The sequence below is a fragment of the Fulverythrobacter ferritrahens genome (assembly GCF_020539485.1).
GTDB lineage: Bacteria > Pseudomonadota > Alphaproteobacteria > Sphingomonadales > Sphingomonadaceae > Andeanibacterium > Andeanibacterium ferritrahens.
In genome coordinates, this window is record NZ_JACDXU010000001.1 from 57,672 (window position 1) to 114,077 (window position 56,406).

60 protein-coding genes (2 of these 60 running past the window's edge) are annotated in these 56,406 nt (G+C 61.9%); 40 read left to right on the top strand and 20 right to left on the bottom strand.

The annotated features are described in order from the left end of the window. Positions 1-2,343 carry the 3' portion of a TonB-dependent receptor gene (locus H0274_RS00235; protein WP_226791952.1) on the top strand. 117 nt of this gene lie to the left of the window's left edge, so the window shows 2,343 of its 2,460 coding nt (coding positions 118-2,460); the start codon falls outside the window, past its left edge; it ends in the stop codon at positions 2,341-2,343. A 155-nt stretch (positions 2,344-2,498) separates the two neighbouring features. Here H0274_RS00235 and pal read toward each other — a convergent pair whose 3' ends face one another. The 13 genes from pal to H0274_RS00300 form a co-directional block, all read right to left on the bottom strand. Then, entirely contained in the window at positions 2,499-3,017 is a 519-nt protein-coding gene (gene pal, locus H0274_RS00240; RefSeq protein ID WP_226791955.1) for a peptidoglycan-associated lipoprotein Pal, read from the bottom strand. 158 nt (positions 3,018-3,175) lie between these two features. Next, complete coding sequence (locus H0274_RS00245) at positions 3,176-3,868, bottom strand: response regulator transcription factor (RefSeq protein WP_226791958.1); 693 nt, start codon at positions 3,866-3,868, stop codon at positions 3,176-3,178. After that, a complete protein-coding gene (locus tag H0274_RS00250; protein WP_226791960.1) occupies positions 3,859-5,364 on the bottom strand; it encodes an ATP-binding protein in 1,506 nt (501 codons plus the stop codon). The genes H0274_RS00245 and H0274_RS00250 overlap by 10 nt, the downstream gene beginning before the upstream one ends. Before the next feature lie 475 nt (positions 5,365-5,839). Then, the gene (locus H0274_RS00255) at positions 5,840-6,451 is read right to left on the bottom strand and encodes a DUF305 domain-containing protein (RefSeq protein WP_226791963.1); all 612 of its coding nucleotides are present in this window, start codon (positions 6,449-6,451) and stop codon (positions 5,840-5,842) included. A 3-nt stretch (positions 6,452-6,454) separates the two neighbouring features. Further along, positions 6,455-6,805, bottom strand: coding sequence for a potassium channel family protein (locus H0274_RS00260; RefSeq protein ID WP_226791965.1), 351 nt, complete (start codon positions 6,803-6,805; stop codon positions 6,455-6,457). Between the two features lie 222 nt (positions 6,806-7,027). Beyond that, positions 7,028-7,648, bottom strand: coding sequence for a class I SAM-dependent methyltransferase (locus tag H0274_RS00265; RefSeq protein ID WP_226791969.1), 621 nt, complete (start codon positions 7,646-7,648; stop codon positions 7,028-7,030). Between the two features lie 18 nt (positions 7,649-7,666). Beyond that, positions 7,667-8,128, bottom strand: coding sequence for a hypothetical protein (locus H0274_RS00270; RefSeq protein WP_226791971.1), 462 nt, complete (start codon positions 8,126-8,128; stop codon positions 7,667-7,669). A gap of 18 nt (positions 8,129-8,146) precedes the next feature. Further along, positions 8,147-9,406, bottom strand: a complete 1,260-nt coding sequence (locus tag H0274_RS00275) for an APC family permease (protein WP_226794410.1) — start codon at positions 9,404-9,406, stop codon at positions 8,147-8,149. Between the two features lie 89 nt (positions 9,407-9,495). Beyond that, the gene (locus tag H0274_RS00280) at positions 9,496-11,715 is read right to left on the bottom strand and encodes a copper-transporting P-type ATPase (protein WP_226791973.1); all 2,220 of its coding nucleotides are present in this window, start codon (positions 11,713-11,715) and stop codon (positions 9,496-9,498) included. A gap of 29 nt (positions 11,716-11,744) precedes the next feature. Next, entirely contained in the window at positions 11,745-12,017 is a 273-nt protein-coding gene (locus tag H0274_RS00285; protein ID WP_226791976.1) for a DUF5676 family membrane protein, read from the bottom strand. Positions 12,018-12,141: 124 nt separating this feature from the next. Beyond that, a complete protein-coding gene (locus tag H0274_RS00290; RefSeq protein ID WP_226791979.1) occupies positions 12,142-12,495 on the bottom strand; it encodes a hypothetical protein in 354 nt (117 codons plus the stop codon). Positions 12,496-12,513: 18 nt separating this feature from the next. After that, the gene (locus H0274_RS00295) at positions 12,514-12,981 is read right to left on the bottom strand and encodes a DUF411 domain-containing protein (RefSeq protein ID WP_226791982.1); all 468 of its coding nucleotides are present in this window, start codon (positions 12,979-12,981) and stop codon (positions 12,514-12,516) included. Between the two features lie 377 nt (positions 12,982-13,358). Beyond that, positions 13,359-14,069: a DUF2231 domain-containing protein gene (locus H0274_RS00300; RefSeq protein WP_226791986.1), complete on the bottom strand. Its 711-nt coding sequence runs from the start codon at positions 14,067-14,069 to the stop codon at positions 13,359-13,361. A 125-nt stretch (positions 14,070-14,194) separates the two neighbouring features. On the opposite strand from H0274_RS00300, the gene H0274_RS00305 reads away from it, so the two are divergent. Genes H0274_RS00305 through H0274_RS00325 form a run of 5 tightly spaced genes read left to right on the top strand, consistent with a single transcriptional unit; the run spans position 14,195 to position 18,304 of the window. Next, positions 14,195-14,479 carry a hypothetical protein gene (locus H0274_RS00305; protein ID WP_226791990.1) on the top strand — a complete coding sequence of 95 codons (285 nt, stop codon included), beginning with the start codon at positions 14,195-14,197 and terminating at the stop codon, positions 14,477-14,479. Next, on the top strand, positions 14,476-14,916 hold the full coding sequence (locus H0274_RS00310) for a periplasmic heavy metal sensor (RefSeq protein ID WP_226791992.1): 441 nt from the start codon (positions 14,476-14,478) through the stop codon (positions 14,914-14,916). Before H0274_RS00305 ends, H0274_RS00310 begins: the two co-directional genes overlap by 4 nt. Positions 14,917-14,922: 6 nt before the next feature. After that, positions 14,923-15,483 carry an RNA polymerase sigma factor gene (locus H0274_RS00315; RefSeq protein WP_226791994.1) on the top strand — a complete coding sequence of 187 codons (561 nt, stop codon included), beginning with the start codon at positions 14,923-14,925 and terminating at the stop codon, positions 15,481-15,483. 32 nt (positions 15,484-15,515) lie between these two features. After that, complete coding sequence (locus tag H0274_RS00320; RefSeq protein WP_226791996.1) at positions 15,516-17,276, top strand: copper resistance system multicopper oxidase; 1,761 nt, start codon at positions 15,516-15,518, stop codon at positions 17,274-17,276. After that, complete coding sequence (locus H0274_RS00325; protein WP_226791999.1) at positions 17,276-18,304, top strand: copper resistance protein B; 1,029 nt, start codon at positions 17,276-17,278, stop codon at positions 18,302-18,304. Before H0274_RS00320 ends, H0274_RS00325 begins: the two co-directional genes overlap by 1 nt. A 374-nt stretch (positions 18,305-18,678) precedes the next feature. Here the strand turns inward: H0274_RS00325 and H0274_RS00330 are convergent. Together H0274_RS00330 and H0274_RS00335 are read right to left on the bottom strand one after the other, a co-directional pair. Then, positions 18,679-19,847 (bottom strand): IS3 family transposase gene (locus H0274_RS00330; RefSeq protein WP_226792002.1). Its coding sequence is split into 2 segments (ribosomal slippage): positions 18,679-19,586 and positions 19,586-19,847, totalling 1,170 coding nucleotides; the frame shifts between segments, so codons are not numbered across the junction. A gap of 84 nt (positions 19,848-19,931) precedes the next feature. Further along, positions 19,932-20,345 carry a MerR family transcriptional regulator gene (locus H0274_RS00335; RefSeq protein WP_226792005.1) on the bottom strand — a complete coding sequence of 138 codons (414 nt, stop codon included), beginning with the start codon at positions 20,343-20,345 and terminating at the stop codon, positions 19,932-19,934. Between the two features lie 67 nt (positions 20,346-20,412). Between H0274_RS00335 and H0274_RS00340 the strand changes: the two genes are divergently transcribed. From H0274_RS00340 to H0274_RS00375, 8 genes are all read left to right on the top strand, one after another. Next, positions 20,413-21,045: a cation transporter gene (locus tag H0274_RS00340; protein WP_160773465.1), complete on the top strand. Its 633-nt coding sequence runs from the start codon at positions 20,413-20,415 to the stop codon at positions 21,043-21,045. A 13-nt stretch (positions 21,046-21,058) separates the two neighbouring features. Continuing rightward, positions 21,059-21,433, top strand: coding sequence for a DUF3703 domain-containing protein (locus H0274_RS00345; RefSeq protein WP_160773466.1), 375 nt, complete (start codon positions 21,059-21,061; stop codon positions 21,431-21,433). Positions 21,434-21,593: 160 nt separating this feature from the next. Then, positions 21,594-21,905 (top strand): hypothetical protein, encoded by a 312-nt coding sequence (locus H0274_RS00350; protein ID WP_226792008.1) that lies wholly within the window; start codon positions 21,594-21,596, stop codon positions 21,903-21,905. 66 nt (positions 21,906-21,971) lie between these two features. Continuing rightward, positions 21,972-23,225, top strand: a complete 1,254-nt coding sequence (locus H0274_RS00355; RefSeq protein ID WP_160773468.1) for a TolC family protein — start codon at positions 21,972-21,974, stop codon at positions 23,223-23,225. A gap of 11 nt (positions 23,226-23,236) precedes the next feature. Beyond that, positions 23,237-24,415: an efflux RND transporter periplasmic adaptor subunit gene (locus H0274_RS00360; RefSeq protein WP_160773473.1), complete on the top strand. Its 1,179-nt coding sequence runs from the start codon at positions 23,237-23,239 to the stop codon at positions 24,413-24,415. A gap of 61 nt (positions 24,416-24,476) precedes the next feature. Continuing rightward, positions 24,477-27,740 carry an efflux RND transporter permease subunit gene (locus H0274_RS00365; protein WP_160773474.1) on the top strand — a complete coding sequence of 1,088 codons (3,264 nt, stop codon included), beginning with the start codon at positions 24,477-24,479 and terminating at the stop codon, positions 27,738-27,740. 102 nt (positions 27,741-27,842) lie between these two features. Continuing rightward, entirely contained in the window at positions 27,843-28,481 is a 639-nt protein-coding gene (locus H0274_RS00370; protein ID WP_160773469.1) for a cation diffusion facilitator family transporter, read from the top strand. Then, positions 28,478-29,470 (top strand): cation diffusion facilitator family transporter, encoded by a 993-nt coding sequence (locus H0274_RS00375; protein ID WP_160773470.1) that lies wholly within the window; start codon positions 28,478-28,480, stop codon positions 29,468-29,470. The genes H0274_RS00370 and H0274_RS00375 overlap by 4 nt, the downstream gene beginning before the upstream one ends. A gap of 14 nt (positions 29,471-29,484) precedes the next feature. On the opposite strand, the gene H0274_RS00380 is transcribed toward H0274_RS00375, so the two are convergent. From H0274_RS00380 to H0274_RS00390, 3 genes are all read right to left on the bottom strand, one after another. Then, the gene (locus tag H0274_RS00380) at positions 29,485-29,808 is read right to left on the bottom strand and encodes a YnfA family protein (protein WP_160773471.1); all 324 of its coding nucleotides are present in this window, start codon (positions 29,806-29,808) and stop codon (positions 29,485-29,487) included. Between the two features lie 143 nt (positions 29,809-29,951). Continuing rightward, positions 29,952-30,167 (bottom strand): helix-turn-helix transcriptional regulator, encoded by a 216-nt coding sequence (locus H0274_RS00385; RefSeq protein WP_160773472.1) that lies wholly within the window; start codon positions 30,165-30,167, stop codon positions 29,952-29,954. Beyond that, positions 30,160-30,651 (bottom strand): hypothetical protein, encoded by a 492-nt coding sequence (locus H0274_RS00390; protein ID WP_226792012.1) that lies wholly within the window; start codon positions 30,649-30,651, stop codon positions 30,160-30,162. The genes H0274_RS00385 and H0274_RS00390 overlap by 8 nt, the downstream gene beginning before the upstream one ends. A gap of 368 nt (positions 30,652-31,019) precedes the next feature. On the opposite strand from H0274_RS00390, the gene H0274_RS00395 reads away from it, so the two are divergent. Genes H0274_RS00395 through H0274_RS00480 form a run of 18 tightly spaced genes read left to right on the top strand, consistent with a single transcriptional unit; the run spans position 31,020 to position 48,722 of the window. Then, positions 31,020-31,352, top strand: a complete 333-nt coding sequence (locus tag H0274_RS00395) for a TrbC/VirB2 family protein (protein WP_226792015.1) — start codon at positions 31,020-31,022, stop codon at positions 31,350-31,352. A gap of 34 nt (positions 31,353-31,386) precedes the next feature. Further along, positions 31,387-31,674: a type IV conjugative transfer system protein TraL gene (gene traL, locus H0274_RS00400; protein ID WP_226792019.1), complete on the top strand. Its 288-nt coding sequence runs from the start codon at positions 31,387-31,389 to the stop codon at positions 31,672-31,674. A 12-nt stretch (positions 31,675-31,686) separates the two neighbouring features. Next, positions 31,687-32,256: a type IV conjugative transfer system protein TraE gene (locus H0274_RS00405; RefSeq protein ID WP_226792022.1), complete on the top strand. Its 570-nt coding sequence runs from the start codon at positions 31,687-31,689 to the stop codon at positions 32,254-32,256. Then, positions 32,253-33,068: a type-F conjugative transfer system secretin TraK gene (locus H0274_RS00410; RefSeq protein ID WP_226792024.1), complete on the top strand. Its 816-nt coding sequence runs from the start codon at positions 32,253-32,255 to the stop codon at positions 33,066-33,068. The genes H0274_RS00405 and H0274_RS00410 overlap by 4 nt, the downstream gene beginning before the upstream one ends. Continuing rightward, entirely contained in the window at positions 33,068-34,384 is a 1,317-nt protein-coding gene (locus H0274_RS00415; RefSeq protein WP_226792027.1) for a TraB/VirB10 family protein, read from the top strand. The genes H0274_RS00410 and H0274_RS00415 overlap by 1 nt, the downstream gene beginning before the upstream one ends. Further along, positions 34,381-35,253 carry a DsbC family protein gene (locus H0274_RS00420; RefSeq protein WP_226792029.1) on the top strand — a complete coding sequence of 291 codons (873 nt, stop codon included), beginning with the start codon at positions 34,381-34,383 and terminating at the stop codon, positions 35,251-35,253. The genes H0274_RS00415 and H0274_RS00420 overlap by 4 nt, the downstream gene beginning before the upstream one ends. Then, the gene (locus H0274_RS00425) at positions 35,250-35,822 is read left to right on the top strand and encodes a hypothetical protein (RefSeq protein ID WP_226792032.1); all 573 of its coding nucleotides are present in this window, start codon (positions 35,250-35,252) and stop codon (positions 35,820-35,822) included. Before H0274_RS00420 ends, H0274_RS00425 begins: the two co-directional genes overlap by 4 nt. After that, complete coding sequence (gene traC / locus H0274_RS00430) at positions 35,819-38,362, top strand: type IV secretion system protein TraC (protein WP_226792035.1); 2,544 nt, start codon at positions 35,819-35,821, stop codon at positions 38,360-38,362. The genes H0274_RS00425 and traC overlap by 4 nt, the downstream gene beginning before the upstream one ends. Continuing rightward, the gene (locus H0274_RS00435) at positions 38,359-38,739 is read left to right on the top strand and encodes a hypothetical protein (protein ID WP_226792038.1); all 381 of its coding nucleotides are present in this window, start codon (positions 38,359-38,361) and stop codon (positions 38,737-38,739) included. Before traC ends, H0274_RS00435 begins: the two co-directional genes overlap by 4 nt. Before the next feature lie 34 nt (positions 38,740-38,773). After that, positions 38,774-39,118 (top strand): TrbI F-type domain-containing protein, encoded by a 345-nt coding sequence (locus tag H0274_RS00440; RefSeq protein WP_226792041.1) that lies wholly within the window; start codon positions 38,774-38,776, stop codon positions 39,116-39,118. Further along, positions 39,115-39,636, top strand: a complete 522-nt coding sequence (locus H0274_RS00445; RefSeq protein WP_226792045.1) for a S26 family signal peptidase — start codon at positions 39,115-39,117, stop codon at positions 39,634-39,636. The genes H0274_RS00440 and H0274_RS00445 overlap by 4 nt, the downstream gene beginning before the upstream one ends. Continuing rightward, positions 39,633-40,271: a type-F conjugative transfer system protein TraW gene (traW, locus tag H0274_RS00450; RefSeq protein ID WP_226792048.1), complete on the top strand. Its 639-nt coding sequence runs from the start codon at positions 39,633-39,635 to the stop codon at positions 40,269-40,271. The genes H0274_RS00445 and traW overlap by 4 nt, the downstream gene beginning before the upstream one ends. Beyond that, positions 40,268-41,281 carry a conjugal transfer pilus assembly protein TraU gene (gene traU / locus H0274_RS00455; protein ID WP_226792051.1) on the top strand — a complete coding sequence of 338 codons (1,014 nt, stop codon included), beginning with the start codon at positions 40,268-40,270 and terminating at the stop codon, positions 41,279-41,281. The genes traW and traU overlap by 4 nt, the downstream gene beginning before the upstream one ends. Continuing rightward, positions 41,278-42,030 (top strand): type-F conjugative transfer system pilin assembly protein TrbC, encoded by a 753-nt coding sequence (gene trbC, locus H0274_RS00460; RefSeq protein WP_226792054.1) that lies wholly within the window; start codon positions 41,278-41,280, stop codon positions 42,028-42,030. Before traU ends, trbC begins: the two co-directional genes overlap by 4 nt. Continuing rightward, the gene (locus H0274_RS00465) at positions 42,027-43,760 is read left to right on the top strand and encodes a conjugal transfer protein TraN (protein WP_226792057.1); all 1,734 of its coding nucleotides are present in this window, start codon (positions 42,027-42,029) and stop codon (positions 43,758-43,760) included. Before trbC ends, H0274_RS00465 begins: the two co-directional genes overlap by 4 nt. Beyond that, positions 43,757-44,572 carry a conjugal transfer protein TraF gene (locus tag H0274_RS00470; protein WP_226792061.1) on the top strand — a complete coding sequence of 272 codons (816 nt, stop codon included), beginning with the start codon at positions 43,757-43,759 and terminating at the stop codon, positions 44,570-44,572. Before H0274_RS00465 ends, H0274_RS00470 begins: the two co-directional genes overlap by 4 nt. Then, positions 44,562-45,998: a conjugal transfer protein TraH gene (locus H0274_RS00475; protein ID WP_226792064.1), complete on the top strand. Its 1,437-nt coding sequence runs from the start codon at positions 44,562-44,564 to the stop codon at positions 45,996-45,998. The genes H0274_RS00470 and H0274_RS00475 overlap by 11 nt, the downstream gene beginning before the upstream one ends. 12 nt (positions 45,999-46,010) lie before the next feature. Then, on the top strand, positions 46,011-48,722 hold the full coding sequence (locus H0274_RS00480; protein ID WP_226792066.1) for a conjugal transfer protein TraG N-terminal domain-containing protein: 2,712 nt from the start codon (positions 46,011-46,013) through the stop codon (positions 48,720-48,722). On the opposite strand, the gene H0274_RS00485 is transcribed toward H0274_RS00480, so the two are convergent. Both H0274_RS00485 and H0274_RS00490 read right to left on the bottom strand, forming a co-directional pair. Beyond that, the gene (locus tag H0274_RS00485) at positions 48,723-48,926 is read right to left on the bottom strand and encodes a hypothetical protein (protein WP_226792069.1); all 204 of its coding nucleotides are present in this window, start codon (positions 48,924-48,926) and stop codon (positions 48,723-48,725) included. 88 nt (positions 48,927-49,014) lie between these two features. Continuing rightward, on the bottom strand, positions 49,015-49,584 hold the full coding sequence (locus tag H0274_RS00490; protein ID WP_226792072.1) for a hypothetical protein: 570 nt from the start codon (positions 49,582-49,584) through the stop codon (positions 49,015-49,017). 100 nt (positions 49,585-49,684) lie between these two features. Between H0274_RS00490 and H0274_RS00495 the strand changes: the two genes are divergently transcribed. The 8 genes in view from H0274_RS00495 to H0274_RS00530 are tightly spaced (at most 4 nt apart) and all read left to right on the top strand, a layout consistent with a single transcriptional unit that may run on beyond the window. Further along, entirely contained in the window at positions 49,685-50,638 is a 954-nt protein-coding gene (locus H0274_RS00495) for a hypothetical protein (RefSeq protein WP_226792075.1), read from the top strand. Further along, positions 50,631-51,749, top strand: a complete 1,119-nt coding sequence (gene dbpB, locus H0274_RS00500; protein ID WP_226792078.1) for a DGQHR domain-containing protein DpdB — start codon at positions 50,631-50,633, stop codon at positions 51,747-51,749. The genes H0274_RS00495 and dbpB (H0274_RS00500) overlap by 8 nt, the downstream gene beginning before the upstream one ends. Further along, positions 51,746-53,035, top strand: a complete 1,290-nt coding sequence (gene dpdA, locus H0274_RS00505; protein ID WP_226792081.1) for a tRNA-guanine transglycosylase DpdA — start codon at positions 51,746-51,748, stop codon at positions 53,033-53,035. The genes dbpB (H0274_RS00500) and dpdA overlap by 4 nt, the downstream gene beginning before the upstream one ends. 4 nt (positions 53,036-53,039) lie before the next feature. After that, positions 53,040-54,122 carry a DGQHR domain-containing protein DpdB gene (gene dbpB / locus H0274_RS00510; RefSeq protein WP_226792084.1) on the top strand — a complete coding sequence of 361 codons (1,083 nt, stop codon included), beginning with the start codon at positions 53,040-53,042 and terminating at the stop codon, positions 54,120-54,122. 2 nt (positions 54,123-54,124) lie between these two features. Then, positions 54,125-54,757, top strand: coding sequence for a 7-carboxy-7-deazaguanine synthase (queE, locus tag H0274_RS00515; RefSeq protein WP_226792087.1), 633 nt, complete (start codon positions 54,125-54,127; stop codon positions 54,755-54,757). Beyond that, complete coding sequence (locus H0274_RS00520; RefSeq protein ID WP_224812447.1) at positions 54,757-55,131, top strand: 6-carboxytetrahydropterin synthase; 375 nt, start codon at positions 54,757-54,759, stop codon at positions 55,129-55,131. The genes queE and H0274_RS00520 overlap by 1 nt, the downstream gene beginning before the upstream one ends. Further along, entirely contained in the window at positions 55,128-55,838 is a 711-nt protein-coding gene (queC, locus tag H0274_RS00525) for a 7-cyano-7-deazaguanine synthase QueC (RefSeq protein WP_226792090.1), read from the top strand. The genes H0274_RS00520 and queC overlap by 4 nt, the downstream gene beginning before the upstream one ends. After that, positions 55,835-56,406, top strand: partial view of a hypothetical protein gene (locus H0274_RS00530; protein WP_226792094.1) — the 5' portion only. It continues 457 nt past the right edge of the window; the window shows 572 of its 1,029 coding nt (coding positions 1-572); it begins with the start codon at positions 55,835-55,837; its stop codon lies beyond the right edge, outside the window. Before queC ends, H0274_RS00530 begins: the two co-directional genes overlap by 4 nt.

The window sequence follows — 56,406 nt, forward strand, 5'->3', positions numbered from 1 at the left end:
CTGGCGATCACGGCGGTCAATTCCGCAATGCTGGAGGCACGCAGCCAGACCGACATCACCCAGGTGGCCAGTCAGGCCCCGTCGGTCACGCTGAAGCCCCAGGGCGCGGCATTTGGCCCTTCCATTGCGGCCAATATTCGCGGCGTCGGCCAATATGACTTCAACCCCGCGCTGGAACCGGGCGTCGGCCTTTATGTGGACGATGTCTATTACGCCACGCTCACCGGTTCTATGTTCGATCTGCTCGATCTCGACCGGGTGGAAATCCTGCGCGGGCCGCAAGGCACACTGGCAGGCCGCAATTCTATCGGCGGCGCGGTGAAGCTCTATTCCAAGCGTCCCGAAGGCAGCAATACCGGTTCGATCCAGGCGAGCTATGGCATTCGCAACCGTATCGATCTGCGCGCCAGTGCCGATTTCAACCTTGCCGAAGGGCTTGATGCCCGTCTCGCCGGCGTGGCCAAGAAGCAGGACGGATACGTCAAGCGGCTGGATTTCGGTTGCGTCTATCCGATGGGTGGCGGGGATCGCCTGCCTTCGGACGCACCGCTGAATCCCGGTGCGGAGATCAATCCGGCCGTGGGGGGCATTCCCGCCACAATGCCCGCAGGCAGCGATTGCGTCGTGGCAGATGAAGGCAATGTCAATCTGTTCGGCCTGCGCGGCCAGCTGCGCTGGCGCCCGTCCGACACGATCGATATCAATATCATCGGCGATTATACGGTAGATGACCGCTGGCAGGTCGGTTCGGTACTGCTGGAAACCTATTATCCCAATGACGTGCTTTCGAGCCCTCATTACCCGCTGCCCGCAAACCCGCCTTACAACAACGCCTCCCCTCCGGGCCGGGACATCAATCCCTATGGGCCGGGCATTGCCTATGACACACGTTTCGTCTGTGGGCCCTATTGCAACTTCGCGAGCTACACGAACGAGGCGGACACGACCTGGCCCATCCGCGATCAGACCGACGGCCGCATCAAGTTCGAAGGCTGGGGTCTTTCGGGCCAGCTCGACTGGGATCTGGCTGACCGGTTGAAGCTCGTTTCGATCACTGCCTATCGTGAATATGTCTCCAATTTCCAGAATGACAACGACACCTCACCCATGGCGCATAGCCTTGGCTATGGGCCGCTGACGTTCCATTCTTTCAGCCAGGAACTTCGCCTCAACGGCGCGTTCGGGGATGAAGACGAGGTCGAATATACGATCGGCGGTTATTATGGCGATCAGAAGTCGGTTTATACCTCGTTCCAGGGCCTGCGCAGTTCCAACCTGCGTTTTGAACAGAGCGATCCGGTCACTCTGACCAGCAAGGCCGTGTTCGCCAATGTGACCTGGAATGTCACCGATGCCCTCAGCATCAATGGCGGCATCCGCTACACGGATGAGAAGAAGACCTACAAATATGTCCGTCGCAGCCCCGAGGGCGGGCCGCCCCCGGCTGCGCTTGCCTCGCTGGACGGGCAGGTAGGTGTGTCTGCGGGCGACAAGGTCGATTACCGTATCGCCCTGCAATATCGCTGGAACGATCAGGTGATGACCTATGCCCAGTTCGCCACGGGCTATAAGGGCGGCGGCGTCAATCCGCGCCCCTTCTATGCCCAGCAGGTCCTGCCCTTCGGGCCGGAAACGCTGCAATCCTGGGAAGCGGGCATCAAGAGCGACCTGTTCGACCGCCGTCTGCGGCTGAACCTGGCTGGCTTCTTCAGCAAATATGACGACATCCAGCTGACGCTCACCAACTGCACCGTGCAGGCCGGCAGTGGGTTCGGCGCGCCGTGTGCTCTGCCGGTGAATGCCGGCAAGGCCGAGATGAAGGGCATCGAACTCGAAACCACGATCGAGCCGGTCGATGGCTTCCTGATCGATGGTGCGCTGGCTTATCTGGATTTCGACTACAAATCTTTCGCCAGCTTCGCGACGCCGGGTGGCGGCACGGTTTCCGTGGGCGGCCCGACCAATATCAACGCCCCGCAATTCGGCGATTATCCGGCCTTCACCCCGGCATGGAAATGGAGCCTGGGTGCGCAATACCAGATCGATCTGGGCGGCAATGCGGGTTCGATCACTCCGCGTATCGATGCGGCCTATCAGGGCAAGCTCTATGCCAACGCGACCAATCGCGAGAGCAACCTGATCCCCGGCTATACCATCGCCAATGCCCGCCTGACCTGGCGTAACGAGGATGGTGACCTGAGCATCGCGGCCGAGGTGACCAACCTGTTCGACAAATATTATTATTTGAGCATCAATGACCAGTCCACGGGCGGGCAGGGTTACACCAACGCCCAGCCGGGCCGTCCGCGCGAATGGGCAGTGACGGTGAAGAAGCAGTTCTAACCCGGGGGGGAAGGGTCGCGATTACGCCTGAAATGGCGGGGTCGCGGCCCTTTTTTATGCTCTGATGTTTCAGATACTGTTGTTCGCAAAGCAAAAGAAGGGCCGGTGGCATTACGCCCCCGGCCCTTCTTCCTTCATGCACAAGGTGATCGGCGTCAGTCGATAGTAATCGTAGCCGCGCGGCGGTTCTGTGCCCATGCGGCCTCGTTGGAGCCAAGCGCCACGGGGCGTTCCTTGCCATAGCTGACCGTGTTGATGCGGCTGGCATCCACACCCAGGCTGACGAGATAGTTCTTCGCCGCATTGGCGCGGCGTTCACCCAGGGCGATGTTGTATTCGCGGGTGCCGCGTTCGTCGGCGTGACCTTCGATGGTGGCGCGCTTGGCCGGATACCGCTGCAGCCACTGGGCCTGCGCGCGCAGGGCGGCCTGATCGTCGGCATCGATATCGAACTTGTCCGTATCGAAGAAGATCACGCTGCGGCCCTGCATCTGCGCCATGAAATCGGCATTGCTGCCAGGAATCGGACCGGTGGGTGTGGGGGTGGGACGCGGAGCTGCCGTTTCGACAGTGGCAGGCGGCGGGGGCAATTCCTCCGGCCCGGACTTCTTGGAACAGGCCGCCAGCCCGGTTGAAGCGGCGACGAAAATCATAACCCGAAAGGCGCTCTTCATGTTCTTTCTCCTTCGCCAACGGATCCTGCGAGCATGGCTTTGTATGGACAGGCCAGGCGTCAGGGGCGGTTACAACGGAGATTAGGGCGCTGTGCGACGGGGCGTTAGCATGGCTTTTTTACACGGCCCGCCGCTGCCCGCCGCCTTCCTCACCGGGATTACTCCGCGCGCGGGCTTGCCTCCAGGCGATAGCCCACCCCGGGCTCCGTCAGGATTAGTCTCGGTTCGGAGGCGTCATACTCCAGTTTCTGCCGCAGCAGCGCCACATAGCTGCGCAGATACTGGCTGTCGGCATGGGGATCGTTCCACCCCGCAATCAGCAGCTTGCGATGGGTCACCACCTGTCCGGCATGGCGGCAAAGCGTTTCCAGCAGAGCAAATTCCTTGGGTGAAAGGCGGATTTCCTCGCCCAGCAACCGTACGTCGCGCGTGGCGAAATCCACCTGCAATTCTTCCGAGACGAAGCGCGTGGAGCCGCCTGGAGCGGCCATGCCCGAACGGCGTCCGGCCGCGCGGATGCGAGCCAGCAATTCCTCGATCCCGAAAGGCTTGTTTACGTAATCGTCCGCGCCCTCGTCCAGGGCGCGGACCTTCTCCGCCTCCTGATGCCGGGCGGACAGGATGATCACCGCGCGGCATAGTTCCTTCAGCTTGCCGATGATTTCGACCCCGTCCGCATCGGGCAGGCCCAGATCGAGCAGGGCGAGGTCGAACTGTTCCAACTCGGCGGCCTTCAGCGCGGCAGAGGCGGATTCGGCAGCGGTAATGCGATAGCCCTGCGATTGCAGCACGGGGCTGAGCGCCGTGACGATGGCCGGCTCGTCATCCACCAGCAGGATGTTCATCCCCATGAGCCCACCTGATGCACCGAGACATCGGTCAGCGGCAGTTCCACGGCGATCTTGGTGCCGCGCCCTTCGAAATGGGGGCTGACGATGCGGATCGTACCGCCAAATGCCTCGGTGAAGCCATTGGCGATATGCAGGCCCAGTCCATTGCCTTCCCGGTAGGTGGCAGAGCGGGAGCGATAGAACTTGTTGAACACCAGTGGCTGCTCGTCGGCCGTTATTCCCGGCCCGAAATCCAGCACTTCCAGCACACATCTCCCCGCTGCCTGAGTGACTACCACATGCACGGCCTGCTCGCTGTTGCCGTGGAGAATGGCGTTTTCGATCAGGTTGAAGATCACCTGTTCCAGCATGGCCGGGTTGGCACGCACCACTGCCAGGTCAGACTGGATGTGCTTTTCGATCTCCTGGCCGGGATAGGCTTCGCGGATCGCCGCCAGTACCACGCCCAATATCTCGATCACGTCCACTTCGATGAACAATATGTCGGGAATGCCAGCCTGAATGCGGCCCATGTCCAGCAGATTAGCTGTATAGCGGTTCAGTTTGCGGCATTGCTGGCTGATCGTTTCGAGCATCCGCGCTCGGTCGCGCGGAGTGAGGCTTTGGTCGAAGGATTGCAGACTGGTGGCGGCCGCCTCGATCGCGGTCAGCGGCGTGCGCAGATCATGCGAGACAGAAGAGAGGATCGCGCTCTTCAGCTCCTCCGATTTTTGCATTGCTGCGTTTTCCGAGAGGCGTTCCAGCAACTGGCACCGGTCGATCGCCAGCCCAAGTATGATGGCGATGCCCTGCAGGTCGGGCATGTCGTAATAGGGATCAGGCCCGCGCTCCAGCGCAAAGCGCACAAGGCCGATTTCCCCTTCCGCGCCATAGAGGAACAGGATGCGCTGGCCGATGGGCTGCTGCGCGGCATCGTCCCGCTCGGGCAGGAGGTCGGCCGTCTCCAGCAGCGAGCCTCCCTCTGCGGGCAGAAAGCCGCCATTGCGCGCCAGGAATATTTCCAGCCCCCGCAATCGCCCGAAAGGCACGCCGCGCCGGGCGATACGGGCGACATCCTCCACCCTGATGGCGCGCTGTAATTCGTCGCTCAACCGCAGGAGATGCGCGTTCTTCTCCTGTGCCGTGCGGGCCAGCCGCACGCTGTCTTTCAGCCGCCCGGCGAGCGCGCCCGATACGATAGCGCTGGCATTGAAGGCGATCAGCGGAATCCATTCATCGGCCGATGGCGTGCTGAAGCGAAACACCGGCTCGCTGATGAAGAAATTATATACCAGCGAGGCGGAGAGTGCTGCGACCAGCCCCCAGGCCAGGCCTGAACGCGCGCCGATGGCTGTCACCCCCACCAGATAGATCAGCACCGCACTGATTGGCCTGTCCCACGATTGCGCGAGGTAAGTGCCGCACGTGGCCAGGGTAAAGATCAGTGCATCGCCTGCCACCGCATTGGCATCGCGAAACAGGCTGGCAAGCCGCTGGCGGGGTGTAGGACCGGGCATGGGCACAAACCTAGCACGGGATAATCGCGAAGGGGCCTACGAGATTTTTATGCGGGAGCGGGAAAGAATGAAGAGGGGCAGCGCGGTAGAACGGTCGCACTCCGTCAGCCCCCAGCATTCGCTGGCAACAGGCCGCGCTGACCAGACCTAGCAAACGTCAAATTGTCAGAAAACCCGCCACGCGGGGTAAATGGTGCCAGAAGAGGCATCACATTCGAGCTAATTTTCTATTTCTTATCTGATAGTTACGAATTTGGTGTGTGGCAAAAAGCCCTCAAAAGGCCCGCAAAAACCGCCTAATGCATTGGTTCGATGCCTTTTTCAGGACTCGGCACCAACACTTTTCCCGTCTTGGCATCGCCAACACAAGTCCGCAAAAGCAGTCAGCGAACCAACTCCGCACAGCCATCCCATCGGGTTTTTAACCCGCAAATTCGCGTTTTCGCGAATTGCGGGATAAATCTGCGTGGAGCCTTTATTCGCCCACCGTGACCTCGTCGCGCACCGCCGGACTGATACGACGTTCGACCGCCTTTTCGGCTTCCTGCAATAGCTCCGGTGTGAGATCAGTCGTCCGCGCGGGGAGTGGCGTGCCATCGCCCATTTCGCCATTGGTCTCAATGTCTTCGATCAGCATCTTCATCTCGGCGATTTCCTTGACCTGCGCTTCGATGATGGAGTCTGCAAGTTTGCGAACACGCGGGTCGGTGATCTCAGCCCGCGCGCTCGTCATGATTGCGATCGAGTGATGCGGGATCATCGCTGACATGTATTCTTCATCGTTTACAGTCGCCTGACTGCGGACCAGCCATAGCGCCACCGCAAAAGTCAGGGCACCGGCGCCCAGGATGATGAAGTTCTTGGTCTTGTCCTTGTACATGCCCCACATGAAAAGCAGCATTACGATCATCATCATGCCGCCCATGACGAACGTCATCCAGAAGCGCGTTTCGCTCCAGAACACGTGACCGAGCTCGTAGGTATTCAAGTACATCAGGCCGAACATGATCGCGGTAGAGGTCGCTACCATCGCCATGAAGCGCCAGTAATTCCCCTCACCGCCGTGCTGCTGCTTATGCTCAGGCATCGATCATTTCTCCTGTTTCGACATGGTCTGGAAAACGAACTGCGCCGTGCAGCTGATAAGAAGGAAGCCGGTGAGGGACTCGATCCCGGCAAGCGCGCGCAGGTGCCCGGTCGGATAGATGTCTCCGAGCCCGAGCGTAGTGATGTTGATGAGCGAGAAGTAGTATAGGTCCATGGCGCTCATGGCGGGCTCCTTCTCGAAGCCGCCGAGCCCGAGACCGGCTGCACCGGCCAAACCAACCGCAAAAAGCCCCGTGACAACCAAATGACTGGCAAGAACGATGAGATACGCAAGGCTCAAGTTGAAAGTGCCGGGCGCTCTTGCCTCAACTCTGCGCTTCGCCAAGCGGATCATTCCGATGTGCAACCACAGAGCCGTGATGAACAGTCCGGCGCCGATGATTAGCGCAACCGATATGGCTCAATCTCCTATTCGCTTTCCTTGCTCCCAACTCTTCTTCATCTTGGCTTGTTCCCTGCCAATGGGTTTACCTGCCGGAGATCAGGACAAATACATTCTCAAGATTTGTTGGATTGTCCGACCGATGGCCTCGAATCCGTGTGTGCCGGCAATGCCTCAGCTTTTCCGGAATACGCACCAGTTGAAGGCTTGATTGCTTCCCCAAGGTGTGACGTGTTGCTCTCTCCAGTTTGCGACGGGCTTCAACTCAGAGCCGAGCTCCTTGGCAAGCGTCCCGGCATCGTATCTTTGAACCGGCAGGCCGCTGCATTGCTCTGGTCCCTCAGGGGCAAAGGTCGCCATTATCACCAAGCCGTGTTCCGCGAGCCCGGCTAGAAGCGCCATTCTATAGGCTTTCCGCTGCCTGGCTTCTGTCAAGAAATGAAAGACGGCGCGGTCATGCCAAACATCGAATGTTCGCGTCGGTCGCCACTTGGTGATGTCAGCTACCTCCCATTGCACAAGGTCGGATAATGGCCCCAGACGTGACTTGGCAGCGTCGAGCGCGGAAGCAGCAATGTCGAGCACGGTAAGGTCGCGCCAACCGCGCTCAAGCAAGGCATCGACGAGCGTGGATGCACCACCCCCGATGTCGATCAGTGCTGATCGTTTGTCTGCTCCAAATCGGTCCAGCGCATTCAAAGTGGGCACTGGGGTCTCTTGAAACCAACTCACGGCATCGGGGGATTTCTCGCGGTATACCGCCTCCCAGTGCTTATCCCTCTCCGAATGCGACATCTGGGTCTCCATAAGTAATCAAGTCATCTTTCTCGCCAAGCCAAGTGACACAAGCGGCACGACCACCCACATAGCGAGAGGCACGACGCCGATGCCGAATATGATTGGCATCGTCTGGGCATAGCTCCAGCCCCATTCGCTCCGCAGTGCCAGCCATTCAATTGCAGCCGTCACCGCCAATCCAATGCCCAGGAAAATCGCTGCAGGCAGCGAGCTCAAACGCTCATGCCAGAGACCGCCGCCGGTTAGGCGATCAGCGATCCATGCCGCACCAACCATGATGCCCGCATCGCCAAGAGACGCGAGCGCACAGCTCTTCGTTACTGCCCTGGCTGTCATGCCATCCATCACGTAGAACGGCATCTGGAGCATTTCCCAGAGGAAGGCGACGAGGAAGCCCTGAACGGCCAGCCACACTTCGGGATGGCTTTCGGCCTGCTCGCCATTTTCTCCAGAACCCGAAATGACCTTTACCTCCATGACCCGAAGATGGCGCCGCTAGGCGAGCTCGTCTTCGTTCGCTTCTTTGCGGCGCAGGAACAGATGCTCTCCAAAGAAGACAATTGCGATCCCCAAGGCGGCATAGAGGACGATCATCGCGTCGCTCTGCAACTTGGTCCAGGTGAAGGCTCCAAGGACGACCAGGTCAGCTGCCAGTGCTGCCAGCAGGATCTCGGCCCGCGCACCGATTTCCTTGCGAAGGTTCCGCAGGACGCCCCAGTGCACGAGCATGTCCATCACCAGGTAGAAGAACACACCAAGGGCAGCAATGCGGGAAAGGTCGAACAGGACCGCAAGGACCCCGGCGACCACCACTGTGTAGACCAGCAGGTGGCTACGCAGGCTGCCCTTCATCCCGAAATGGCTGTGCGGTATCATCTTCATCTGGGTCAGCATCGTCAGCATGCGGGATACGGCGAACACGCTCGCCACGACGCCGGAAGCGGTGGCGGTAACGGCGATCACTATCGTGAACCAGAACCCGACGCGGCCAAGCGCGGGTTCGGCCGCTGCCGCCAGCGAGTAATCGCGCGCCGCCACGATTTCGTCGATCCCAAGGCTCGCACCCACCGCAGCTGCAACGAGGAGGTAAGTCACCACGCAAATGCCGATGGCGATCATGATCGTTCGCCCGACATTGCGGTGTGGGTCAACAATCTCTCCGCCGCTGTTCGTGATCGTCGTGAAGCCTTTGAAGGCAAGAATCGAGAAGGCGACGGAGGCAACCATGCCTTCCCATCCGAAGCCAGTTGTGGGCTCTACAAAGGCTCCAGCCGAAAGCCCGCTCACCCAGAGCGCGGCGACGGCGAAGATCGCGATACCGCCAATCTTGATCGCGGACATGACAATCGAGACCATGCTCACCGAGCGATTGCCAGAAGCATTCACGAGATAGGCGAACACGATCAGAGCCAGGGCGAGTGCCGACAGCAGCAGGCCATTATCCTGCATCTTGAAGGGACGAAGCGCGTAGGAGGCAAATGTGCGCGCGACGAGGCTCTCGTTGATCACCATCGAAAGCGCCATGAGAAGCGAAGCCGCAGCGGCGACGGTGCCGGGGCCGTATGCCTTTTGCAGGATCATCGCGATGCCGCCTGAAGATGGCCAGGCGTTGGACATCTTGATGTAGCTGTATGCCGCCAAGGCAGTGACGATGGCACCGGCAATGAATGACAGCGGGAACAATGGGCCTGCGAGTTCGGCGATTTGTCCGGTGAGTGCGAAGATACCCGCGCCGATCATCACGCCGGTGCCCATCGCGACAGCGCCGCCGAGCGTGATGCTTTCCTTCGCTTCCGATCCGCCGTGTGAATTCTGACTCTCGGTGTGGTTTTGGTGCCCTTCCGTCACAGCCTTGCCGTCCGCAACCGCAGGGAGTTGAGGACCACCGAGATCGAGGATGCACTCATCGCAAACGCGGCGAACATCGGACTGATGAGCATTCCCATGACCGGATAGAGCACCCCTGCTGCAACGGGCACGCCGGCAGCATTGTAGATCAGAGCAAAGAACAGGTTTTGCCGGATGTTGCCCATGGTCGCCTGGGCAAGTCGGCGAGCGCGGACGATCCCGTCGAGATTGCCCTTCACCAGAGTGATGCCTGCGCTTTCGATCGCGACATCCGCGCCAGTGCCCATGGCGATGCCGACATCGGCCTGTGCCAGTGCGGGGGCATCGTTCACCCCGTCGCCTGCCATCGCCACCCTGGCCCCGCCATCCTGCAATTCACGAATGATGCGAGCCTTGTCTTCGGGCAGGACGTCGGCACGAATCTCGTCGATGCCGAGCCGCGCAGCAACAGCCTTGGCCGTGCGTTCGTTGTCGCCCGTCACCATGATGATGCGCAGGCCAAGCGCGTTAAGTGCCTTGAGCGCATCCGGCGTCGTTTCCTTGACCGGGTCAGCCACGCTGACGAGTCCGGCAATCGCTCCATCGATCGCGACGAACATCACAGTTTCGCCTTCGTCCCGGCGCTGGTTTGCCTTTTCGACCAGATCACCGGCGGCCAGCCCAAGGTCTTCGATCATCGCCTTGTTACCGAGCGCGACCGCGTGTCCATCGACCTCGCCCTTCACGCCCTTGCCGGTGACGGCCTCGAACTCCTGTGCCTCGACCAGGGAGATGCCGCGCTCCTCGGCACCGTTCACGATCGCTTCTGCCAAGGGATGTTCGGAGCCTCGCTCGAGCGAGGCAGCCGCTCGCAATACTTCTTCTTCATCCTTTCCAGGCTGGGGCAGGACAGCGACAAGCTTTGGCTTGCCCTCGGTCAGCGTGCCGGTCTTGTCCACGATCAGCGTGTCGATCTTCTCGAACCGTTCGAGCGCTTCGGCATTCTTGATCAGAACGCCAGCCTGCGCGCCGCGTCCCGTGGCAGTCATGATCGACATGGGAGTGGCCAAGCCAAGCGCACAGGGACAAGCGATGATCAGCACGGCAACCGCGGCGACCAGGGCATAGGCCAGGGTGGGTTCTGGTCCCCAGATGGCCCAGGCGATGAACGCGAGCACGGCCACCCCGATCACCGCCGGGACGAACCACCCAGCGACCTTGTCCGCATATTTCTGGATAGGGGCGCGCGAACGCTGCGCGGCTGCCACCATCTCGACGATCTGCGACAGCATGGTGTCCGAGCCGACCCGCTGGGCTTCGATCACGAGGCTTCCAGTGCCGTTGATCGTGGCTCCGGTGACGGAATCGCCGGCAACCTTCTCGACTGGAACAGGTTCGCCCGTAATCATGCTTTCATCGACGGAGGACCTGCCATCGACGACTTCACCATCGACCGGCACTTTCTCGCCGGGTCGCACACGGAGGCGGTCGCCGACATGGACGTGTTCGAGCGGGATCTCCTCCTCGCTGCCATCAGCACGGATGACCCGCGCGGTCTTCGCCGCAAGGTCGAGCAGCGCGCGGATTGCCTTGCCTGTCCCTTCACGGGCGCGCAGTTCCATGACCTGCCCCAACAGGACCAGCGTCACGATAACCGCTGCTGCTTCGAAATAGACCCCGACATGGCCTTCCGCATCGCGGAAGCCGTCAGGGAAAATATTGGGAGCGATTACCGCCACCACGCTGAACGCATAGGCCGCGATCACGCCCATGCCGATCAATGAAAACATGTTGAGATTGCGCGTGCGGAACGAGTTCCAGCCTCGGACCAGGAAGGGCCATCCGCACCACAGCACCACCGGCGTGCCAAGGACGAGTTCGATCCATAAGGTGATGCGTTCCCCGAAGATGTCCCGAATACCGGAGAGGCCGACCAGCGGCCCCATGGTCAGGACCAGCAAGGGGACCGTCAAAATTGCGCCAAGCCAGAAGCGGTGCGTGAAATCAACGAGTTCGGGATTGGGACCTTCCTCGACCATTGTGGCCGACTCAAGTTCCAGCCCCATGCCGCATATCGGGCAGGAACCCTGGTGCGTCTGCCGGACCTGCGGATGCATCGGGCAGGTGTATACCGTTCCCTGGAATCCTTCGGGGACGGTGTCGTAACGCCCGTCGTTTGGAGCGTCTTTGTCAGCGTGATGACTGCAATGCCCGGCGTGTTCGTGATCGTGAGCCATATCGGGGAGCTCCTCGACTCCGCGCGGTCTCAACCGGCGCGGCGACTGAAATGGTTATACAACGGCACCAGCAGGATCGCAGCATACCAGCCATAGAGGAAACTTCCCACGGCTCCGGCGATGAAGCCGGAAAGGGTCAACCACTCGAATCCCGGCAAGAGTGGCGCCCAGGCTCGGTGCATGTGCATCTGTTCAGGCGCAACCAGGCCGAAGGCGATGCAGGCCAAGTAGGTGATCAGGAGGAACAGGCTGAGCGTCCAGCCCCAGGTCCTGATGCTTTGGCCAACTGCGGACTTCGCCATTGTTCTTCTCCCCCTTGATCTGCTTTGGCGGCGTGAGGGACTTGCCCGAACAACCGCTCTTCGGAGAGAGCGAGCACCTTGATCTCATTTTCAGGCGCTCGCCCCATGTCCGTCCCCTGACGACTTAGCCGGGGGTGTGACCTTCGTGGGCCGAATGATCCTGCGGGGCGGGATCGCTCTGGGGAGCATCGGTCTGACCTTCGGTCGCGCTGGGTTGGGCGGTCTGTCCGTGGCCCATGTGACCATGGTCCATTTGTCCATGACCCATCGAGCCATGCTCCATTTGTCCGTGGTCCATCATCTTGCACGTCATCGTGCCATCTTCGCCGCGCATCATCATGCCCTGCATCCGCTCGCCGTTGTGCATCATTTCGCACATCTGCGGCTGTTCGGCTTCGGCAGGTTTTTCCTGTTCTTGCGCGGCAAGCGGTCCAGCAAACATGCTTCCTGCAGCCAGTGCCATAATCAATCGCTTCATTGTCATTCTCCTCTGGTTCTATTCGTAACTGGCAAACACGCTGCGACCGGCGCTGCCGAAAGCGATGACCTGGTAGGGTTGCGTCCGGTCGTCCATTTCCATTCCTGGCGAGCCGATTGGCATGCCAGCGACGGCCAGCCCCTCGACGCCATCCGGTCGCTCGCGCAGCAGGCGGGCAATATCCGCGGCAGGAACGTGGCCTTCGATCACATATCCATCGACCACCATCGTGTGGCAGGATCGCAATTCGACCGGAACACCTTCACGATCCTTGATCGCAGTCATGTCGGCGCTGTTCTCGACCGTGATCTCGGCCTGCATACCGGTGCGGATATGTTCGGCCCACTCTTCGCAGCACCCGCAATTGGGGTCACGGAACATGGTGTAGCTCGCTGCCTGCGCCGCATTGGAGCACGCTGCCAACAACATGAGAAGCGCCGCCGCCAGCGGGCGACGCAAGTTCGAGGGCGATTGCGGGTTGGTCATTGGGAATGCATCCCTTCCATGTCGTGGTTGGTCATGTCGTGACCTGCGTGGGGATCGGGTGTTGCTGCAGCCGGTTCGGGCGCTGCGCTGTCGATTGCGGCAGGCCGCGCGGGAACAGCGACAGCGGGAGGACGCTCTGACTGCCGGCTTGCCGCTGCCTGATCCGCGGCTGGCGCGTCGTCGGTTGCAACCACTGGCTGTGCTGTTGCCTCTTCGGCTGGCGCAGGGGCGCTCGGCGAAGGCGCCATAGGCTCCACTTCTGCCGACGAAGCCTCCTCCTGCTCAGGCGTCTCACTGCAACCGGCCACGCCAAGCAAAGCAAGCGGAATGACCAGATGGGAGAGCGCACTCGCTCGCAGATTAAAGTTCATTGTCATTTACCTGATTCCAAGATGGTTGGGGCCGAACACCATTTCTCCGCCGAGGTAACCCTGGGCGACGATAGCGACCGCAAGAACGAGCAGGACCACCCGAAGCGCGGTTCTGCGTTCGCTTCGAAACGCGAGCCATGTGGCGAGTATCGCCAGTGCGGCGATCGCAGTCCCGTTCCAGCGGTGGAGGCCAAGCGTTTCTGATCGGTCGGAAAGTCGCCAGCCTCCCGCAGTCCATCCCAAGAGCGCAGCGACTACGGCACCAGCCGCGCCACCGGCAACGAGGAAGCGTGAGGTCACCTCCAGGCCAGTGGAGGGGCGCGCCAGCAACATGAGTTCGGCGATTGCTGCGGCCAGCAACAATGCGATTGGGAAATGCGCAGCGACCGGGTGCAGCCGCCCAAGCACATCGATAACAGATGTGGCGCGGTTCTCTGCAACTGCCGCTGCCATCGCCTGCTCGGGCGTCAGACTCGCTTCGGCTGGCGCAACTGCGGGAGCGACTTCGCCATCGTGATGGTCAAGCATGCCGGTATCGTGGTGATCGTCTCCGGCATGGTGTTCGGCGTCAGCGTCGTGCCCCATCTCCACCTGCACCATTTCGGCATCAGTCATGTCCTGCTGGTGTTCTTCGTGGGCAGTGATAGGAGGTGCCAAGGCAATCGAGAGGCCAATTGCCAATACAGGCAGGACCAGTCGTCGAAATCTTGCAATCATGTTTGCCATCCCTTGGTCAGGCGAGATAACCAGTCCTACGAATGACGAGCCGCCAGCCCTCAAGAAAAATTGAGGGGCGCTGCGCCAGCATGCGTATGTCAGGGCAAGAACGGGAAGAATTGCATATGCACCATGACGATCATCTGGACAGGGCGCTCAAGTCCCTCGGCAATGTCGCGGCGCCCTCAATGTCTGGCGACTTCATGGATGGCGTGTGGCTGCGAGCCGGGCAGATGGAGCAAGCTGCGGGCCAGCGCCGCCGCCTGGCCTTGATGGCTGGCATGGCATTTATCGGGCTTGGAACGGGAATTGGCGTGGTCCAGGCTCCCGCCTCGGCTGAGCCTGCCCAGTATCAATTGATTGGCGGGGCCGACCTCTCCCCCTCTGCACTTCTTCACGTCGAACCATGAAGTTTGGCATTCTCCAGATCATTGCCGGTGTTCTGCTGGCTATAGCTGCCGGTTGCATCGGCGCGTTCGTAGCGGGTGAATGGCGTGACGGCGAACAAGGCGAGGGGTTACATGCCTTTGTCCACGACGAGCTTGTTCTTGATGCGGAACAGTCTGCGGCGCTGGAGCTTCTGGAAGCCAACTTCGCCATCGAACGCCGACAGCTGGAGCTTTCCCTGCGAGCGGCGAATGCGGAGCTCGCGGCGGCGATGGAAGAGGAGCACGAATATGGCCCGAAAGTTTCCGTGGCGATCGACAACGTCCACGCCGCAATGGGCGACTTGCAGAAGGCGACCGTGCGCCATGTCTTTGCCATGCGCGACTTGCTGACTGAAGAACAGCGGGCTCAATTCGACAGGCAGGTTTCGGCGTCCCTCACCGGCGAAACCGGCGAATGAACGGCGGTGGTAAGAGACACGCAGCCCGTTGAACGCGATCTGGTAAAGCAGGTCCAAACCGGCAGCCGATCGGCTTTTGATCGGCTGGTCACGCCGCTCGTCCCGCAATTGTTCACGCTTGCGCGCCGCATGCTGGGATCGGCGAGCGAAGCCGAAGATGCGGTGCAGTCCGCCTTGGCATCTGTTTGGGTGGCACGCACGAAACTCGATCCTGAACGTCCCCCGGCAGCCTTCCTGACCACGGTAACTCTGAACAAATGTCGCGATGTCCTGCGGCGGCGAAAGGCGGCGCGCTTTTTCGGGTTCGCTGGCAATGATTTCGATCTCGACCTTGCCGCCGATGAGCCCGATGCCGAAGAGGTCGCAGCAGATCGCCAGGCTTTGGAAACGGTTCAGCAAGCGATGGAACGCCTCCCAGTCAGGTTGCGCGAAGCATTGGTCCTGGTGAGCATGGAGGGCATGTCCCAGCGCGAAGCGGCGGAGGTCCTTGGCGTTACAGAAAAGGCCGTCGAGACCCGCGTCTACCGGGCGCGAGCGCGCTTGCGGGAGAATTTCGACGGATTTTGAGGGGTGTGTGCAAAGGCTGCGTAACAGTTGGCATGAGCACGAACCCGATAAGCATCGATCGCCGCAAGTTCCTCTCTGCCAGTGCAGGTGCAGCAAGCCTGATTGGTCTTGGCCATTCAATACCGGCCTGGGCGACTGGCAGTCACGAAGGGGCGCTGGCTCGCAAAGGCAGCGATGTGCTGTCCGGCGAACACCTGACCATGACCGTTGCCGATGCCCGGTTCGCAACCGGCAACCGCCACGGTCCTGCGGTGACCGTCAACGGCTCGGTGCCGGGTCCGCTGGTGCGATTGCGCGAGGGACAGAACCTCGTGGTCGATCTTCTCAATGAAAGCTCGATGGGCACATCTATCCATTGGCATGGTTTACTCGTCCCATTCCTGATGGACGGAGTGCCGGGTGTAACCATGGCGGCAGTCGAACCGGGCGAGCGCTTCCGCTACGAATTTCCCATCCGACAGGCAGGCACCTACTGGTGGCATGCCCACACCTTGCAGGAACCGATGGGGCACTACGGCCCGATAATCATCGATCCGGCGGGTGGCGATCCGCACCAGGTGGACCGTGACTACGTTGTCATGCTGTCGGACTGGTCGCCGATTGACCCGCACGAAGTCATGCGGAAGCTCAAGGTCGGCGAAGCGCCGTTCAATTATCAGAAGACGACCGCGACCGACGACTACCCGCTTTCGGGGGCGGAGCGGCGCATGTGGGCGCGCATGCGGATGATGCCGACGGACATCGCGGATGTCTCCGCGCCGCTCTACACCTACCTCATCAATGGCCATGGTCCCGAAGACGGGCTCGAATTCGCATTCCAGCCTGGCGAGCGTGTTCGCCTGCGCTTCATCAACGGATCGGCCATGACCTTCTTCAATGTCCGCATTCCCGGTCTGCCGATGACGGTGATCTCTGCCGACGGCCAGGATGTGCGACCAGTCGAAGTCGATGAGTTCCAGATCGGCAACGCCGAAACCTACGATGTGATCGTGGAGCCTACCGGCGATGCCGCTTTCGCCATCGTTGCCGAGGCAATGGATCGGTCCGGCATGGGCATTGCCATGCTGGCGAGCCAGCCCGGCGCGCAGGCAGGGGTGCCGCCGCTGCGCGACCCGCCGCTGCTGACCATGGCCGACATGGGCATGAGCCACGGGTCTTCCGGCGCAGCCATGGACCATGGCGCGATGGATCATGGTGATACGTCCGGGGGCGAAGCGATGGGTGCCATGAACATGCGCCATACCTCGCTGCTGCCTCCCAGCGTCGTGGTGGGACCTGGCGTGGACATGGTTTCCATGAACCCGGTGGATCGGATGGGTGACCCCGGCATCGGCCTCGACAATGTCGGCCACCGCGTCCTCAACTATCGCCAGTTGGTGGCAGCCAACATGAACCGCGACATGCGGCAGCCGACCCGCCTCAAGGAAATCCACCTCACCGGCAACATGGAGCGTTACATGTGGTCGTTCGACGGCCAGAAATTCTCTGCCGTCGCCGATGATCCGATCCGTTTCGCCTTCAACGAGCGGGTGCGCGTGAAGCTCGTGAACGACACGATGATGGCGCACCCGATCCATCTGCACGGTCACTTCTTCGAGCTGGTGAACGATGCCCCGCACGGTCACCAGCCGCTGAAGCATACCTTGGTCGTCCAGCCGGGTGGAAGCGCCCAGTTCGACCTGACAGCGAACGAGCCGGGCGACTGGGCGTTCCATTGCCACCTGATCTACCACATGCACAACGGCATGTTTCAGGTGGTCACCGTCCGACCTCTGCCAGGGGGAGAAGGCTAATGTGCAAGACCATGCTGTTGTCCCTGCCGCTTATTGTCCTGCCGCAGGTGGCCGTGGCGCAGGACCACGACCATTCCAGTCCCAATCCCGCCGAGGTAACCGCCCCAGTAGAGGAGGAGAGCGCCGACGATCCGCACGCAGGGCATCAGGCGATGGACCATTCAGGCCATCAGGTCATGTCGCCAGACGCCACTGCGGCGAGTTCGAGCGGGCAGACGATGGGTCACGCCGCAATGGGTCACGGCTCGATGGATCACGGTGCAGCGGGGGACAGCACAGATATACCGCAAGGTCTGCCGCCACCCGAAGCCTTTTCGGGACCGCTCTATGCTGCGGACGCCTTTGTCGGCGAAGAGGAAATGGCCGCTTCACGCGCGGCGGTTGCGCGTGAGGTCAGTGGCCTGCCGGTGTTCTGGTTCCAGGCCGATCGGGCCGAATACAGGGCGCGGGGCGGTCAGGATGGCTACTTGTGGGATGTGCAAGGCTATTACGGCGGCGACCTCGACAAGTTCTGGTTCAAGAGTGAAGGTGAGGGCAATTTCGGCGGCGAACTTGAGAGCGCGGAGCTGCAAGGGCTTTGGAGCCATGCGATCGGTCCATGGTGGGATTTGCAGGCGGGCGTGCGTCAGGACCTTACCGGACCGGAGCGCACCCATGCCGTGATCGGCGTCCAGGGACTGGCACCCTACCTGTTCGAGGTCGATGCCGCCGGATTCCTCTCGACTAGAGGCGACGTCACGGCACGTATCGAAGCCGAGCTGGACCAGCGCATTACCCAACGTCTCATCCTTCAACCGCGCGCCGAGGTAAACCTATCAGCCCAGGACATTCCCGAATTGGGCATCGGAGCCGGTCTCGACACGGTCGAGCTGGGTGTCCGGCTGCGCTACGAATTTGCCCGTGAATTCGCTCCCTATGTCGGCGTTGAACAGGAATGGAAGGTGGGCCAAAGCGCCGACTATGCCCGCCTTGCGGGCGAAGATCCGAGCGTGACCAACTATGTGGTCGGCCTGCGGTTCTGGTTTTGAACACCGCCTTTTGGTGTGGGCGCAATAGCGGGCCTTCATTTTCGATGTCTTTAATTTAGGATCGCTAATGAACATCCTATTTGGATGATCACGTAGCTTTTTTGGGACTCGAAACTTGATTTGCGTCTCCGTCAGGGAGTGAATGTACCGGCAGGTTCGGCGTAGCTCTTGATGCTCCTTTCGGGACGTTCATGCCAGCCGATATTGAATGCCCAATAGGTCGGAAAGAAATAGAGCGTCGAGTAAGGCAGATGCTCATGGATCCACCGAGCGAGGATCCGCCAATCGCCTTGCTCTTGGTGCGCGGCCCAGAAACTGGGAACGACCACACAAGCCATCGTGATCGGCCCCCACCGAGTGGTCCGTGTTGATTGTTAGTGCAAGATTGCCTCCGCCGCCATGGCTGGCCGCAGGTGGAGCGAAGCGGAACCGGAGGGCAGCCATGGCGGAGTCGCCGTTTCCGGGGCTGGCGGTCGGTAGCCCAGCGAGCTGTGTGGCCTGACGGTGTTGTAATGCCGTCGCCAGGCTTCGATCAGGATCTGGGCCTCGGCCAGGGTGTAGAAGATCTCCCCATTCAAGAGTTCGTCACGCATCGAGCCGTTAAAGCTCTCGCAGTAGCCATTCTCCCATGGGCTGCCGGGTGTAATGTAGAGTGTCTTCACACCGATCTGCGACAGCCATTGCTGCACGGCATTGGCGATAAATTCGGGACCGTTATCTGACCGTATGTGCGCCGGTGGCCCGCGGGTGACGAACAACTCTGCCAGCACCGCCAGCACATCTTCGCTGCGAAGCCGCCGCGCCACCGGCAAGGCCAGGCACTCCCTGCTAGCCTCGTCAATGATCGACAGGATGCGGAACTTGCGACCATCGTGCGTGCGGCCCTCGACGAAGTCGTAGGACCACACGTGCCCCGGATATTCTGGGCGCAGTCGGATACATGAGCCGTCGTTGAGCCAGAGCCTGCCACGCTTCGGCTGCTTTTGTGGCACCTTGAGCACCTCGCGTTGCCAGATGCGTTCCACCCGCTTGCGGTTCACATGCCAGCCCGCTTCGCGCAGCAAGGCCGTCACACGGCGATAACCATAACGACCATACTGCCGAGCAAGCGCGATGATGTCCTCGGTAAGCGCGGCTTCGTCATCCGCCCCGCGCGGCACCTTGCGCTGTGTCGATCGATGTTGCCCGAGCACGCGGCACACCCGCCGCTCGGATACCGGCATCATGGTCCTGATATGATCGATACAGCGCCGTCGGCGCGCGGGGCTCAGAAGTTTCCCCTGGCAGCTTCCTGCAGGATCAGCTTGTCGAGCGTCAGGTCCGATACCGCCCTGCGCAACCGGGCGTTCTCCTTCTCCAGCTCTTTCATACGCCGAGCCTGGTCCATCTTCAGGCCGCCATATTCCTTGCGCCAACGATAGTAGCTCTGCTCGGTGACGCCGATCCGACGACACGCATCCGCCACCGTGCCGCCCTGCGCCAACACGATCTCGGCTTCACGCAGCTTGCCGATAATCTCCTCCGGCTTGTGTTTCCTCGCCATTCCATTCCTCCTGACTGGCCAATTCTAAAATAGAAATTGGGCCACTCAGAAGGGGGCAGATCATACTATCGATGTGGAACCGATCTATTCGTGTTTGGCGGTGCAATGTCCATGATCGGCCAGCGTCTCGATCACCTGACAATCAGATGAAAGGCCCCCGCGGCACCGCCCGGAAACCCTGACCAACTCATCCCGCAACCGGGTCAAGTGGGAAATCTTGGCTTCGACCTGGCGCAAATGCCGCGTGGTGATGTTGTCCGCTTCAGCGCAATCACGCTCCGGGTGATCGGCGAGATCGAGCAGCGAACGGATATCGTCAATCGTGAAGCCAAGCTGGCGGGAGTGGCGAATGAAGCTCAGCCGGGACCGGTGTGAGGGATCATAAATCCGATAATTTGCCGCCGACCTGCCCGGCGCGCTTAAAAGACCAATCCGTTCGTAGTACCGGATCGTCTCGACCTGCGTGTCGGTGGCTTTTGCAAGTTCGCCAATTTTCATCGCTTGACCCTGTAGCAGCTACAGGGTGCATATAGAGGGCCGACTCGCAAATTCCAAAGAGTAGGTCATGGCTGATAATTGCTGCGCTGCCGCTTGCGGGAGCACCGAAAATCTGAACCGGCCGGAATGGCGGCGGGCCTTGTGGATTGCGCTGTTTGCCAACGGCACAATGTTCCTTGTCGAGATGGTGGCAGGTGTGGTGGCGGGCTCGCGATCCTTGCAGGCTGACGCGCTCGATTTCTTCGGCGATGCAGCCAACTATGCCGTTAGCCTTGGCGTGGCAGGCATGGCGATTGGCTGGCGTGCAAGGACCGCCTTGATCAAAGGCATGACCATTTTCGGCTTTGCGCTCGGTGTGCTTGGCTGGGCAATCTGGGGCCTCATCGCAGGTTCCGATCCGGAACCGATAGCCATGAGCGCGGTCGGTGCTCTTGCATTGCTGGTCAATCTGTCGGTCGCCGTGATGCTGTTCCGGTTCCGCAGTGGCGACGCGAATATGCAGTCTGTCTGGGTTTGTTCGCGAAACGACGCGATCAATAACGTTGTAGTTATCGGGGCCGGGGTCGCCGTCATGTTTACTGGCAGCGGCTTACCTGATCTGCTCGCCGCATTCATCATGGCTGCCATTGGACTTCACGGAGGCTGGCAGATTATCTCTCAGGCGCGCCGTGAGCTCGGTGCAACGCGAGCGTCTGCATAGTGAGTGCTATGGCATGAGCGCTGACGAGAAATCCGCACGGCTCAGCTTTTTGGCGACCGAGTATGCGCTATACACTGCGGCCCGCAGCCGGTGCGACAATGAAGCCGCCTGGGGCCATCTCGAGCGCGCGCATATCGTTGCGCAGGTTCTGTTCTGGGCGCACATCGGATCTCATTGGGAAATGCTGCAATTCGCCTGGCACGTGCGCGATTGGCGCGAGGTCGCGGGGCAGATTGCGCGACTCATGCTCGCGCCTGTCGGCAACGGTCTTGGACGCCTTCCTATTGGCAATAGCGGAAGGGCGCGTATCAGTGCTTTTTCTCCGATGCCAATTCCCGATGATCTCCGGTCTGAGATCGCCCGGTTTTCAGAAGCAGGCAGGTCATGACATGTCATGCTCGCCTCCAACGTAACATTATAACCTCATATATTGCAGATTTATTCGCAACTTGCCCGACTTCTTTGCCAATGTTAGACGCGGCGCCGATACAGTGACATTCACTCTCCGCCCTGTTGCCCTGCGCCCTCTGGCCATACTTTTGGCGCTGGTGATGCTTGTCTTTGCAACGGTGGCAGACGCCGCAACCTGCGGGACCGAACCCGCGTTTTCCAGCGACGCGGAAATCATGACCTTTGTCCATCAGGCGGAAGCACAAGGCGGCGATGATCCGGGCAATACTGACGCTCCTGTCGAGCAGCATGGCGTGTGCGCGCACGGGCATTGTCACCATGGGTCCAACGTGGAAAACGTGGTCGCTGATGTTGAGAGCCCCAGGCCTCTGACCGTCCACCTGGCGGCGCGCTTTGCCCGTCTGCCTTCGGTTGAACGCGAGATACTGAGCCCTCCTCCTCGAGCCTGACGTTCCGCGCGCACCGGGGATGCTTCCGGTGCCGTCTTCGAACGTCAGCAGAGGAAGTAATCCAAAATGTCAGCCATGTTCTGGCGGGGCGCCCTGATTGCAGGGCTGGCCTTCGCCACTTTGATGGAACCTGCCGCTGCGCAGGAGCCACCGGTCGTGTCGCTTGATGAAGCGCTCGATCTTAGCGGGGTCGCAGAAGGTTCTGAGTCATCCGACAGCAACCCGCGTCTTATCGGACCACGTGCGGAAAGCGCGGCGGCAGAGGCGTTGATCGGCCAGGCTCGCTTGCGCCCCAACCCGGACGTGTCGTTCGAGGCCGAGAACTTTGCCGGTAGCGGCATGTTTTCCGGTCTGCGCGCGACCGAATATACCCTTTCGGTCGGTCAGCGGCTCGAACTCGGTGGAAAGCGCGGCGCCCGGATCGAAGCGGCCGAGGCACAGGCCGATCTGGCGAACCTGAGAGCCAGTCTTTCACAGGCCGAGCTCGGCTATCTGGTGCGCGAGCGGTATATCACCGCCGTTGCAGCGGCATCGCGTGTCGATCTGGCCCGCGATATCGTCGCGCGCAACGAGGAGCTGGCCCGCATCGCGAACCTGCTGGTGGAGGTGGGCCGCGAGCCGCCGCTTCGGGCCTTGCGGGCGCAAGCCGCGCTCGCCGAAGCGCAGGCAGAGCTGGAGGCTGCACAAGCAGCCAGTCTGGCAGCCCGGACCGGCCTTGCCGCCTTGTGGAGTGAACAGTCAGCACCGCCCCTGGTGCCGAGCGAGTTTCCCGCAATTGTACCGCCAGGCGATGTATTGGCGGGGAGTTCACCGCTGCAGTTAGAGGTTGCGCGGGCCACCACATCTGCCGCTGCCGCCGAAATCGCGCGGGAGCGGAGCTTGCGCGTTCCCGATCCGACCATCTCGGCTGGTGTCCGGCGCTTTGAAGAAAGCAACGCGAATGCCTTCATCGTTGGCGTTTCGATCCCGCTCCCGTTCAGCAATCGGAATCAGGGCAATATCGCCGCTGCCGAGGCCAATCTGCGCGCAGCAACAGCTCGTGAAGCGGTGGCACTGGCCGATTACGAACAGGCAGTGATGCGCGCACGCTCGTCCTATCTTGCCGCTGAGGCGCGCGTTGAAACCCTTTCCACCACGTCCCTGCCCCAGGCAGAGGAAGCGCTGCGACTGGTGCAGATCGGTTACAGCAACGGTCGCTTTCCCCTGATCGAGGTGCTGAGCGCCGCTGAGGCGCGCGACGCGATCCGCCAGGCACTGATCGCCGCGCAGCAAGACCGGGGGCAGGCCGCCGCCGAACTTATCAGGCTGGCCGCACAATGAGGAATCTTTCCATGAACCGCAGAACACTGGCGATTATCGCCGGGATCGTGCTTGTCGTCGCAGCCTTGCTGTATTTTCTCTGGCCTTCAAGTGGAGAGGAACCCCACGCAGACGGTGACACTCATGCCGAAGGCGAAGCCCATACCGAAGGCGCCGAGGGTGAAGCGGTCGAAGGCCTGGTATCGCTCGACGGCGCGCAAATCGAAGCTGCGAAGATCGCAGTCGTTACGGTCCAGGCGGGCGCCGGCATGGAACTGGTTTTCCCGGCCACCGTCGCAGCAAGCCCCACCGCAAGTGCGCGCATTGATGCCCGCGCGACGGGTGTTGTCCGCAGCATTGGCAAGACGTTGGGCGATTACGTCCGTCAGGGCGAAACGGTCGCCCGGATCGAAAGCGCCGATGCCGCTGCGCTGGCATCGCAATTGAGTGCCGCACGTGCGCGCGTAACCGAGTTGTCCTCGGCTTACGATCGTGAACGGCGCTTGTTTGAAGCCAATGTCACCGCCCGGCAGGACCTTGAAGCCGCTCGTGCCAATCTCGATGTCGCCCGCTCCGAACTGTCCCGCGCGCAGGCAGCTGTCGCAGCGGCCGGGGTCAGCGGCGATGGGCGATCGCTTGCGGTAACCAGCCCGCTTTCGGGTCGCATAACCGCTGCTCCGATCGTGCTCGGCTCCTTTGTGGATGCCGGTGAAGAACTCTTCCAGGTGGTCAATCCGGAGGGATTGCAGATCGAAGTGGCCCTGCCATCACCCGACGCCGCCCGCATCGGGCCCGGAGATGAAGCGACACTGGAAGTAGGGGATGGCCGTGAAATCGGTGCGCGGGTGCGCTCGGTGACGCCTTCGCTCGACCCCGAGAGCCGCAGTGCTACCGCCATTCTTAACTTGCCCGGCAGTGCCTCCGGTCTTCAACCCGGCTCCTTCCTGCAGGCACGCATCCGGCCCTCCGGCGAGGTGGATCAGACCAGCATCGCAGTCCCCGAAGATGCCGTACAGGTGCTTGACGGCCGCGATGTCGTGTTCGTTCGCACCCAGGGCGGATTCCAGGCGCGGACGGTGCAGACGGGCAGCCGCTCGGGCGGAATGGTGACTATCCTGTCCGGTATCGAAGTCGGCCAGACCATCGCGGCGACCAATGCCTTCCTGTTGAAAGCTGAACTCGAAAAGGAGGAAGCCGAACATGGACATTGATCAGACCACGGCTCCCTCGCAGGAGGCTGCCCCCACTCACGGCAACGATGGCGGTCACGGCCTGATCGGGTTCGTTCTCGATATCGCCGTGCGGTTTCGCTGGGCGATCATCGTTCTGACCGTGCTTGCGGCGATCTATGGCGCGTTCAATCTGGTGCGCCTGCCGATCGATGCGGTTCCCGACATCACCAATACGCAGGTCCAGATCAACACCAGCGCGCCCGCGCTGTCGCCTTCGCAGGTAGAAACGCAGGTGACGTTCCCCATCGAGACCGGCCTTGCCGGAATCGAGGGGCTGGAAATGACCCGCTCGATCTCGCGCAATGGCTTCAGCCAGGTCACCGCGATCTTCGAGGAAGGCACCGACATCTACTTCGCCCGCAGCCAGGTGAACGAGCGACTTGCGCCGATCGGTGCATCGCTGCCCGAAGGAGCGGAACCCACCATGGGGCCGATCTCCACCGGTCTTGGCGAAGTGCTGATGTACACGATCGAGTATGAGCATCCGGGCGGCGAAGGAGCGACAACGGGTGGCCGGACGGGCTGGCAGTCCGACGGCAGCTTCATCACCGAACGCGGAGATAGGCTCGACAGCGAAGTGGCCAAGGCGGCCTACCTTCGTACCGTGCAGGACTGGGTCGTGGCACCGCTGATGCGGTCTATTGACGGTGTTGCCGGGGTCGATTCCATCGGCGGCTTTGAAAAGCAGTATCTGGTGCAGCCCGATCCCGCGCGGCTTACCGGCTACGGCCTTTCCTTCGACTCGCTGATTGAAGCTCTGGAGGCCGCCAACCTGGCCGCCGGGGCCAATTTCGTCGACCGCGCGGGCGAGGCATTGCTGGTGAGAGTGGACGCCCGGCTTGACGGAATCGATGCCATCAAGGAAGCCGTGGTGGCAACACGGGAGGGCGTTCCGATCCGCATCGGCGATGTGGCCGATGTCGCCATCGGCGGCGATCTGCGCACCGGGGCGGCATCGCTCAATGGCGATGAGGCCGTGGTCGGTACGGTTCTGATGCGCGCAGGCGAGAACAGCCGGACCGTGGCCGCGAACGCCGCTGCACGGCTTGAGGAGGTGCGCGCATCGCTACCCGAAGGTGTGGTGGCCGAGATCGTCTACAACCGCTCGTCACTGGTCGATGCCACCATTGCGACCGTCGAGAAGAACCTGCTCGAAGGGGCCTTGCTGGTTATCGCCGTGCTGTTTCTGCTCCTTGGCAACATCCGGGCGGCGATTATCACGGCGCTGGTCATCCCGTTCTCGATGCTGCTCGCAGCGGTGGGGATGAACCGGCTAGGTGTGTCCGGCAATCTGATGAGCCTTGGCGCATTGGACTTCGGGTTGATCGTCGATGGTGCGGTCATCATCGTCGAGAACAGCGTCGCACGCCTGGCTGCACGGCAGCATCATGAAGGGCGCTTGCTCACCCTTGGGGAACGCCTGACCGAAACCCGCCTCGCGGCACAGGAAATGATCAAACCGACCGTTTACGGCCAGGCGATTATCTTCCTTGTTTTTGCCCCGCTGCTCACCTTCACCGGGGTCGAGGGCAAGACGTTCTCGCCGATGGCGATCACGATGATGCTGGCGCTGGCTTCGGCCTTCGTGCTGTCGCTGACCTTTGTGCCGGCGATGATTGCGGTGCTGCTCAACAAGAAGCTGACCGAGAAGGAAGTGAAGCCCATTGTTTGGGCGAAGGAGCGGTATGGTCCGGCCTTGCACAAAGCGATTGCCCGGCCCTGGCCGGTAATCGGAGCCGGTGCCGGAGCCTTTGCGCTTGCGGCTGTGGTGTTCACCTTCCTCGGCAGCGAGTTCACCCCGCAGCTCGACGAGCGCGATCTGGCGGTGCAATCCCTGCGCATTCCCTCCACCTCGCTCGAACGCTCGCTCGCCATGCAGCGACAGGTCGAGGACCGCATTGAAGAGTTTCCGCAGGTCGAGCTGGTGTTCTCAAGAACAGGCACGGCTGAGGTTGCCAGCGATCCAATGCCGCCCAACATCTCGGATTCCTATGTTATCCTCAAGCCGCGAGAGGAATGGCCCGACCCCAGCTTGTCCAAGGACGCCTTGATCGCGGAAATGGAGGAGGCTCTCGGGGGTCTTGTCGGTAACCTCTACGAGTTCAGCCAGCCGATCGAACTGCGGTTCAACGAACTGATCGCGGGCGTCCGTGGTGATGTGGCGGTCAAGCTTTACGGCGACGACCTCACCGCGCTCACCGAAGCGGCAGGCGAAGTCGCCGGTGTCCTGCGCGAAGTGGAAGGCGCCGCAGACGTGAAGGTGCAGCAGGTCACGGGCTTCCCGACGCTCGACATCGCTTTCGATCGGCCCACCATCGCCCGCTACGGGCTGACCGTAGAGGATGTGGCCCAGTCGGTGGCCATCGCTTTGGGCGGACGGCCCGCGGGGATGGTGTTCGAAGGTGACCGACGGTTCGATGTCGTCGTGCGCCTCGATGCTGCCACCCGGGACGACTTCGACCAGCTTGGTGCTCTCCCGATTGTTCTTGAAAACGGCGTAACCGTCCCGCTGCGGACGCTCGCCGATTTCCGGGTGGTCGATGGCCTGGCCGAAGTGCGCCGTGAACAAGGGCGGCGACTGGTAATCGTATCGGCTAATGTCCGCGAACGCGATCTGGGCTCCTTCGTCGAAGAAGCGCAGGAGGGTGTTGCGGCGCAGGTCGAGATGCCCGCTGCCTCCTTCATCGAATGGGGCGGCCAATACCAGAACTTGCAAGCGGCGCAGGCGCGGCTCGCTATCGTCGTGCCGGTCTGCTTCGCTCTTGTGCTGTTATTGCTGTTCATGGCGCTGGGCGGATGGGTTCCCGCTCTGGCTGTGTTCAGCGCCATCCCCATGGCTCTGGCTGGCGGTGTCTTTGCTCTTGCCTTGCGAGGATTGCCTTTCTCGGTCTCGGCGGCGGTGGGCTTCATTGCGCTTTCCGGCGTGGCGGTGCTCAACGGGCTGGTGATGATGACGGCCATCCGCCAGCGTCTCGACAAGGGCATGGCGCTGGAAGAAGCCATCGTGGACGGTGCGCTGGCGCGCATCCGTCCGGTGCTGATGACTGCGCTGGTGGCATCGCTCGGCTTCGTGCCGATGGCGATCGCGACCGGGACCGGGGCCGAAGTGCAACGGCCGCTGGCGACCGTGGTGATCGGCGGGCTCATCACCGCGACCATCCTGACCCTGTTCGTCCTTCCGGCAATTGCGAAGCTTGTGCTGGTCGATCGCAACGACACACGCAGTTGGCGTCAGCAGTGGCGCGACCGTTTGCGCCGCAACGCCACGCAAGAGGAACAGGGGGAACTTGGCGAGGTTACCTAAACCTGCCCGATGCCAGCGCGATGTAGCGTGCTTGCATCGCGCTGGCGGCTACCCCCGCCCGGTCCGATCAGGAAATGGAGCGAGCAAAGGAGTGAATGAAAAATGAGCGGCGAAGGTGATCTGGAGCTCGATACAGAAGAGAAGCGGCGCACCTTGTGGATCGTGCTGTGGCTCAACGTCGCTATCGCAATCGGTTTCTTCATTACCGGGGTGATCGGCGATTCCAACGCGTTGCTTGCCAACGGGCTCGACAACTCATCAGACGCAGTAGTCTATGCGCTGAGCCTGCTGGCATTGTCCCGTTCGCGGACCTGGAAGCGCGGCGCGGCACGCTTTTCCGGTATTATGCTGCTCATTTTCGCAGGCGGCGTCATCGCCGATGCCATCCGGCGCTTTGTCGAAGGGTCCGAGCCTGGCGGCATCATGATGATGGCAATGGCAGCGGTGGCCGCAATCGTGAACCTCATCTGCTTGCGGCTGCTCAATAAAATGAGCGAGAAGGACGTCAATCTTCGCGCGGCGACGACCTTCAGCTTCAATGATTTTATCTCCAACGGCGGCATCATCATAGCCGCCATCATCGTGATGGTGACAGGCGCAAACTGGCCCGATCTTGTGGTCGGTATCGCTGTCGCCGGAATAGCGCTTTATGGCGGGATCGATATCCTGCGGGACGCCCACATGGACATCCACGATGAGGATGACACCGAGCATGAGAAGGGGGATCAGTTCAAGCTGTGACCGATGATCACGAACATCCCGGCTCGGAACACGAAAGCCACAGGCATGCGGGGCATCAGCACGGCGGCCATCACGGCCACAGCCATGGTGAGGAGAATCTGAGTGACCGTCAGCTGGTGGTCGCAGTGGCGATCAACGTCTTGCTTACTCTGGCGCAAATCATCGGCGGGATTGCCTCTGGCTCGCTAGCACTCATTGCCGACGCTCTGCATAATTTCAGCGATGCCGCTTCTCTTTTTCTGGCCTGGTTCGCGCGGAGGATCGGGAGACGGCCCGCCGATAAATTGATGACCTTTGGTTATGCTCAGGGCGAGGTTGTCGCAGCAGTGATCAACCTCACAACTTTACTCATCATCGGGTTCTACCTGATCGTGGAGGCCATCAACCGCTTCGCCGACCCTCAGCCTGTGGAAGGCTGGACGGTCATTGCCGTCGCCGGCATCGCCCTGGTGATCGATTTGATAACGGCGCTGATTGTCTATCGCGGTGCACGTGACAGCATCAATATGAAGGCCGCATTCCTGCACAATGTGTCCGATGCGCTCGCATCGGTCGGGGTGATCGTGGCCGGGGTCCTGATCATCCTTTACGACCTTTATGTCGCGGATCTGATCATCACGTTGATCATCGCGGCGTATGTCATATGGCAGGGCGTCACGCTGCTTCCGCGAACGGTGCGCCTGCTGATGGGCGCGGTGCCCGACGAGGTGGAGTTCGATGAGATCGTTGAGGCGCTGCGGTCACACGAGGGCATCGAGGGCCTGCATCATCTTCATATCTGGAATATCGGCGAGCATCGCCGCGCGCTTGAGGCGCATGTCGTCCCTGGCGATGCCTCACTGCACAGTTTCGAACAGGTCAAACGAACCGCCCGCACGATGCTGGCGAGCCGGTTTCAGATCGAACATGCGACGTTCGAAGCGTGCCTTGGCGGTGATTGTGAGGACCATCTCGTTCCTCACCATCCCGGGACCGGCGCGCAGGAATAGACACCACGCGCCCTTCATGCCGGACGAGGCCCCCACAAAATGATCGATGCACCGATCAGACAAATCGCCACCCCTGTAATATCCCATCGATCGGGCCTCACGCCTTCGGCCCACCAAAGCCACGCGAGTGCCGAAAGGATATAAATCCCGCCATACGCCGCATAGGTGCGGCCCGCATGTTCAGCCTCGACGAGGGTAAGCAGATAGGCGAACAGGCATAGCGAAAGGACGCCAGGGATGAGCCATAAGGGAGAACGATCCAGGCGCAGCCAGATCCAGAACGCATAGCAACCCGCGATTTCGGCCAGAGCCGCACCTATGTAGATCAGATAAACCATCCGACACTGCGCTTCTCATAGCGAAGCGTCTTTGACAATCTTGGCCAATGTGCAGCGTCAAAGATAAATGACCCCGTAACCGGAGACGGAAGCACTGATGATTGAGTTCTCAGGAGCATGGCCGCAATGGAGCTGATGGACTGTCATTGCAACCTGTCCGAAATCCAGGTTTCGATTTCTTCTTCGGCCCAGGCAACCGCATAGCCACCGAGCTGCACCGGCTTCGGAAACCTGCCCTCGGCCATCCAGCGATAAATCGTCGAACGGCCAAGCCCTACGCGGTGCTGGACTTCGGGCAGGCGAATGAGCCGGGTGACCCTGCGGGGCTCTGTCGCTCCTTTGTCGATCTCTTCACCCACGGTGGCCTCCCTCGGCACCGGCAAAGACGTCGCCGAGCAGCGCATCTTTGCGCTCGAGCTCATCGATATGGTCGGAGAGCAGGCGGGCGACGCGGTGCGCGGTGCCCTTGGCCCAACGCGGCTTCACGTCGTGAACCTGGTTGCCCAGGACACGCTCGAGCGCTGAAGGCAGCTCGCCGGAAAAGTCCTCGAAGAACTGCGCGAGGTCTGACTGCAACCACGCAATTGCGTGATCGCCGCTGCTGACGAGGAACAGGAGCAGGTGCGCATGCGGCGCGACGCCGCTTGCGGCAAGAATGCGCAAGGCTTCACCGAGGCTGGCTGAGCGTTCGCCGGCAAGGACGCGGCGCAGGGCATCTTTATGGATCTGCGCGTCGCGCGCGATTTCGCAGCGGGCACGGCCGCTGGCTTCGACGGCGGCCAAAAGCAGCCGGGCGAGGTCGGCGCGAACCTGTTGTTCGGCAAAGAGCGCCATGTTGGTCATCGACGAATCCTTATCTCTAGAAGTGATCGACTCACCGGCTAGCCGCGAAGGAAGCCTGTAGGAAAACAAAAAGAACAATTAGAGAACATATAGGAAGGAGCGAATCAGCTTCCTTCGACGATTCGAGCGAATCTCGGTCGCGTCCGCGCGTATTGCGGCACTCTTCGCGCTATAGTCGGCACAGTCAGCGCTGCTGCGCGATCAGCCAGCGCGAATCCCGGCCAGCGCACCTTCCGATGTCGCTTTTTGCTTGGTCGGAACCCCCAAAAATCCAGTTCCCGATTTCCTACAGCCCGGGTCCGGGGAGAGGAAAGAACATACAGCGAACGCATCGCTGGCTGATGTTCAATCCCTCGGAGTTTCCATCCATGACCACCAAGACTGCCCTTCCGGCCCTGCAGCGCACGACCAACCGTGCTCGTGGCCGTGACTACATCCTCCCGGCCTGCGTGGCGCTGGCCTGCGCCGGTGCTGCCTATGCTGGCGCCGACACCACCTTCGATCCCGCGCTGCAGAAGTTCACCGACTTCCTCGAAGGATCGGGCGGCAAGATCATCACCGTACTCAGCCTTGCGGGCGGTCTGATCGGTCTCGCCTCCGGGCGCTTCTCGCTCGGCCAGGTCGCGGTGCCGGTCGGCGTCGGGATCGGTGTCGGCACCGGCGTGCCGATCGTCACCTCGGTCGTGACCGCGGTCATCTGATCAGCGGATACGGTCACGACAGGAGGGCGGCATCATGACCGACAGGTACCTCGTTCCACGGCGGCTCGACGATCCGGAGCTCATCGGCTTCTGGACCATCGACGAGTTTGCAGGGATTCTCATTCCCTTCGCCTGGGGCATTCTCGCGCAGCATATCTTCATCGGCATCGGCCTGGCCGTCGGAGCCTGGTTTGCCTTGCGGAAGGCGAAGGCACGCGGCGCCGGTTCGGCACTGGTGCATGCTGCGTACTGGTACCTCCCCGGGAGCTTTCTCGGGCTGAAGGCCACGCCGCCCTCCCACTGCCGCCTGTTGGCGGGCTGAGGGAGGCGAACCATGCGAGCAGAATTCGCACACGAACAGGCGCAGGCCTACCTGCGGCAACGCAACCGCTTTGCCGTGTTGGCGGGCGTGCTTGGCCTGACCACGCTGGTCAGCCTCGGTGCCGCTGTGACCCGCGACGAGAGGCTCGTGCTGGTGCCGATCACCGCCGAGCGGATCACCGTCTCGAGCGGCGGGATCGACGCGCCTTATCTCGAGCTCGTCACCCGCGACACGGCGCTGATGCTCCTCAACCGGGCACCCGAAAGCCTCGACTACTGGATGGCGAACATCCTGAAGCTCGCCGATCCCGCCGCACACGGCCGCCTCAAGGCCGAGCTCGTCCGGATCGTCGAGGAACAGCGCGGCTCGGACATTTCCCAGGCCTTCGTGATCGCGGAGATGCATGTCGACCCCAGGGCCCTGACCTCGACCGTCACCGGCACGCTCAAGACCTTTGTCGGCGCGCAGGTGATCGCGAGCCAGCGCCGCTCCTTCCGTTTCCGCTGGTCCAAGCGCGGCCTCAGCCTCGCGCTCGCCGGCTTCGAACAACTTCCCACCGACAAGGAGGAACCTGGACAATGAGCCTTCTCCCATCACCATTCGCTGCTGCGCTTGCCGGAACCGGCCTTGCCTGTTTCGCGATTGGCGCAACGCGGCGCCCTGATCCCGGGCTCAAGCTGACCGGCCTTGCCGTGCTTGCCTTCGCGCTCGCGCCTGTCCCGGCGCATGCCGACCAGTTCGTGGAGGCCGCCGACAACGCGACCATCGACTGCGAGCTCGCCCGCGGCGAACTCACCCGGATTGCGCTCATCGATGACGGCTTTGCCAATGTCTCGAAGATCGCGAGCGGCTTTCCCTACAACGACTTCCAGGTGACGCACGAGCCGGTGCGCGGAGACATCTATATCTCCGTGCCCACGCAATTTGCTGCTGCCCGGGTCAGCTTCTTTGCGACCAGCAAGGCAGGGTACGTCTACAAGTTCGCCTGCCGCCTCGGCGGCGAGGAAGCGATGCAGCTTTTCATCACCAATCCCGCGCTCGCGAAAAGCGAGGCTGCGGAATGGGAGACCGAGACCGGGCCGGAGGACGCGGCGATCCGCCTGATCGAGGCGATGGCGAGCGATGCCGTCCTGCCCGGTTTCACCGCCCGCGCCGAACTGTCGGCACCGCGCCGCACCGGCGGGATCGAGGTCCAGCTGGTCGCTGAATACCAGGGCGATGAACTGACCGGACAGCGCTTCCTCGTGCGCAACCTCGGCCAGGAAAGCCTTGCGCTTGGCTCCGAGCGCGAAGGTCCGGCAGGCGCACTCGCCTTTGCCTATGGCCGCGATGCACTCGCTCCCGGTGAAGCCACCAGCGCCTTCCTTGTCTTTGCCAAGGGAGGGCTCGACTGATGGCCGAGGCAACACAGAAGGACGCTGAAAAGAGGCCTCTGCCAGGCTCGCCGGAAGCGCGTGAAAGCGGACGGCGCAACCTCAATTCGCAGATCGCGCAGCGCCAGAAGATGCTGCTCGCCGGGATCGGGGCTATCGCGCTTATCGGCGGCGGGATGTTCATCTTCGGCGGCGATGGCGACGAGGCTGGCAGTGATGCCAATGGTGCGACGACGATCGACACCGGCGGCCTTGTCAATCGCAACCTCTCGCAGCGCGAATTCGTCGCGAGCTACGGCAACCGGCTCGATGCACAGGGCCGCGCGATCAAGGATCTGCAGCAGGCCCAGTTGCCACGCCCCGAGATCGAGCAGGAGCTCGAAGCCCTGCGCAGCGAGAACGCGCAGATGCGCTCCGACGGCCAGGCGGCAATCGACGCGATCTCGGCCGAGAACGCCAATCTGCGGTCACAGCTCAGCGACGCTGCAAAAGCGCCTGCAACCGCGCCGCCGCTGCCACCGCCACCTGCCTATGGCCCCGGCGTCGGAACGGGCGGGGCCGTCCAGCCACCGCAAGGAGCGCCGGAACCGCAGGGCGGGCAGCTCAGCCTGATGAGTTTCGGCGCGGAAACGGGCAAAGACGGCAAGCCGCGTGCGGCAGAGACTGCGCCAGCCTTGCTGCTCGAAGCGAGCCGCGATTACCTTCCGCCCAACAGTTACGCTCCGGCAACGGTCATCGTCGGTGTCGACGCCTCGACCGGCGTTGCCAGCCAGAGCGATCCGCTTCCCGTGGTGCTCCGGATCACCGGACCGGCCCGATCGGTGATGCGCGGCAACAAGCTGCTCACAACCGACATCACCGGTTGCCTCGTCAACGGCGCGGCACGCGGCGATCTCTCGGCCGAGAAAGTCTACGTCAAGCTGGTGCGCATGACCTGCGCGCAGCCCGGCGGCCGTTTCGCGGTGAGCGAGGTCAAGGGGTTCATCTCCTTTGCCGGAAAGTCGGGCGTGCGCGGCCGCGTGGTCAGCCGCGAAGGCAGCCTTGTCAGCCAGGCACTGCTGGCCGGGATCGTCGGCGGCTTCGGGCGCGGATTCTCTGCAAACGCCAACGGCATCTTCGCCGGCCAGATCGGCAGCGACGGCAAGCGCGAGGCGCTGTCGCCGACCGACATTCTCGCCGGTGGCTTCGGTCAGGGTGCCGGCGAGGCTGCCGACACCGTCAGCCGATACCTCATCGAACGCGCCGAACAATACCAACCCGTCGTCGAGATGCCGACCGGCATCGAGGTCGAGATCGTCTTTCTCGACGGCGTCCACGTCAGGAGCCCCTCCAAATGAACTACAATGAACACCGGCCGGGCCTGAAGGCCCGCGCCGCCCACCTTGCGCTTGCCCTTTCGAGCGCCGCCGCCGTGCTGACGCTCGGAGTCTCGGCCGTTACCGCTATGCCTGCAAGCGCCGCGGGCTTGGCCAGCGATGTCGCGCAGGCGCTGAAGCTGCGGCTGCCCAAGACCCCGATCGATGCGATCAGTTGCGATACGCTTGGCCCCTGGTGCGAAGTCGTCTCGGGCGATACGCTGTTCTACATCGACGAGACCGCCCGCTACCTGTTCGTCGGCCGTCTCTACGACATGGAAGAGCGGCGCGACGTGACCGCAGCACGCCTGCTCGAACTCAACCCCGACCTGCTTGCGGCCGGTGCGGCGCGCGTAGCCAGCGACGCGCCGGCGGGACGCGAAGAAGAGCCCGTCCAGGCGGCCGCCAGCCATGTCGACCTCTCGTCGCTTCCGGCTGCGGGCGCGATCCACTGGGGCAACCCCAAGGGCGAACGCCTGGTCGTCTTCTCGGATTTCCAGTGCGGGTACTGCCAGCGCCTGGCAGGCGAACTTGCCAAGGCCAGGGTCCATGTCGAAGAGCGACCGATCTCGATCTTCGGCGCGGCGAGCCGCAGCATCTCCGAGGCGGTGCTGTGCGCCAGGGATCCGGCAGAGGCGCTGCATGCGGCCTATGCCGGCCAGGCTCCGACAACCGGCAAGACCTGCAAGGACGCCAAGGCGCTCGATGCCAACGAAGCCTTTGCGAAGGCCAACGGATTTGCCGGAACTCCGGTCATCGTGCGCGCCCGCGATGGGGCGGTGCTTCATGGCTACCGCGATGCCGCAGCGATCCGCCGCTTCGTCGCCGAGGGGAAGGGAGAGGCGCAATGAGCCGGCTCCCGATCCTGCACTCCATGGCGCTCGCCGCGCCACTTCTTCTGGCCAGTGGCTGCGCCAGCCTTGGCGGAAACGTGAAGGGCAGCTTTGCCTGCCGCGCTCCCGAAGGGACCTGTGCGCCGACCTCCGCGATCGATGCCGGGGCGACCGGCATCGAAAAGGCTGACACGTCTGACGCGCATCGGAGGTTGACCACGACCGGAGAAGCGGTTCGCCGCCTGCAGGTCGTGCTGACGCCTTACCGTGACGCGGCGGGCCGCGACCATGAGGCGCGCGTCGTTCACCTGACGCTGCCCGATCAGACAGGGACAGGCTGGCGCGCCCCACAGGGCCGCCGCGAAGTCCTGCGCTCGCTGGCATCGACCATTGCCGCGACACGCGAGGGCAACCCCGCACCCGATTTTCAACCAACAGACACATTGCCGGAACAGCTGTTTATCCCCTCACAGCCCGTTCCGGCGATGCCCGGCGCTGACGCGCCGGAACCCGGGGGACCCGGCTCGTTTTCCCCTCCCCGCGAGCCGGTCCCCCACCCTGACACACAAGAAGGAGAGAGCCAGTGACGCTATCCCTTGCTGCCGCGCGCGATGCGCTCTCGCGGGGCCTGTTTGCCGACACGGCACGCGCCGAAAAGCCGCAAGCGCATTTCGGACTCGACATGCTCTCGGACTGGCTGCCCTACAGGGTCTATGACGAGGGGGCGAAGCTCTACCGCAATGCCCGCTCGAAGGGCTTCGTGCTCGAAGTCACCCCGCTGATCGGGGCCGACGAACGGACCGGCGAGATCCTCGGGCAGTTCTTCTCCGAAGGCCTGCCGCAGGGTGCCTGCCTTCAGGTCCTGAACTTCGCATCTCCGCGTATCGGCAGCGTGGTCGGCCCCTGGTTCGCTCCGCGCTACGAGCAGGGCGGGATCTATGAGGCCATCGCCAGGGCGCGTACCAGGCGCCTTTACGATCTCGTCTGGAATTCGGGCTCGGCGCATGCGCCCTTCCATGCCCGCAACGTCCGACTGATCGTCTCGCTCGGCGTGCCGGTGCCCGGCAGCGTAACCGATGCCGAACTCTCCGAATGCCGCGAAGGGCTGATGGGCATGCTCCATTCGCTCGGACTGCACGCGCAAGAACTGCGTCCGGGCGGGCTGCTGGCGCTGATCGACGAGCTTACTTCGCCGACCACTGCGCACGAGACCGATATCCATGCGTGGAACCCGCATGATACGCTCGATGTCCAGGCCATCCGCCGCGACATCGAGCTCGAGGTCGGCGACGATCGCTTGATCCTCAGGACCGAGCGCTTTCGCGAGACCGGCCGCGACGAAGAGGGCAATCCCGAAGTCGGCGAATGCTATCCCGACCATTTCGACGTGCGCCACTATGCCGTGCGTTCTACGCCTGAGCGCTGGGCGCCCTGGGAATGCGCGCGGCTCATCGGCGACATGTTCACCGACAAGCTGCGCTTCCCCTGTCCGACGGCGACCATGCTGTGCCTGGTCTACCCCGACCAGGAAGCCGCCTCGGCGCGCGCGGGCTTCAAGTTCATGCGCACGACCAGCCTCAGCCAGACCAAGAGCGCGCGCTTTCTCCCCAAGCTCGCCGAACAGTCGGCCGAATGGCGCCACGTCCAGGCCGAACTCCAGGCCGGCAAGAAGCTCGTGAAGCTGTTCTACGGGCTCACCAGCATCTCGCCGCTCGGCCAGGGCGACGCGCACGAACGCATCATCAAGGCGATCTACAAGGCAGCGGGCTGGGATCTGGCCGACGAGCGCTTCCTCCAGCTGCAGGGTCTCGTCGCTGCCTTTCCCCTGAGCCTTGCCGATGGCCTCGCCGACGACATGGCGCGGCTAAAGCGCCTCAAGACCATGCTCTCGACGACGGCGGCGCATATCGCGCCGATGCAGGGGGAATATCTCGGCGGCGTGATCCCGCACCTCCTGCTCGTCGGCCGCCGCGGCCAGCCCTTCTGGTGGTCGCCCTTCGAAAACGGTGCCGGCAATCACAATATCGCGATCTGCGGCAAGTCGGGCTCTGGCAAGTCCGTGCTGCTGCAGGAGCTCTGTGCCGCTCTACGCGGTGCCGGCGCCAAGGTCGTGGTGATCGACGACGGACGCAGCTTCGAGCATTCGGTCAAGCTGCAGGGCGGACGCTTCGTCGAGTTCACGCTCGCCTCGGGCTTTTCCCTGAACCCCTTCTCGATGGTCGACGATGCCCGCGCGCACGAAGACGAAGACTACCGCCTCGACTGCTTCGCCATGATCAAGGCGATCGTCGGCCAGATGGCGCGTCCCGGCACCGCGCCGAGCGATACCGAACGCGGTCTTATCGACCGGGCCGTAACCGCGACGTGGGAGGCACTCGGCAGCGGTGCCTCGGTCGACGATGTCGCGCATGCGCTCCACGGCTCGGAAAACGAGGCGGGCCGCGATCTGGCCACGGCGATCGGGCCCTTCTGCCGCGGCGGCAGCTACGGCGGGTTCTTTGCAGGCAAGGCGAGCTTCGCGCTCGACGATGATTTCACCGTCTTCGAGATGAGCGATCTTGCAAGCCGCGAGGAACTCAGGAGCGTCGTCCTTTCGGCGATCATGTTCATGACCAGCCAGGCGATGACGCGCTCATCGCGGGCGACCAAGAAACTGCTGCTGATCGACGAGGCCTGGGCCATGCTCAAGGGCGGGTCGATGGGCGAGTTCGTCGAGACCTACGCTCGCACCGCCCGCAAGTATGGCGGCGCGCTCGCGACCGCGACCCAGTCTCTCAATGACTATTACAAGTCCGACGGCGCGCGCGCCGCGCTCGAGAACAGCGACTGGATGCTGGTGCTTCAGCAGAAGGCTGAGACGATCGCCGATTTCCGGGCGAACGCGCGGCTCGACATGGACGACCGCACCGAGACGCTGATCCGCAGCCTCAAGCGTTCGGGCACCGAGTACAGCGAGGTCTTCATCAAGGGTCCCGAGACCGAGGCGGTCGGCCGGCTCGTGCTCGATCCCTTCTCGGCGACGATCTACTCCTCCGACCCCGACACCTATGCCGCGATCCAGGACTGCGAGCGGCGCGGACACAGCCTCGCCGATGCCATCCGCATCGTGGCGGGAGGTGGACAATGATGGTCTCGCATCTCGCCGACCGGACCCCTCCGGCCAACCTCCGCAGCCTGCTGCCGTTCCTGCAAGGGAGCTGCTTCGTCCTCATCGAGACAGTGCGCTTTGCCGCGACCTCGCTGCTGATCGTGCTGGGATTGCCGCTTGCGCTGTTCCTGTTCGTTGCGGGCTGGGATCTTGGCGGCCTCTTCACCCAGCTCGCCAATCTGTCGGACCGCTACCTCGAAGCCGACGGCCTGCGCCGCAGCCTGTTCAGCCAGGACCTCAAGGGCTGCTTCCTCGTCCTCGCTGGCGCGGTGACGCTGTTTCGTATGCCGCGCTTCCTCAAGCGACTCGCGGCCGATCTCGACAACCATCCGGCCCGGGAGGCAAACCGTGACTGACAGGCGCAGACTACAATCTTTTAATCGCCCGCTGGTGCTCAGAATTCTCGGCGTGCTCGCGCTCGTGGCCACGCTGCTCTGGGCAGCCTGGGTCAGCCGCGAACTGTCCGAACCGCGCCAGCAGATCGTCACTGTCCGGCTTGCCGAAACCATCGCGGCTTTCGTCGATGCCGAAGCGCGCGGGGCACAGGATCCCGAAGCCAGCCAGGCGCGCGTGCTCGCCTTCCTCCAGGCCTCCGAGCGTGCCGTTGCAGAAATGGGGACCGGTGGCCGCGTGGTGCTGGTCGGCGAAGCCGTGCTCGCGGGCGATGCCCCCGATGCCACCGATGAACTGCGCGCGCGGATCGCCCGCCAGCTTGGGCAGGGAGGCGGTCAGTGACGCACTTTGCCTCTCGTCTTGTCCGCACGATCAAACGGCCGCTTGTCCTGACCGGCCTGGTGCTGCTGCCGCTCGGATGGGGCGCGGTCGATGCCTTCGCGAAAGACCATGCCTTCCTCATCAATGCCAGCCCGAGCCTGCCCAACTGGGCGTTCTGGCTCGACAAGCACGCGCGGATCGAGCGCGGCAGTCTGATCTTCTTCGAGCCGCCGGCAAGCAGGCTCGTCGAAGCGCATTTCGGAAAAGGCGCGCAGCTCTTCGGCAAGCGGGTGCTGGGCGTGCCGGGCGATGTCGTGAGCCACCGTGGCCACGAGGTCTTCATCAACGGTCGCAAGATCGCCGCGCGGCTCGATGAGACCCGTCTCGGCATTGCGCTACACAAAGGCCCCGAAGGACCAATCCCCGACGGCTGCTTCTACACCGGGACCAGCCATCCCCGCGGCCTCGACAGCCGCTACGCCGAGATCGGCTTCGTCTGCCGCGGCCAGATCCTCGGCAGCGGGAGGGCGATCCTGTGAGCAAGCTCATCCTCCCCGCGGCCCTGCTTGCAGTCCTGCTCTGCCCTGCCGAGGTGCTGGCGCGCGACTATGGCCAACGCGGCACGGTGTTTCCCGTGATCGAGCGCGACCTTCTCGAACAGATCCATTCGCGCCTGACGCAGATGGAACGTTCGGGCGAAACCGCGCGGCTCAATGAAGACCTGAAGCGCCGCACGATCGCGCGGGTGGGCCGGCCCGATCCTGTCGCCGGGATCGTCCGGGCCAGCGAAGCGCGGCGCTGGCAATTCGATCCGACGATTACGCTCGCTGCCGATATCCGCGGGGCAAAAGGCGAGCTGATCCATGCCGCTGGCACAAGGGTCAATCCGCTCGACAGCGTCGGCCTTCGCGCAGATCTCCTGTTCCTCGACGGCGACGATCCCGACCAGCTCGCCTGGGCGCTCAAGCAGGACGCCAATGCCAAGCTGATCCTGGTGAAGGGCGCGCCGCTCGAGCTGATGAAGGCTCGCCAGCGCCGCTTCTACTTCGACCAGGGCGGCAAACTCACGGAAAGGTTCGGGATCAGGTCGGTGCCCGCACGCGTGCGCCAGCAGGGCCGCCTGCTCGAGATCAGCGAAATCGCGCTGCCGCCGAAAAGGAGGACAGCCCAATGACCCGCTTACGAAAGCTGGCGCTCGTTCTGACCGCCATTCTTGGTCTCGCCACCGCAACGCCCGCCATGGCCGATGCCGGTCCCGGTCGCTGCACCGGAAGTTTCGTCAACCCGATCACCGACATCTGCTGGTCTTGCCTGTTCCCGATCTCCATCGGCGGGCTGGACATCTGGCCGTCGAGCCGGCCCGATCCCGATAACCCCGATCTGCCGGTGTGCCTGTGCGGTCTGAGACCAGGGATCGCGATGGGCTTCTGGGAGCCCGTTCGGCTTGCCGATGTCAGCATGAAGCCGTGGTGCTTCGTGAACCTCGGCGGCATGAAACTCGATCCGGGCTTCGATATCGGCTTCCGCTCGATCTCGGGTCCATCGGCAGTGGGCGGTGCGAGCCAGTATTATTCGAGCTGGCATGTCCACTGGTATGCCTATCCGCTGATCTACTGGATGGAGATCGTCGCCGATTTCCTGTGCCTGGAATCGGGCTCGATCGACATCCTCTATATCTCCGAGATCGATCCGCTGTGGCAGGATTCCGAGCTCACCGCGATCATCAACCCCGAAGCCGTGCTGTTTGCCAACCCGCTGGCGCTCGCTGCCTGTGCGGCCGACTGCGTCGCCTCGACCGCAAAGCTGCCGATCGACGAGATGTTCTGGTGTGCGGGCTGCCAGGGGTCGATGTATCCGATGAACGGCAATGTCTCGGCCTCGATCGGCCATGTGCAGGCCTCGCGGCTCGTGCTCTCGCGCTTTGCCTACAAGCTCCACCGAGAACTCGTCTCGTGGGGGACGATGGGGTCCAAGGGCCTGTGCGGCAAATACCTGATGCCGGTGATGCGCAAGCAGCAATACCGCTTCCAGGCCACCAACCCCAACCCGGCGACCTCGGGCCGTTACGCCTGCCCGCCCATCGGCGCCTCTACCACCTTTCAATCGGCCGGACAGGTCATCCCCGCCATCGGTGAAGACATGGGATACCTCGTCTGGCGCAAGCGGAACTGCTGCGCGCTATGAACAAACACCTCCTTCTTTTGCCCGTCGGCCTTGCCGTCACCCTCGGTGGCCTCGCTCTCGCCCAGAGCGCGCCCGAAGGCATCGATCTCGAAGCGATCCGCGAGCGTGCGGCCGAACACGCCGACGATGCGCAGGCGCTCAGCACCAATGTCCGCCAGCGCGCCGAGGCGCTGACCGAGGACGCACAGACTATCCAGGCGCAAGCGCAGGCCAATCGCGCAGCCTATGCGGACAGCATCGAGGCAATCGAGACAAACGCCGTCCTCGACTTCGACGCGATGATCGCGGGGCAAGCCGCCGCCGAGAAGGCATCGCTCGGAGGAGCCCCCCGCTTCATTGCCTTTGCCAGCCTGTCGATGCCGCCCGAGGCGCTGAAAGCACTGGTCCATGACATGACCAGGGCGGGAGGCGTCACCGTGCTGCGCGGTTTCCCGGAAGGAAACAGCGAGGCGTTCAAGAAGCGCCTGGCTGCCATCTGGAGCACCCGCAACGCGGCCGGCTCGCTCGGCATTGATCCAAGGCTGTTCCGCGCCTTTAACATCGAGGCCGCACCGAGCTTCGTCATGCTGAGCACCGAGTTCAGCCCATGCGACGGGTTCGATTGCACCAGCGAGGTGCCGCCACACGACCGTATCGCCGGCAACATCAGCGTGGGCGAAGTCCTCGAGACCTTCGCCTCGGGCAAGGGTCCGGGCGCCGAGCTTGCCCGTCTCCATCTGCGCCAGCTCTCCAGGGAGGAACGGCCATGACCGGCAGAACTCTCGCCAATATCCTTGCCGCGATCATCGCCGTGACCAGTGCATCGGCGCTTCACGCTCAGACCCGCGATGAAGCCCGGGCGGATGGCAAGGACTTTGCCACCGAGCTGCTGGGCGAGGCGCGCGAGGCAGCAACGACCAACCCCGACGCGGCGCGCGTTCCCAATTTCGATCCGCAAGCGACGCGCGACCTGCAGGATCTTGCACGCGATCCCGACCAGATCGAGGCCCGCGCCCGCAGCGCCGCCACGACCAGCACGCCGATGCGGACGATCCGTGACAGCATGGATTCGCGCGCGCAGTTCGACCCGGACGAAATCGCGGACATGCTCGCGCGGAGCCGGACCATCAACGAGACCCCGCTCGACTACACCAGCGGCATGTCGGTCACCGGTAGCCAGGGTGCCTGCGTGCCGCTGCCGCCGGGATCCGCCAGCGCAGGAACCTATACGGCGACCTGCAACGCCGGCTTTACCGCAACGCGCGAGACAGGCACGTGCCAGGTCTCGCTCGATACCAGGGTCGAGGCCCGTGATATCTACGGCTACTATTGTATCGCCGGGACCGGGGTCGATCCGTCGAGCCCCTATGCCTGCGATCACTACCAGGGACCGCAATGCCGCGTGGTCCAGTCCTGGGATATCCCGTGCGGCTACGATTATTATTCGGGCTATTACTGGGGCTGCTACGGAACGCTGCGCGTCGATCTGGTCAGTTGCAGCGAGCCGGTGCCGGGTGCCACGCCCTACACCGTGACCAGCGAAAACGTCGTCACCACGACGCGCAACGAGAGCCAGTGCTCGGCTTTCCTCGACAATGGCGAATGTACGCTCGATGCCGAGACCTGCACCGACAGCACTCCGCAGACCCGTATCATTGACGGTGTCGAGGTCACGCAAAGCTGCTGGGCCTGGCAGCGCAGCTACAGCTGCGCGCGTCGGACAGCAGGAAACGACTGCAGCGAACTCGAAGCGAACGGCAGCTGCAGCTTCCTGCGCGAGGATTGCCTCACCGACGATACGCCATGCTCGACCAGTGAGCGGGTATACGAATGCCCGCTTCCAGCAGGCGATAGCGGGGGCACGCAATATGTCTGCGACGGCGATGTCTATTGCATCGACGGCAGCTGCGAAACAATCGAGCGCACCGCGAACGACGAGTTCAAGGATGCCGTCACCGCGCTCCACGCAATGGACGAGGCCCGCGGCCAGTTCGATCCCGAGACGCTGACGTTGTTCCGCGGCACGCGTAACACCTGCTCCTCCAAGGTCTTCGGCGTGCTCAACTGCTGCAAGGGCAAGGGCTTCCCGCTCATCCCCGGCATCAGCCTGCTCGTCGCGCTCGGCTGTAGCCGGGAGGAAGTGCTGCTCCACGAACGCGATGCGCAGGGGCTGTGCGCTTATGTGGGGACCTATTGTTCGGACAAGTTCCTCGGCGTCTGCCTGACCAAGAAAAAGGTCTACTGCTGCTTCGAGAGCAAGCTCTCGCGGATCCTGCAGGAACAGGGCCGACGCCAGCTGCCCAAGCCGTGGGACAAGCCCAAGGAAGAGCAGTGCGAGGGTTTCACGCTCGACGAGTTCGCCCGGCTCGACCTCAGCCAGATGGATTTCAGCGAGGTCTATGCCGAGTTCACCGATGCTGCGCGGCTCCCCGACGAGCTTGAGACCAGCATCCTCATCCAGCAGAAAATCGAAGACTATTACGCAAGGAGTGGCCAATGACGCGCCGCCAAACAGTTCCGGTGCTAGCGATGTGTCTCGCTGCACTGCTTCCCGTTCGGGCAGTTGCCCAGGAAGCGCGCCAGGCAGAGCCAGCTGCCTCGGCAGACAGCCTCTACTGCGAGCAGCGCAGGCTCGGCTACTGGTTCTATTGCGTCAAGCCGGTCCCGGCAGCCGAGCCGCAGATGGCGCAGCCACCGGCCCAGGTAACCGCCACGCAGGAACTCGACGCGGTCACGGGGGAACTGCGCGAACTTAAGGCGCGCGCGATCCTCTATCCGACGCCGGAAAACGTCACCGCCTATATCCGCTTCCAGCGCGCCCAGCTCGACCGGGCTTCGCTGTTCTCCGACGTCTGGCAGCGCGCGATCTGGCAGGATCCCGAGCTCGACTACACGCTTGAACGACCGGTCGGCGCGCTCGCCAAGAAGCAATGGCAGGACGCGCGCGCTGCCGACCGCGATGCGGTGATGGCCAGGCTCTCCGAGCGCTATGGACTGTTCTACTTCTTCGCCCAGACCTGCGGCGCCTGCGAAGTGATGAGCCCGATCGTGCGCTCGGTGGCGGACCGCTGGCATATCACGGTCCGGGCGATCTCGACCGATGGCGGACCGTCCCGGCACTTCCCCGACTACAAGGTCGAAAGCGGCCAGCGGCCGCGCATGGGGCTCGAGCCCGGCATCACCCCGGCGCTTGTGCTGTGGGACAGTGTGGCCAGGCGCCCGATCCCGATTGGATACGGCGTGCTCTCGGCCGACGAGCTGCAGGATCGCATCTACCTCCTCACCTCGAAGGAAGCCGGACATGATTACTAGCATCCGCAATGCGGCGCTCACCATAGCTGCCGCCAGCATGGTCGCGTCCCCGGTCGCCGCAAACGTCGGCGACAGCATGGACCGCTTCATGGACGACATGGGCGCAGCAGCCAATGTCACCGGGCCGAGCGCGTTCGAAGGACAGTCGGCGGGCTATTACAGCCTCGGCAATGTCTGGACGCGCTTCCCGCAGAAGACGACCAACATCGCCAATCTCCAGCTTCCGCGTGCCCGCGCTGGTTGCGGGGGTATCGATATCTTCGCCGGGTCGTTCTCCTTCATCAACGCAAGCGAGATGGTCGCGCTCCTGAAGGCCGTCGCCAACAATGCGGTGGGGTTCGCCTTCAGTCTCGCGATCGATACCGTCTGCCCCGAGTGCTCGAAGATCATGCAGGAGTTCAGCCAGAAGGCGCAGCTCATGAACAATCTCTCGATCAACTCCTGCGAGATGGCGCAGGGGCTGGTCGGCGGCGTCTGGCCCAAGGGCGATCTCGCCGACAAGGCGATCTGCGAGGCGATCGGCAATTCCGAAGGCATCTTCACCGACTATGCTGCTGCCAAGCATGGGTGCGGAACGCGCGGCCAGCGCGCCTCGACCAACGAGGGTGCCGGCGCCGACTATGCCGACGTCAATCCCGGTGTGCCGCGCAATTACACCTGGCATGTCCTCAAGCAGAGCGCCTTCTTCAACCCCGGTGGCACTTTCGACCGCGATCTTGCCGAGTATGCGATGACGCTCATCGGCACGGTGATCTACGTGCCGCCCCGCGACGACGAGCCGGGCAAGTTCGTGCCTTTCGCCGGCGACGCCTCCTCGACGCTGGTGACCGCACTGCTCGACGGGACGCAGGGCCAGTCGGTGCGGGTGTTCCAGTGCGACGAGCCCGACCAGTGCCTCAACCCGACCTTCCAGCAGATGAGCCTGTCGAGCGCAAAGGCTATCCGGCCCCGAGTTGCCCGGCTCATCGGCAGCATGGTCGAGGCCATCCGCAGCGACACAGCGATCGGCGACGAGGAGAAGGAGCTGCTCCAGGTGGCATCGGTGCCGCTCTACAAGATCCTCACCGTGCAGGCGGCCTATGGACGCGGGATGGCCACCGACGACCGCGACACGCTGGCCGAGATCGCCAGCATCGATCTCCTCTATGCCATCCTTGAACGCATCACCGCAGAGGCCGGACGCTCAATGGCGAGTTTCATCGCGGCCGATGAAGCCAAGCTTGCGATCTGGCGCGCTCAGGTCGCCGAGGTCCGGTCAAGCCTCGCCCAGCGACAAGCGACCGGACAGGCGCGGGTCTCGGCGATCATGCAGATCATCGAGAAAACCGCGATGATCGAGAACATGCTTGCGGCTTCGATGTCGCCGTCGATGGCCGCCGCGCTCGACTGGTCCCGCGGGATGCAGTCCCGCTCCATCGTTCCATAAGGGTCAGGCAGCATGGTCGAGATTTTCACGGTCGGTGGCGGCGAGTACATCGTCAATGTCCTCAACGCCGTTGCCGCCTGGACCGGTGCGGGCGGCTACAAGAGCCTCATCCAGGTCGCGCTGGTGATGGGCATGGTGCTCGCGGTAATAGTGGTCGCGTTCAACCAGGACTGGCGCGCATGGCTCAACTGGTTCCTCGGTGCGACGCTCATTTACATGTGCCTGATGGTGCCGCGCATGGACGTCCACGTGACCGACCGGGTCAATCCCAGCCTTGCACCGGCAACGGTGGCCAATGTCCCGCTCGGGCTGGCCCTTATGGCGAGCTTCACCAGCCAGGCGGGAGACTATCTGACCCGCTCGGCCGAGCTCGTCTTCGGCCTGCCGGACGACCTCAACTACTCGAAGAACGGCATGATCTATGGCGCGCGGCTGCTTGAATCGACGCGGAGCTTGCGCATTTCCGATCCGGAGTTCGCTGCGAACTTCGATGAGCATGTCCGGCAATGCGTGTTCTACGATCTGCTGCTCGGCCGCTACTCGATGAAGGAGATGTCCGAGAGCGACGATATCTGGGCGACGATCGCACCGGGCAGCGCGGCGCGCGCGCAGAAATTCCTGACCCGGCAGGCCGACGACAGCGTGACGGCCTCGATCATCACTTGCCGCGAAGCCTACACCGCGCTCTCGGGGCAGTGGGCGAGCCTCATTGACGAAATGACGCTTGTCGCGGGGCGTCAGCTCTATCCGCGCCAGACCGAAGCGCTCGCCAAGGCCAAGCTCATGGCCGACCTCCCAATTGCCTATCAGTATCTCACCGGCATCTCGCGCAGCGCGAGCGACATCTTCCGTCAGGTGCTGACGATCAATGCCATGAACCAGGCCATGCACGGCTTTGCAGGGGCGAGCGGCACCGGCAGCATCGACGTATTCGCGCAGACCCGGGCCGATATTCAGACTGAGCGGACCTATTCTTCGATCGCGCACAACGCGATGAAATGGGTCCCGATCCTCAATGTCGTGCTGACGGTAGTGTTCTACGCGCTGTTCCCTGTCCTGTTTCCGTTGTTCCTGATGCCGCGGACCGGACCCATCGCGCTGAGAGGTTACGTCACCGGCTTCTTCTACCTTGCGGCGTGGGGACCGCTCTTTGTCATCCTGCACATGATCCTGATGTTCAAGGGCGCAGGCGATGTCGCCGCCGCTGGCGGCAGCACGGGTCTCAGCCTCGCGACCTTTGCCGGCATGAGCGACGTCAACAGCGATATCGGCATCCTGGCGGGCTATCTTGTCGCCTCGATCCCGTTCCTTGCCGGCGGGGTGGCGCGTGGTGCGCTGGCGATTTCGGGCCAGGCGACGAGCTACTTGAACCCGAGCCAGAACGCGGCCGAGGAAGCCTCGCGCGAAGCGAGCACCGGCAATGTCTCGCTCGGCAATTCGAACATCGACAATTCGACAGTGTTTTCCCGCCAGTTTGCCCAAGGCAATCTTGCCCCCAACATTGCCTATGGCGCGGCACAGACGCGTGGTTTCAGCGACAGCGGTACGCAGACCACCAGCTTCCCCGATGGCGAGTTCGCTGCTGTCCCGAATTCAAGCTATCCGTTCACACCGACTCTCGGGCAGGACTTTACCGGTCGCCTCGGAACGATGGCGAGCCAGAGCCGGACGCAGAGCGAGACCTATGCCAACCTCGCCCAGCAATCGACGAGCTCTGCGCTCACCCGGTTCAGCGAGATCCGCAACGCCTACAGCCAAGGTCAGAGCTCCGACACAGTCAGCGGCGTCGGCACGAACGACAGCATCGGCACGGCATTCAGCGAAGTCGACAATGCCTCGAGGACTCTCCAGCAGCAGTTCGGCCTGTCCCGGCGCGCCTCCGACGACATTACGGTCTCATGGTTCCTCAATGGCGAGGTAAATGGTGGGGCTGGAGCCAATGTTGGCGTAGCTCAAGTGGGTGCCAAGGCCAGAGGTGGCCGCAACCAGTCATGGACAGACAGCGATATCGGAATCGCCTCGGAAGACCGCGGCAGGATCATGGGAACGCTGCGCCAGCTTTCCGACAGTCGCAACTGGTCGAACACGCGTGAAGGCTTCCTGCGCGAGACGAGCTCGAGCTCGGTATCGCAGGTGTCGACCAGCTCTTCGGGTCTCAGCCGATCGCTGACCGAAGCCGAGAGCTATACGCGAGAGGCGCGTCGGGCCGAAGAGATGGCCAGCCGCCTCGAGAACCAGGCCAGCTGGTACGAGGCCAACAGTGCTGCAGGCTCGCTCAATTTGAGTCAGGCCTATCGCGAATGGGGCATGGCCGAGATCGAGTCCAACCGCGACTATTACGGGCCGGTGCGCTTCGACGACATCGAGTTCCAGATGAGCGCGCGCGGCCAACAACTGCAATCGCGGTTTGTCGAAAGCTATGCTGACCGGCTGCAGGACGACATCGAAGCCGACCTTTCATTGCCGGACTTCGCTGCTGTCAGCCGCCCCGGGATCGGAAGTGCTGGGCAGGTGCGAGCTAGGGGAGCCGTGGGTTCTGTGGGTGGTCCCTCAATGCCCGATGCTCCTGATCGGTATGACATCACGGATGAGGTCGAGCGGGTTCGCCAGCAGGGTCGTGGAAGGATTGGTACCGTTCGAGGTTACCTGGACCGCCAAACGCAGGGCGCCACAGGTGCAAGCGAGGAAGCGGCTGATGAGGTGAAAGAGTGGGGCAATAGGTGATTACAGGATCACGTCCTGCACAATCACAAAGACGACGAAACCGATTAAAATGAACGCAGCGGCGAGGATCACTGCTCGAGCCCATCGATCGGCCCAGGCCTTCTTCCAAGAGTATGACGTGAGGCGATTTTCGGTGATGGCACGGTCGACTTCCTTGAAGCCCTCCCATTGGTGCTCGTTCTGATCAGGCCTCTGCTTCGTCATTGTGAATTCCTCGGTAAGCCTGCCCCATAATGTCGCACAATTGAGACCTTATGCCCCTTTTTGCCGTTAATGTCGCGATTTCGAGACATTAGCGGATCTGCCAGATCAAAAGATCGAGCACCTTAAGATCAGTGAATTCCTTAAATTGGGGAAATTCTAGGTCGAAGCGCTGACGCAGGAGCGGAAAGCGATCGGCACATAGCAGAGCATCGAGATGGGCCTGGATGGCTTGGTAATCATTAACAGCGTCGGCAATCTTTTCGAGCCCGGAGCCCGTGCGGGTCCGCAGTCCCAAATTGCTCCGCACGATCGAATCATAAACCGCTCTGGTCGGATCCACGGTTGCGATCAGCTTCGAGGCGAATGATGCTTCGACTCTCCCGGTGGTCTCAAAAATTGACCGAAGAACCTCCCCAAACTCGATGTCCGGGTTGGACTTCTGCTGCTCAAAAATCCGGTAGAAACGGCCTCGCCAGTCGGCGTTTCTGCGGACCCCGTAGAGGCCGTTGAAGGTGCGTTGGTAGGCGAGATCCTCTTCGACATTTGTCCGATGAAGCTGTTCGACCGTATAGGCATAGCGCGAGAGGTCGGCATGGCGCTGCGCCAAGCCAGCTAGAGCGTCATCCGTACGCCTGAGCAACTCGGCAATCGTAATCACGCCTGATCATCTCCTCGATTTTGGCGCATTTATTTACACAAAAACTTTGCGCGATTGGCGCATTAAATGTAGCCGTTTTGTTCCGCCCTTGCTATCAAAAATGCTCAACTGGCAGGAACAGATCTTGGCTATCGTTATCACCACGTGCACAAACAGGAAGCGAAAGCCGGTGGCTGCTCGGCTGCACGCGGGTGATCTTAAGAAGGGTGGTATCACCCAGGTCGCGGCAGAATGGGGCGAACGGCTAGGCGAGGCCTGTCAGACCTATCCTGCGAGTTCGCTCTATGGCGGCCGGTCCTTCAGGGACTCTATGGTTGCCGCCGAGAAGGTCGGTGCGGAACTGCTGATAGTTTCAGCTGGCCTTGGCCTGGTTAGTGCACGAACGCAGGTACCCTCCTATGCTTGCACCGTACTCAGCGGGGCAGCTGATAGCATCGCCGCCCCTATCACCGAGGGATTCAGCAGAGCGAATTGGTGGAAAGAACTCAGCCAAGTGTCTCCGCACACGATGAAGCTAGCCGATCTGGCAGATTCCCGCACCGGCCTGATCATGGCCGCATTGTCCGATGGATATATCGAGATGATGCTCGAGGAGTTTCTGACGCTTCCGGAAGGACGAAGAAGCGATCTGCGATTGTTCACGCGCACGCCTAGAGAGCGAATACCAGCACAATTGCAGCCTTTCCTGATGCCATATGACGACCGGCTTGACGGCCCAGACAGTCCAATCCGCGGCACCCGTAGCGATTTCGCTGCCCGCGCCCTACTGCACTTCGTCGACAGCATCCTTTCCTCTGATGATGACCGCTCAGCCAGCCAACATGCCGACGCCGTCGAAAGGGCGGCAAAGGACTGGGCTGAACCTCCAGTATTTTCCCGCCGCCGGCTTTCCGACGACGAGATCAGGCAATTGATGCGCCGCCATTGGCTCGAAACCAACGGGAGTACGACCAAGTTGCTCAGGCTCTTTCGGGATGAACTCGACATTGCCTGCGAACAGGGGCGCTTTGCATCGCTCGCAAGAGAGATACGGTCGGAGGTGAGCCATGGCTAAAGAGACATTGGCCATTCGTGCTGTTCGCAGCGAGCAAGGCGACGGAACCGCGGTTTTCGTCTTCTTTCTCGAAGGCGCAGACATCATGCGTATCGCCGATATCGCCCGCCTGCGGCGCGAAGAACAGGAACTCAAGGGCTTCCAACGCAGCGAAATCAAGGCGCACGTTTCGGCAATCACGCAGTTTCTCGATAGCGGGAAAGTCCTCTTTCCAAACGCGATCATCCTGGCTCTTTCGGAGGAAGTGGAATTCGCCTCGGCACGGGGGCGCAAGCCCGGAAACATCTGCGAGATCGGCGACGCTGGTACACTGACCATTCCTGTTTACCCGGCAGGCCGCCGGGCGGCCTGGATCGTCGATGGCCAGCAACGATCGCTGGCCTTGGCGCAGGCAAAGGATCAGTCGATCGCCGTGCCAGTCGTCGGTTTCGTCTCGGATGAGATTGAGGCTCAACGAGAACAGTTCATTCTCGTCAACAAGGCGCGGCCACTGCCCAAACGTCTGATCGATGAACTGCTGCCAGAAGTGAGCGCTCTCCTGCCTAGGGATCTGGCTGCGCGCAAACTGCCAAGCGCGCTCTGCGAATTGCTCAACCAGCATAAGGACTCGCCATTTCACAATCTCATCAAGCGGGAATCCAATGCGCGCTCCGGAACCGGTGTCGTTGCGGACTCTGCCCTGATCGAAGCGATGCGTACCAGCCTCAGGTCGGCGTCCGGGGCTCTCGGCCAATTCAAGCGCAATGGCGACGTCACTGACGCCAATGCCATGTATGAAACGCTCGTTCTGTACTGGAGCGCGGTGCGCGACACATTCCCGGATGCCTGGGGCAAGCCGCCAACCCAAAGTCGGCTTATGCATAGCGCTGGCATCCGAGCGATGGGCGCCCTGATGGATCAAATCATGTTGCGGGTCGACAGCGCGGAAGACCGCGGGGCCGCGGTGCGTGCAATCCTGAAGAAGTTGGCGAAGCATTGCCACTGGACCGAAGGGCGTTGGGATGCCCTCAACCTGATGTGGAATGAAGTGCAGTCAACGTCCCAACACATCTCGAAGCTCACTGACCATCTGATGCACCTGGAACGCGACCTGGCGAGGGGAACCTCATGAAGTTCATCTTCGCCGACAGTCTGGATTATGTCGATCCGGCCTTTGACTTCATTGCCGACCGCAGTCCTGCGGAACGGCAGCCCTATTGGGACGACGCCTATCCTCACGAGATACTCGGCTACGCTCCCTACGACGGGGTGCTCGTGTCGAAAGGCATCGTCGGCGACCATCGCGTCAAAGGGAAATACACGGCCAGCCAAGCCCGGCGCTTCGAGTTGGTTGGCGCGCGCAAGTTCCTGAGGCTCGACAAACCGGAATTCGCGCATCTCGACATCTTCGGCGACTGCGGCGCATTCACCTATGTCAACGAGGAGCGTCCGCCCTACTCACCTGCAGAGATCGCTGAGTTCTACGATGATTGCGGCTTCACGCATGGCTGCTCGGTCGACCACATCATCTTTGACTTCGATGTTGCCGCAAAAGGCCTCGATGGTGGATCGAACGACGCCAAGGATCGCTTCGAGATCACGCTCGAGAATGCTGATGCTTTCCGGAGGGAAGCCAAAGCCATTGACGCACTGTTCAAGCCCCTCGGCGTTGTTCAAGGCTGGTCGCCCGATAGCATGGCGGAAGCTGCGCGCAGGCTGGTGGCGATGGGGTATGATTACCTCGCGCTCGGCGGCATGGTCCCATTGAAATCACCCGAGATCAAACAGTGCCTCGCGGCGATCCGAGAAGTCGTACCACCGGCGACACGCCTCCATATCCTTGGCTTCGCGAAGGCCGACGACATCGATAGCTTCCACAGTTACGACATCGCCAGCTTCGACACGACGTCGCCGCTCATTCGCGCGTTTAAGGACGCCAAGCAGAATTACTACCTGCCCGGCAATGGTCTGGGACTGCGTTATTTCACATCGATCCGCGTACCCCAGGCGCTTGAAAACCCACGCCTTCAAAGAACGGTCAAGCGCGGTGTCTTTCGAGCAGAAGATCTGGTCACCATGGAAAGCGCGGCATTGTCGAGCTTGCGCGCTTTCGATCGGGGCGAAGCCGGTATTGAGGAAACACTCCAGAACGTCCTCGTCTACAGCGCCCCACTCGTGGAAGAAAAGCCGTTTGAAGACTGCAAGGACTCGACCAGCATGGTTCGCCTGGCGACGCGCTATCGCGATACTCTCGAGAGCAAACCATGGAAGCAGTGCAGTTGCTCGATCTGCGAACATGCGGCTGTCGATGTAATCATTTTCCGGGGAAGCAATCGGAACAAGCGTCGCGGGATTCACAATCTCGCGGTCTACAAGGATCATATTGAGAGATTGGATTTGAAGCGTGCCCTCACCTAAGCCCATGCAATACCTTGCCGTGACCGCGGAACAGAGCAGCGAGCATCGGGTCCTCGTGTTTGCGGCCAAGGCATCCGACATTCTCAAGTTTGCATCGATTGACCGCATTGGCCGCGATGCACAGGGCGAACTCAGCGGCTTCCAACGGCCACAGGTTGCTGCTCACATTCGGGAGATCCAGGACTACCTGATCAAGCCAAACTCGGTCCTTCCCAATCCGATCGTCGTCGCCTTTACAGATCATGTCGGCGTTGAGGATTTGGGAGATGGATCGGCGCGCCTGACGATCGACGTAAGCAAGGGGACACCGGGACTGGTTGTCGATGGGCAACAGCGGCTTTCTGCCCTGAGCACGCTGGAGCGTGATTTTCAGGTCTTCGTGTCGGTCCTGATTTGCCAGGACGAGGCAGAGCTGCGTCGGCAGTTCGTGCTCATCAACAACACTAAGCCGCTGCCCAAGTCGCTGATTTATGAACTGCTGCCCACTGTCGATGATCTTCCGGCGCGGCTCAGCAGGCGCTCGACGGCTGCCGACCTGACCGCCCGGCTGAACTTCGAGAACACCTCGCTCAAGGGCTACATCCGTCAACACACCTGCCCGGAAGGGATCATCGCCGACACCGTGATGCAGAAGATCATCATGGAGTCGCTCGCCAACGGCATTATGCGCGACCTTATTGGTCGGCCTAAAGGCGAAGACAAATGCGTTCGGCTTGTCTCGAATTTCTTTGAAGCCGTGAAACGGGTTTTCCCGGACGCTTGGCATGGTCACAAGCCAAAAACATCTCGGTTGCTCCACGGGGCCGGTATTCAGGCGATGGGCGATGTTATGGAAGTGCTGGCCCAAAGGGTAGATGCCCGATCGGTCGATGACTTCCAGGCAGGTATGGAATGCCTCAAGGACAAGACCGCGTGGACTTCCGGCGACTGGGAACTCGGTGGCGAAGTTCGGCGCTGGAACTCGCTGCAAAATGTCAATCGCGACGTCGCGCTACTCAAGCACTATCTCGTCGGCATCCTCAAGGCCGATCTCAGGCAAAAGCGGCGTGCAGCACCTGCTCCACTCTTCGAAGACGCGGCTGAATAGCCATGGCTTATGCGGTCAAAGAGATATTCAAAACCTTGCAGGGCGAAGGCGCTCACGCTGGGCGCACGGCTGTTTTCTGCCGTTTCTCGGGCTGCAATCTTTGGTCGGGGCGCGAACAGGACCGCGCGAGCGCGCAATGCTCCTTTTGCGACACCGACTTCGTGGGTGTGGATGGGACCGGTGGGGGCCGTTTCGCGGACGCGGAATTGCTGGCACAAACAATCGCTGATGAATGGGCAGGCTCGAATGAGAGTCGCTATGTTGTGCTCACAGGTGGTGAACCGTTGCTGCAGGTCGATGCGCCTTTGGTAGATGCACTTCATCGACACGGTTTTGAGATCGGGGTCGAGACCAATGGTACGCGTCCTGCCCCAGAAGGCATCGATTGGATCTGCGTTAGCCCTAAAGGGGAAAACGAACTTGTCTTGCGGTCGGGCAACGAACTGAAGCTCGTGTTCCCGCAGGCAGGCGCGCCACCTGAACGCTTCGAAGACCTCGAGTTCAAGCACTTCTTCTTGCAGCCAATGGATTGCGCCGAGGCCGGCCAATGCCTCGATGACACGATCCATTACTGTCTCGAAAATCCTCGCTGGCGCTTATCGCTCCAGTCGCACAAGCTAGTCGGAATCCGCTGATGTACGAACTCTCGAAACAATTTCGCTTTGACGCAGCTCACACACTCGATCGGGTCGTCCAAACCGAGTCCAGCCGCAGGATCCATGGTCATAGCTATCGCGGCGAGGTCACGCTCCGTGGAAGGCCTGACCCTGTAAGCGGTATGATTGTAGACGTTGGTATTCTGGAGAAAGAACTTGAGAGCGTTCGGGACGCGCTCGACCATCGTTTTCTGGACGACATCAACGACCTAGGCCCGGCAACCATGGAAAATCTGTGCCGTTGGATCTGGAACCGACTGAAGCCTGAGTTCCCGGCGCTTTCGAAGGTCAGTGTCTACCGCGACAGCAATAGTGATGCGGTCACCTACTGGGGCGAGGAAGAGCTTGCATGATTGCTGACGAGAAGGCTCTCGTCCTTTTCTCCGGCGGGCAGGATTCCGCGACTTGTCTTGCTTGGGCACTTGAGAACTTCAGCGCTGTCGAGACGGTAGGGTTCGACTACGGGCAGAGACATCGGATCGAACTGGAATGTCGTTCAGAGCTTCTCGCGCGGATTGTTGAGATCAATCCAACCTGGAAAGAGAGGCTTGGAGCCGACCATACGCTCGATCTGTCGGTTCTCGGCCAGATCAGCGAGACGGGACTGACCCGAGACGCCGAGATCGCCCTGCGCGAAGACGGATTGCCGAACACCTTTGTGCCTGGCCGCAACTTGTTGTTCTTCACTCTTGCGGCGGCGCTCGCATTCAGACGCAAGGCTCGACACATGATTGGCGGCATGTGCGAAACTGACTACTCTGGATATCCTGACTGCCGCGACGACACACTCAAAGCCCTACAGGTCACGTTGAACCTAGGGATGGGCAGTCGAAGCGTGATCCACACGCCCCTGATGTGGATCGACAAGGCTGGCACCTGGGCATTGGCGCAAGATCTGGGCGGCGACCTTCTCTTGGATCTGATCACAGAACATAGCCACACCTGCTACCTTGGCGAACGCACAGTTCGCCACGAATGGGGCTATGGCTGCGGAACGTGCCCTGCTTGTGAGCTTCGAGCACGAGGATATGAGAGTTTCCGCGAAGGCACCAGGTTTTGACTGACTCTGGCACCACTTCCGACGATGCTTCAATCGCTTCTTCGACCAATGAAAGCGGCGGGCCCGAGATCACTCCGTCAAAGGTAAAGACCGGCGCAGGCCTCCATGCACTTCGTGCGACGGTATTATCGTTTTTGGATCGGCCGATAGACTTTTACCCGCGCCTTGAGGCTAAGGTTCGCAGCGTTCCCTCGGATGAAATCGTCAATCGGTTCTACAATCCTAAGCATGGAGTAATGGCCGCCTGGGCCAAGATCGACCCCAATGATTCCAATCTTGATAAAGCGGTCGACCTAGCCAAAGCATCACTTCAAGAAGCGAAGGCGCAAACTGAATATCAGGATCAGAAAGCGACGCGGTTGCTAACGGTCTCAACCTTTTTGACTGCTCTCGCTGGTGCATTCTTCGCGTCATTCTCGACGAATTATCCTCTAAGAACCTTGCAAGATCAGGTCGGAGCAGAATGGTGGCTTCTTTCGGCCACCTACATCTCATTCCTCCTCTTTATCTTGTTATCACTCGGAGGGGCGCTGGTTACCTTTCATGCGTCGCGCACTCGCTTCAAATA

Coding starts and splice junctions, on each gene's coding strand:
- pal (WP_226791955.1), bottom strand. CDS start 3,017: ATGAAGAGCGCCTTTCGGGTTATGATTTTCGTCGCCGCTTCAACCGGG.
- H0274_RS00245 (WP_226791958.1), bottom strand. CDS start 3,868: ATGGGGATGAACATCCTGCTGGTGGATGACGAGCCGGCCATCGTCACG.
- H0274_RS00250 (WP_226791960.1), bottom strand. CDS start 5,364: ATGCCCGGTCCTACACCCCGCCAGCGGCTTGCCAGCCTGTTTCGCGAT.
- H0274_RS00255 (WP_226791963.1), bottom strand. CDS start 6,451: ATGCCTGAGCATAAGCAGCAGCACGGCGGTGAGGGGAATTACTGGCGC.
- H0274_RS00260 (WP_226791965.1), bottom strand. CDS start 6,805: ATGATCCGCTTGGCGAAGCGCAGAGTTGAGGCAAGAGCGCCCGGCACT.
- H0274_RS00265 (WP_226791969.1), bottom strand. CDS start 7,648: ATGTCGCATTCGGAGAGGGATAAGCACTGGGAGGCGGTATACCGCGAG.
- H0274_RS00270 (WP_226791971.1), bottom strand. CDS start 8,128: ATGGAGGTAAAGGTCATTTCGGGTTCTGGAGAAAATGGCGAGCAGGCC.
- H0274_RS00275 (WP_226794410.1), bottom strand. CDS start 9,406: ATGGGCACCGGCGTGATGATCGGCGCGGGTATCTTCGCACTCACCGGA.
- H0274_RS00280 (WP_226791973.1), bottom strand. CDS start 11,715: ATGGCTCACGATCACGAACACGCCGGGCATTGCAGTCATCACGCTGAC.
- H0274_RS00285 (WP_226791976.1), bottom strand. CDS start 12,017: ATGGCGAAGTCCGCAGTTGGCCAAAGCATCAGGACCTGGGGCTGGACG.
- H0274_RS00290 (WP_226791979.1), bottom strand. CDS start 12,495: ATGAAGCGATTGATTATGGCACTGGCTGCAGGAAGCATGTTTGCTGGA.
- H0274_RS00295 (WP_226791982.1), bottom strand. CDS start 12,981: ATGACCAACCCGCAATCGCCCTCGAACTTGCGTCGCCCGCTGGCGGCG.
- H0274_RS00300 (WP_226791986.1), bottom strand. CDS start 14,069: ATGATTGCAAGATTTCGACGACTGGTCCTGCCTGTATTGGCAATTGGC.
- H0274_RS00305 (WP_226791990.1), top strand. CDS start 14,195: ATGCACCATGACGATCATCTGGACAGGGCGCTCAAGTCCCTCGGCAAT.
- H0274_RS00310 (WP_226791992.1), top strand. CDS start 14,476: ATGAAGTTTGGCATTCTCCAGATCATTGCCGGTGTTCTGCTGGCTATA.
- H0274_RS00320 (WP_226791996.1), top strand. CDS start 15,516: ATGAGCACGAACCCGATAAGCATCGATCGCCGCAAGTTCCTCTCTGCC.
- H0274_RS00325 (WP_226791999.1), top strand. CDS start 17,276: ATGTGCAAGACCATGCTGTTGTCCCTGCCGCTTATTGTCCTGCCGCAG.
- H0274_RS00335 (WP_226792005.1), bottom strand. CDS start 20,345: ATGAAAATTGGCGAACTTGCAAAAGCCACCGACACGCAGGTCGAGACG.
- H0274_RS00340 (WP_160773465.1), top strand. CDS start 20,413: ATGGCTGATAATTGCTGCGCTGCCGCTTGCGGGAGCACCGAAAATCTG.
- H0274_RS00345 (WP_160773466.1), top strand. CDS start 21,059: ATGAGCGCTGACGAGAAATCCGCACGGCTCAGCTTTTTGGCGACCGAG.
- H0274_RS00355 (WP_160773468.1), top strand. CDS start 21,972: ATGTCAGCCATGTTCTGGCGGGGCGCCCTGATTGCAGGGCTGGCCTTC.
- H0274_RS00360 (WP_160773473.1), top strand. CDS start 23,237: ATGAACCGCAGAACACTGGCGATTATCGCCGGGATCGTGCTTGTCGTC.
- H0274_RS00370 (WP_160773469.1), top strand. CDS start 27,843: ATGAGCGGCGAAGGTGATCTGGAGCTCGATACAGAAGAGAAGCGGCGC.
- H0274_RS00380 (WP_160773471.1), bottom strand. CDS start 29,808: ATGGTTTATCTGATCTACATAGGTGCGGCTCTGGCCGAAATCGCGGGT.
- H0274_RS00390 (WP_226792012.1), bottom strand. CDS start 30,651: ATGACCAACATGGCGCTCTTTGCCGAACAACAGGTTCGCGCCGACCTC.
- H0274_RS00395 (WP_226792015.1), top strand. CDS start 31,020: ATGACCACCAAGACTGCCCTTCCGGCCCTGCAGCGCACGACCAACCGT.
- traL (WP_226792019.1), top strand. CDS start 31,387: ATGACCGACAGGTACCTCGTTCCACGGCGGCTCGACGATCCGGAGCTC.
- H0274_RS00405 (WP_226792022.1), top strand. CDS start 31,687: ATGCGAGCAGAATTCGCACACGAACAGGCGCAGGCCTACCTGCGGCAA.
- H0274_RS00410 (WP_226792024.1), top strand. CDS start 32,253: ATGAGCCTTCTCCCATCACCATTCGCTGCTGCGCTTGCCGGAACCGGC.
- H0274_RS00415 (WP_226792027.1), top strand. CDS start 33,068: ATGGCCGAGGCAACACAGAAGGACGCTGAAAAGAGGCCTCTGCCAGGC.
- H0274_RS00420 (WP_226792029.1), top strand. CDS start 34,381: ATGAACTACAATGAACACCGGCCGGGCCTGAAGGCCCGCGCCGCCCAC.
- H0274_RS00425 (WP_226792032.1), top strand. CDS start 35,250: ATGAGCCGGCTCCCGATCCTGCACTCCATGGCGCTCGCCGCGCCACTT.
- H0274_RS00435 (WP_226792038.1), top strand. CDS start 38,359: ATGATGGTCTCGCATCTCGCCGACCGGACCCCTCCGGCCAACCTCCGC.
- traU (WP_226792051.1), top strand. CDS start 40,268: ATGACCCGCTTACGAAAGCTGGCGCTCGTTCTGACCGCCATTCTTGGT.
- trbC (WP_226792054.1), top strand. CDS start 41,278: ATGAACAAACACCTCCTTCTTTTGCCCGTCGGCCTTGCCGTCACCCTC.
- H0274_RS00465 (WP_226792057.1), top strand. CDS start 42,027: ATGACCGGCAGAACTCTCGCCAATATCCTTGCCGCGATCATCGCCGTG.
- H0274_RS00470 (WP_226792061.1), top strand. CDS start 43,757: ATGACGCGCCGCCAAACAGTTCCGGTGCTAGCGATGTGTCTCGCTGCA.
- H0274_RS00475 (WP_226792064.1), top strand. CDS start 44,562: ATGATTACTAGCATCCGCAATGCGGCGCTCACCATAGCTGCCGCCAGC.
- H0274_RS00480 (WP_226792066.1), top strand. CDS start 46,011: ATGGTCGAGATTTTCACGGTCGGTGGCGGCGAGTACATCGTCAATGTC.
- H0274_RS00485 (WP_226792069.1), bottom strand. CDS start 48,926: ATGACGAAGCAGAGGCCTGATCAGAACGAGCACCAATGGGAGGGCTTC.
- H0274_RS00495 (WP_226792075.1), top strand. CDS start 49,685: ATGCTCAACTGGCAGGAACAGATCTTGGCTATCGTTATCACCACGTGC.
- dbpB (WP_226792078.1), top strand. CDS start 50,631: ATGGCTAAAGAGACATTGGCCATTCGTGCTGTTCGCAGCGAGCAAGGC.
- dpdA (WP_226792081.1), top strand. CDS start 51,746: ATGAAGTTCATCTTCGCCGACAGTCTGGATTATGTCGATCCGGCCTTT.
- dbpB (WP_226792084.1), top strand. CDS start 53,040: ATGCAATACCTTGCCGTGACCGCGGAACAGAGCAGCGAGCATCGGGTC.
- queE (WP_226792087.1), top strand. CDS start 54,125: ATGGCTTATGCGGTCAAAGAGATATTCAAAACCTTGCAGGGCGAAGGC.
- H0274_RS00520 (WP_224812447.1), top strand. CDS start 54,757: ATGTACGAACTCTCGAAACAATTTCGCTTTGACGCAGCTCACACACTC.
- queC (WP_226792090.1), top strand. CDS start 55,128: ATGATTGCTGACGAGAAGGCTCTCGTCCTTTTCTCCGGCGGGCAGGAT.